The sequence below is a fragment of the Streptomyces sp. NBC_00984 genome (genome assembly GCF_045162475.1).
Classification (GTDB): domain Bacteria; phylum Actinomycetota; class Actinomycetes; order Streptomycetales; family Streptomycetaceae; genus Streptomyces.
Map to the genome: position 1 here is coordinate 976480 of NZ_CP108734.1, position 56076 is coordinate 1032555.

Genomic DNA, 56076 nt, shown 5'->3' on the forward strand with positions numbered 1-56076 from the left:
AGCGCCAGCACACCGCCATCCCGGGGGAGAAGACCATCGCCAAGCTGGTCCACACCCTGGCCGAGGAGGTGATGGACCTCAACGAGCAGATCGCCGAGATGGACAAGCTCATCGAGGGCCGGTTTCGCGAGCACGAGCTCGCCGACATAGTCCAGAGTGTCCCAGGCATCGGCGCGACCCTCGGTGCCGAGTTTCTCGCCGCCGTCGGTGGCAGCCTGGACGAGTTCGACTCCCCGGACGCTCTGGCAGCCTTCGCCGGCGTCGCTCCCGCACCGCGCGACTCGGGCAAGGTCAGCGGCAACCTCCACCGGCCGGTCGTCTATCACCGAAGGCTCCAACGGGTCTTCTACACCTCCGCGCTCGTGAGCGTTCGTTGCGACCCGAACTCCCGGAAGTTCTACGACCGCAAACGCGCCGAGGGGAAGAAGCACGTCCAAGCCGTGCTCGCCCTCGCCCGTCGGCGCGTCAACGTCATCTGGGCCCTGATCCGTGACCGACGGTGCTACGAGGTCGCACCCCCGGTGACTACAGCCGCTTGACAACAGCATTAGGAAGCGAGTTCGAGGCGGGCCAGGTGTGAGGTTCTGGTCTCGCCGAGCGGGGTGCCGGTGATCCAGGCGTCGAGTCGGATGATGTTGATCGCGGTGGCGGCGAGGATGTGGCCGAGGTGGGTCTTGGGCAGGCCGGTGTAGCGGGTCCGGCGGATGCGGGTGCGCCACGCTGCCTGGGAGATGGTGCCTTCCACCCCGGCCCGGGTGGTGCAGCGCCGCTGCCACTCGTCGGTGAGCTGCTCACGGCGCCGGACCTCCAGGGCTTCCTGCTGGTCCTGGGGCAGCAGGATCAGGCTGTGGCCCCACTGGCCGTTCGCGGCCTTGAACGTCACGTCACTTGTCGCCGATGCCCAGCAATATCTTGTCGACCATCCGGGTGGTCGACCGCCCGTCGACATAGGGAAGGATCACTGTCCGGCCGCCCCAGCCGTCGACCAGGGCCGCCTCGGGCACGTCGTCCACCCTGTAGTCGCCGCCCTTGACGTAGATATCGGGCCTGATCCGACGCAGCGCCTCCTCCGGCGTGGACTCCGCGAAGACCACCACCCCGTCCACGGAGGCCAGCGAACCCAGGACCGCTGCCCGGTCCCCGACCGTGACGATCGGGCGCTGCGGTCCCTTCAGCCGACGGACGGAGTCGTCGTCGTTGAGGCACACCACCAGGCAGTCGCCCAGCAGGCGGGCGTTCTCGAGAAGTGCGATGTGACCGGCGTGCAGCAGATCGAAGCAGCCGCCAGTCGCCACCACGGTGCCGCCGGCGGCGCGCACTCGGGCGACCACCTCCAGCGGGTCGGCGCGTTCGGTGCCCGGTTCCTCTGCCGCCGTACCCGCCATCCAGCTGGTCGCGCCGCCAGCCGCTACGAACTCCTCGGCGGCCCGGACGGCGCCGGTGACCGCCTCCGAGAGCAGCGCGCCGCCCGCGAGCAGCGCGGTGGCCGACGCGGCGAAACAGTCACCGGCACCGCAAGTGTCCGCCGCGACGATGTGCCGCCCGGGAACGGCGAGGGGGGAGGACTTCGCCGTGTCCAGCAGGAGGGCGCCGTCGGCCCCCCGTGTGACGGCGACGCCGGCGGCCTTCCAGATGTCGATGAGCTGCCGACCGCGCTCAATGTCCGACCGCAGGTCCGTGCCTGCGCTCCCGGGCGCGAAGCCGGTCGCCTCCTTGCGGTTCGGGGTGACCAGCCGGGCACCGGGGACTGGCCGGGCCCCGCGCGGGTGCGGGTCCCAGACCATAGGCGTCGCAGTAGCGGCGGCAGCGAGGGCCGCCCGGACGGAGGCGTCCTCGGTGAGCCCGCGCCCGTAGTCCGAGACCAGGACGGCGCTCGCGCCGACCACCAGCGCGTGTTCATCGTCGGTGAGGGCGCGGCGCAGTCCGGACACAGCCTCGGGGGCTTGGGTGAACATCAGCACCGTTCGGCCGTCGGCACGGACTCGGCTCTTCACCGGTGTCGGCCCGGCGAGCCCGAGGTCGATCACCCGGATACCGTCGTCTCGTAGCAGCCCGCCGAGATCCCGGCCTTCCCGGTCGTCGGACAACGCCGTCACCAGGGTGACCGGCCGTGCGCTGCGAGCGGCGAGCACCGCGGCGAGCCCGGCACCGCCAGGCCGCGAACAGACCTCGACGCGGTCGACGACGACAACTGGCGCTTCTGGGGAGACTCTGTCCACCATGCCCAGCAGGTCCCGGTCCAGGAGCGCGTCACCAACCACAACCAGCCCGCCTGGTGCTGTGGGCGTGGCCGCCGCGGGGGTCACCGGCGGGCAGACGCCGAGCGCGATGTCGACACTGGCACAGAGGATGTGCACAGCCACCAGGTGGCATTCCTGGGCGGTCGCAGTGGGACCGTCCGCGCAGACCGCCTCGTCGGCGAGTTCGGTGAGCGGGTTCGGCGCCGTGCCGGTGAGTGCCCAGACCGTCAGGCCCCTCTCGTGGGCCGCCTCAGCCGCTCGCAGGACGTTTCTGCTACGGCCGGATGTCGACAACAGCAGCAGGATGTCCCCGGGTCGACCGTGGGCCCGAACCTGGCGAGCGAAGACTTCGTCGTACCCGTAGTCGTTGCCGATGGCCGTGACTGCCGAGGTCTCGGCGTGCAGGGCGATCGCCGACAGCGGCTGACGGTCGTCCCGGAGTCGTCCGACCAGCTCCGAGGTGAGGTGCTGGGCCTCTGCCGCCGAACCGCCGTTGCCGGCCGCCAGCAGGCGCCCGCCACGCTGGAGCCGCGTGGCCAACTCGCGGCCCCAGGCCTGCAGCCGCTCGACCTCCAGCACGGCGAGCGCCTGCTGGAGGTGCTCGATGTGGTCGGTGCCGTTGGCGAGCGGCTTCGGATGCTGCGGGATACTGCTCGCGCCTATCACGAGGAATCTCCTGGTTGTCTGGACGGCGACTGGTCGGGACGGGCCGACTCAAGGCCGGTGTGGCGAGTGGTGTCAATCGTCGTCAGCAGGGGGGCCGGTCCGGGGTGTCGCGCGTGGCGGCCACAACCTCATCGCGCGGTTCTCAGCCAGGATGTTCCCAACTGGGCGACGCCCGGCCGCGCCTGCCTCCACCGCGGCGGGGCTTTGATGAAATGCCGGCACCTACACCTCGAGGCTGCCTGCGGCCCATGCCCCCTGAAACCCGTTGTGCGCCTCCGCAACGGGGTTGTCGTGAAGGCGCTGCGTCAGGTGGCCGTCCTCGGCCGGCACGTTCAGTCCGAGGAGCGAGTTCCGCCGCCGTGCCGGTGGTGGTTGAAGGCGGTTGTCGCGTCGAAGCGCCAGTCGGGACAGTTGCGCATTCCGCCGGCGAGGAAGGCCTTCGTCTCCTCGGCCCGGAATGCGTATTCCTGCATGGACTCGATGACTCGCACCTGCGCGGTCTTCACATGCGCCGCTCTCTGCTGGTGACGGGACGAGGGGAATTCAGGAGTGGATGTACCTGGTACGTTCCGGGGCCTCCGCGACCTCCAGACGCTGAACCACGGGGTTGCGCTTGCCACCCGCGGTGAGCACGAACCTGCCCTCCGGCCGGTGGCGGAGGCGGAAACCCTGACTAGGCCCGAAGTGCTCGCCAAGCCGCGAGTTCACGGACCGCACCGTCGCCACCGCGGAGGCCGAGGCACCCTCCGTGACGAGGTCGAGCAGACCGGGTTCGTGCTGCACCACCTGGAAATCCGGCAGTCCGGCGGCACAGAGCGCAGCCAGCAGCGCATACGGTGAGTAGGCCGCCCCATCGACCCCCACCAGGCTGCTCCCGGACCGGCCGAGCAGACCATCGGTCACCGTCCCCGGGAGTCCGCAGTCACAGGTGGTGGGCCGGGGCGCCAGATCGCCCGTTACGTAGCGGATCACCGGCATGGGAGTGGAGAGCAGCTGGGTGAGGACGATCTCGCCCACCGCGTCGTCCCCCGCCGGGGTGATCTCCGGCAGGACGAAGTCGTCCTGGAAGTGCATCCGTCCGTTGCGGCACTCCCAGGCCGCGTAGCCGGTTTCCGAAGTGGCGTAGAGCATCGTCACCTGGCAGTCGAAGGTCTCCTCGACCAGGCGGCGACCGCTGTCGGGCATGTGCTCGTAGGTGGCGATGACGCCCTGCGGCCGAAGCCGGGTGCCGCGTTCGGCACAGTAGCGGGCCAAAGCGATCACCCGGCTCGACGAACCGGTGACCAGGTCGACCGGGAATCGGCCCACCACGGCCTCGTAGTCGGCGACGATCCCGGGTGAATCGGGGTCGAAGCCGCCGAGGTTGCACTTGACATAGGGGCGCGGCAGCATCATCGGCTCGAGCAGCGGCGTGCCCCCGAAGAGCAGTCCTACGTTGAGGGCCGTACCGCTTTCCGGGAGGCCGAGGTAGGCGCTGAAGCGCTCCCGGATCACGCTGTTCGACAGACCACCGGTCTCCGCGGTGGAGAGCAGGGCGACCGGCTGGCCGGTGCTGCCGCTGGTCTGGGTGAGGAAGAAGCGACCAGGCTCCATCAGGCCGGTCGCATCACGGCTGATGGAGTCGACGAAGTGATCGCGGAGATCGCTCTTGCGGGTCAGCGGAAAGTCGCTCAGCCCCACCTGCTCCCGGCCGCGCAGTGCGCGGTACCGCGGCACCCGTTCCTGGGCGGTGGCCAGCAGCCGGCCCAGTCGCTCGGCCCCCCTGTCCTGGTCGTACCGGGCCAGCTCCTCTATCTCCTGGCGCTCCTCCCGGAACCAGGAGGATGACGTCTTGCGTGCCATCCGCTCACGCATCTGTTGGAAGTCGTAAGCGAGGTCACTCGGCAGATTCAACACAGCCCTCCACATGGATTCATGGCACAGCCCTCGGGTGGAGCTGGTCGTGTGACTTCGGCACACGACCAGGGACGTGAAATCACATCAGTTCGCGGCCACCCGAGAAAGCCTCCAGCGCCTCATCACCGACACCCGGCAGCCGACTCGTCGGACACGGTCACCGGGGTGACCTGTTGGGTTTCACTCGTGAAGTGCCAGGTGAGTTCCCGGTAGATACCCGATGGGACATTCCGCGAATTCGTCTTTCGGTGAGACGATCCGAACCTAGGCCGCCCGGGAAGCGTCTACAAGATCCTTCCCGCACTTGCTCCGGAGCGTGCAGAACAACGGGAGAATCGTGTCATCGATTCATGTCACGGATATCGGATTCCGTCGACGCCGCCGTCATCGCCCAGGCCGCCCAAGGACACAACGCCCAGGCGTAGAACGACACCAGCCCGTCACTCCGCAGACCCCACCCTCCTGGCACCCCCAGCCCGTTCACTCGCACGACTAGGGCCTGTCCGGCGGATCAGGGTCGGACAGGGCGCGGCGTCTGGTGCGGTGCATCGCAAGGCGCCGGAGCGTCCTGATAGCGGAGCTGTCCGGGCGTTTCGGCAACGCCGCGAGGTGCCGTGCCAGACGCCGCGCCCCGGCCATGATCCGCCGGACAGGCCCTAAGGGCTGTCGCAAGCCGCGGAACGCCTGGATTCGCTGTCAAACGCCTAAGGGTTTGCAGGGAGACAAGGCGTTGCTTCCCGCCTTGAGGCTCATTTGTGGTAGGCGCATTCCCAACGAGACTCGTGATCAACTCACTGTGGAGTTCACAGTGTTGCTCCCGCATCTGGACGAACGGCAGCGGCAGTTGTTGATGGCTGCGAAGGCCCGGGTGCTGGGACGCGGCGGTGTCCGGGCCGTGGCGCAGGCCGCTGCGGTCAGTGAGACGACGTGGCCGAATACCACGTGTGGCCCGCCCATGTCACCGTCGCTGGGTGGACGCGCATGCCGGGGCGCCTGCGGTGCAGGCGCCCCGGCATCGGTCAGCGGCGGATCTGGTAGGCGCGGGTCACCATCTGCTCGATGGTGTTGCCATCGGCATCGGTGGCCTGCACGCGCAGCGACACGAAGCCCGCGTTCGCGGGGTTGCCGATCGTGCCGTTGAGGCCACCGTCGAGGCGGACCTGCCGCCAGTTGGTGCCGTCGTCGTACGAGGCCCACAGCTTCGCCCCGGCAAGCTTCAGACCGTTCAGGCCCTTGGGGTAGCGCACGCCCAGTCCGATGCGGGTGGTGGAGTGCGGCCGGGCGCTGTTGGCCTGGTCGACGTCGAGTCGGTAGTCGACCGACAGGACGGGGAGCAGGGTCAGTCCTTCCTTCCCCTCGGAGTGGAAGCGCCAGTCGGTACGCACCTTGGTGGAGGTCGTCCAGCCGGGGGCGTCCCGCTGCACGTCGGTGACCACGCGGTATTCAGCGCGCTGTGCCGTCATCGGGAAGGCGACCGGCGCCGAACGGATGCTGCCGAGGAGCTGGCCGTCCCGGTAGACGGTGGACAGTGCCTTGTCGCTGCCGGCTTCGGCGGAGAAGGACTGGTCCGGCGCGGTGTCGAGCAGACCGCCCGACGCCACCACACCGACGTCGCCCTGCCGGACGGCCGAGTTGGACTGTGCGTCCGGCAGCGCGGTGCGGACCACGGCCTTGTTCCAGTCGCGGTGCACGCGCTGTCCGGCCTTGAGCGTCGAGGTGTTCGTCAGCTTCCAGGAGCCGTCCGACGTCCACACGGGACCTGCCTTCACCGCTTCCCAGGTGGGCACGTTCGCGGAGACGTACTCGGTCCGGGAGCGCGGCAGGACCACCCGGTCGAAGCCGAAGTACGCCGTCGGCTGCATCGGCGAGCGCGTCAGCCGGGCGTATCCGCCCTCGGTGGCCGGCGTCGAGGCGTGGAACGAGGCGTCCACGGTGGCCAGTTCCTCGTCGCGTACCCGGTAGCGCTGGTCGGCGGGGATGCCACCCTTGCGGTACTTCAGCAGCTCGTAGGAGTACGGGCTCACCGCCGTACCGGAGATCCTGATCCTGGCGTTGTCCAGGGCCGCCAGCTCCTCGCCCTGGGTACCGGAGAGGGTCATCGCCGGGATCTTGGTGGCCGTCGGGCCCCAGTTGCCTGCGAGCCAGTTCTCGGGGATGTCGTTGTAGATGAGGATGGCGAGCGCACCGGCGCTCGCGGCGTCGTCGACCTGCTCTCCCACCGTGCGCTCGGCGCTCCGCTTCACCAGGGCGAGCTTGCCCCGGACGCCCTCGCCGGCCTTCGCCACGCGCAGGACGCGGGTGCCGTCGATACGTGCGGAGCCCGTCCAGCCCTCCAGGTAGGCCGCGTCCAGGGTCCGGTTGCCGTGCCCGACGAGGCGGGCGTCGAGTGCGGGTGCGCCGAGCGACCAGCCGACGCGCGATTCGAAGCGCTCGTTCGCGGTCTGCGACGGGATGGAGTACACGGCCGTCTCGCCGTCCAGCCACGTCTCGCGGTCGTGGATGAGGTCACCGTCCACGGCCTGGAAGTTCAGACCGATGCGGGCGTGGTTGGTCTCCGTCGGCCGGGAGGTGGTCATGGTGACCGGGCCGGCCTTGGCGCCGTCCAGGGTGAACGTACGATCGGAGTCGATCATCGTGCCCGGCTGGGCGGCGTAGGTGTACTCCTCCAGCCGGCTCCAGTCGGAGGTGTAGTGGAAGATCTCCGAGATGAAGGCGTGCTCGCCGCGCGGTACCCGCACCACGACGGTCCCGTCCGCTGCGACCGGGTACGTCTCGGGCAGTTCGTGGCGGCCCAGCTGCCAGGCGGTGACCGCGGCGATGCCGCTCGTCGGCTTGCCGTCGCGGTCGAGCACCTTCAGCGTGACGTCGAAGCGCTGTACGTCCCGGCCGAAGCCGACCGCCGTCACTGCCGCCGTCCGTCCGTCGGCGGAAACCGCGGTGACGTGCGCGCCGTGGGATCCGGTCGTCACGCCGGCGGTGTTGAGGGTGAGGTCGACCTCGGCGGTGCCGTGCGCCGGCACGGTCACCGAGTCGGCTCCCAGGCTGAGCACTCCGGCCGGCAGTTCCTCTCCCGCGTTCTCGACCTTCAGGGCGAGGGTGACCGGCTGGTCGCCGTCGTTGACGTACTCGATCTTCTTCCCGACCGGGGCGGTGGCGTCCCAGTCCCGCAGTCCGAAGTCGGCCGTGCCGCTGGCCGATACGGGCTGCCGGAGTGCGCGTGCCACGTCCACGCGGCCGGCGCCCTGGGCGTAGACGGAGGTGGCGGCGGTGGTCTTGGCCGTACTGATCAGCTGGCTCTTCAAACGGGCCGGCGTCCAGTCGGGGTGGCGCTGCGCGAGGATCGCGGCGGCGCCGGCCACGTGCGGCGTGGCCATGGAGGTGCCACTCGCGGTGGTGTACGAGCCGTCCACCGGTGTGCCCATCGTCGTGCCGGCGGCGCGGGCGGCGACGATCCGCGAGCCCGGCGCGGTGATCTCCGGCTTGAGCCCGCCGTTACCGCCTCGTGGGCCCCGGCTGGAGAAGTCGGTGACCGCGTCGGTGGAGTCCACGGCGCCGACCGTCAGGGCCGCGTCGGCGGCTCCGGGTGAGCCGACGGATGTCGCCGCGGGGCCGCTGTTGCCCGCCGCGATGGTGAACAACACGCCGGTCTGCGCCGTCAGTTCGTTGACCGCCACCGACATGGGGTCGGTGCCGTCGGCGCCTTCCCCGCCGCCCAGGCTCATGGAGATGACCTTCGCCCCCGAGTGCGCGGCCCAGTCCATCCCTTCGATGATCGAGGATTCCGAGCCGGTGCCGCCGTCGTCGAGCACCTTGCCCACGATCAGTCCGGCGCCCGGTGCCACGCCCCGGTACTTCCCGCCGGAGGCGGCTCCGCTTCCCAGGATGGTGGAGGCGACGTGGGTGCCGTGGCCATGGCCGTCGCGCGCCGTCTCGCCGGGGACGAAGCTGCGGCTTTCCACGATGCGGTCGGCGAGGTCGGGGTGGGTGGCGTCGACACCGGTGTCCAGCACCGCGACCTTCACGCCGGTGCCGTCGAAACCGTCCTTCCACGCCTCCGGGGCGCCGATCTGCGGGACGCTTTTGTCGAGGAGCGCCTTGACCTGCCCGTCCAGCCAGAGGCGCTGGACGCCGGCCGAGAGACGGGCCTTGGGGGTACCTGCGCGGGCGCTGTCGTCGTCGATGGCCTCCCAGAACGTGGCGCCCTTGCGCTTGTCGGCGCTGACGGCGGCTCCGCGTACGCCGGGGAGTTTCCGTGTGAGGCGGGCTCCGCCGGGTGCGGTGTCCTTGGCGCCGGACGCGTAGCGCACGATCATCGGGGTCGACGCGTGGTGGGCATCGTCGTACCCCTGGGCGATGAGCTGGGTGACGTTGAACAGCCGGCCGTCCACCTGACCGTTGTGCACCAGCGCTTCGACGTCGCGCGGAATCACGTACACATCGGTGCCGACGGTGTACGTCCGCAGCTCGGCCGCACTGCGGTGGTACGGGGTGATGTTGACGGCGAGGGTCTTGCCCGCCCTCGTGGCCACCGTCACCTGGTCTCCGGTGACGAGGGTGACCTTCGCGGTGCGGACTTCTGCCAGGGACGGGGTGGTTACCGCGTCCTTCCCGGTCTTCGGCGCGGGGGTGGCACCGTACACCAGGCCGCCGCCGGCCACGGTGGTGGCCATGGTGGTCGCCAAGGTGAAGCTGAGCAGTGCGGCTCTTCGCCTGAAACGCATGCTGAACGCTCTCCTTCCGCCGGCAGGGAGGGTTCCGCGACCGGCGGGTCAAGCCTCGACAGGGAGGGGCACCGACGCTACGGCCGCGCCTGTCGAAAAAGTGACATGTCCGCTCGCCGACACTTCGCGCATATCGAAGTCGGATGGTCGTCGTGCGTGATAACGCGGACATCGTCCCCGGTGTGCGGGTGTGGTTAGATCACGCTGTGTCCGGTGGGTGGTACATCGGTTGGGGTGGGTGGGGGCGTCGTGAGAGGCGGACACGTGCTGGAGGCCGCGGGGATCGAGGCGGGGGAGGAGCGGGTGTACCGCTTCCTCGTCGGGGTGCGTGAGGCTGATGCCGCAGTGATCGCGGAGCAGCTGGGGCTCGAAGTGGCGCAGGCACACAGGCTGTTGGCATCGCTCCACGACAAGGGGCTGGTGGGGCGGGTGGCCGTTTCGCCGGTGGGGGGCGCGGTGCGCTATGTACCGGTGGCGCCCGATGCAGCGCTGCGTCCGCTGCTGCTGCGTGGGCATGAGGCGCTGGAGTCGGCGCGGCGGGGGGTGGAGCAGCTCACCGAGGAGTACCGGGCCGGGGGGCGGCGGCATGACGCGGGGCAGCTTGTCGAGGTGATCACGGGGGCGAGTGTGATCAGGCAGCGGCTGCGTCATATGGCGTACGGGGCCAGTGAGATGCGGTGGCTCTGCAAGGCCGGCCATGTGGCCATGCCTGCGGCGGAGAACGACGAGGAGTGGGAGCTGCTCGCCCGTGGGGTGCGGTACGAGGCCATCTACGAGCGCGCGCTGCTGGAGGAGCCCGGCATGGTCGACAACGTCGCCCGGAGCATCCGCGCGGGTGAGCAGGCGCGGGCTACCGGGACGCTGCCGGTGCGGATGGTGATCGCGGACGGTTCGATCGCCATCTGCCCGCTGATGCACGGCGGTTCGGGTGGTTCGCTGGGTGAGCCGACGGCCGCGGTGGTACACGGCAGCAGCCTGCTCGACGCGCTGATCGCGCTGTTCGAGAGCCAGTGGGCGGCGGCGTCGCCGCTGCACGTCACGGACTCCGGCGGGCTGGCCGACTTCGGCGGCAGCCCGCGGCCCGGTGCGAACGTCGCCGACGACGAGCGGTATCTGCTGTCCCTGGTCGTCGCCGGGGTCGCGGACAAGGCGATCGCCTCGCAGCTACGGGTCAGCCAGCGCACGGTGCAGCGCCGGATCCAGGTGCTGATGCAGCGCGCCGGCGCCGCGACGCGGACGCAGTTGGTGTGGCAGGCGGCGCGGAGGGGGTGGCTGTCGTGAGAGGGGTGGCTGCACAGGTGCCACCACATGCAACTGCCGACCGCCCGCGGAACCGACCCACGGCAGGCACAACTGCGTCCCCCCGCCGTACCGACGAGGGGACGCAGAGAGCGCACGCAACGGGGGCATCGGAGGGCACATCACCCCAGGTCAGCGCACCCGGCCTCGCGGTTTCAGCGCCACCGGCGGCAGGGCGGGAGCAGGCAGCCGGCCGCCGTCGTAGCCGTGCACCTCACCAAAGCGGGAGCCCTCCGCCCACGCTTGCCGGGCCTCCTCGATCTCCTCGTGGGACCGTCCGATGAAGTTCCACCACATGACGATCTCCTCCTCGAACGGCTCGCCGCCGAGGAGCATGAGGCCCGCGTCGGTGTCCCCGCGCAGGGGGAGTTCGGTACGGCCGCAGCCGAGGTAGAGCATCGAACCGGGAAGCACGGGCACACCGTCGACCTCGGCCTGACCGGACATGGAGAGCACCGCGTACTCGAAGTCCGGGTCGAGCGGCAGCCTCGCCTCGGCACCGGCGGTCAGGGCGATGTCGGCGCCAACGATCGGGGTGTACGCGGTGCCGGGCGAGGTCGTGCCGTCGAGTTCGCCCAGGATCAGGGTGGCGGTGAGGCCCGGGGCCGAGACGGCCGGCAGGTCGGTGTGGTGCTGGAAGTGGGGCTCGACGTGGCGGTGGGCGTCGGGCAGCGCGACCCAGAGCTGGGCGCCGTGCAGAAACCTCGCGTGGGACTTCGGGCTCTCCTCGGAGTGGCTGATGGCCCGGCCGGAGGTCATCAGGCCCAGTTCGCGCGGACGGATCGTACGGAGACTGCCGAGGCTGTCGCGGTGCAGGACCTCGCCGTCGTGCAGCCAGCTGACCGTCTGCAGGCCCATGTGAGGATGGGGCGGCACCTGCATCCCGGGTTCGCCCGCGATGTCGTCGGGGCCGTAATGATCGACGAAGGCCCAGGCGCCGACCATCCGGCGGCCCAGGTTGGGCAGCAGCCTGCGAACCTCGGTGGACTCGCCCAGCCGGACATGGCGAGGGGTGAGGAGTTCGCGTACGGGCTCGGCGACGACGAAGCCACGTCCCCCGCAGACGGAGAGTGCGGCCTGGCGATCGAGATTGCTCATGGCGCTCAACCTATTCCTGTGCGGGGCCGGGGATGACGGTACCCACGCCGACAATTTAGTGGAATATTCAACCACCATGCCGTGTTGCGGCCATTGCGGGACGACCGGGCGGGAGCCTGGTCGGTGGCTGGACGGAGCCGGGCGCGATCCGGGGACGGTCCATGACGGAGGAGGTCAAGTGAGCGACACCTACTACGAGTTCGGCACGGCTGCCGACCGCTGGAACCGTGCGCAGATGTTCTTCGAGGCGAAGGAGTACATGACCGCGGCCCGGATCCTGGAAGGGCTGGTCGAGGAGGTCCCGGAGCAGGTGTCGCCGCGTCTGCTGCTGGCCCGGACCTACTACCACTCGGCACGGCTCGGCAGGGCCGAAGCGGAGCTGCGGGCGGTACTGGAGCGCGACCCGGTGGAGCACTACGCGCGGCTGATGCTCGGCCGCACGCTTGAGCGCCAGGGTCGGGGCGCGGAGGCAGCCGGTCATCTGCGGATGGCGGCGGTGTTCTCCGGAGACTTCGACTTCGAATCCGGTTCAGGCCGGACGAGCTTCCCGGAGCCTTCCGCCGGGTGAGCCCGGGAAGGCCCCGACGCCGGGGTCGCGCCCCACGCCTCCGGCCGGTGGGATCCCGGCCGGACCATTCAATTCGGATGCCGGCCGGCCGTCCCGCGTGATACTTCACTCGCTCATGACCGACCTAGAGACCCCACGCCTCCTGCTCCACCCGATGAACGCCTCCGACGCCTTGCATGTGAGGGCGGGCACACCGGGGGACGGGGCGCACTGGGCGCCCGGCTACCCCTCCCCCGGCGAGAAGGCCGCGGCCGAGCGCTTTCTCGACACCTGCGCGCGGACCGGTGATCCCAGCCCCTTCGGTTCGTACGAGATACGCCGCCGCGAGGACGGCCGGGTGATCGGCGGGATGGGGTTCCACGGCGCGCCCGACGAGAACGGGAACGTCACGATCGGTTACGGCCTCGTCCCCTCGGCCCGGGGGATGGGCTACGCCTCCGAGGCCTTGCGCGCCCTGCTCCGGTTCGCCCGCGAGCAGGGTGTGAGCCGTGTGCACGGTGACGCCGACCTGGACAACATCGCGTCGCAGCGCGTCATGGAAGCCGTCGGTATGCGCCTGGTGAAGGAGGACGGGACATTGAAGTACTACCGGATCGACTGGGGCCCGCGGACCGAGGAGTGAGCCGGTGGCCGCCGGGCCCGCGGTGACGGGTCCGGCCGTCGGTCCGGCCCGCGCACGGCAAACGCCGGAACCCCGCCGGGAGCTCCCGGCGGGGTTCCGGTCCACGGCCTGCCCGCATATGCCGTGTGTCGTACCTGTCAGCCGGCCGCAGTGGCCGCCCGGTTCGCGCCGCTGTTCGCGGCCGCGGCGGTGCCGGTTGCCGGTACGAGAAGCCGGTCCGTCAGATAGCCGAAGAAGAGGCCGAAGGTCGCCCAGAGGGTGGCCTGCACGGCGAGGGTGCTCAGACGGAACTCCCACAGCAGGGCGGCCGGGAAGTCCTTGCCGACCTCGTTGTACGAGGGCAGGAACACATAGGCGAGCCCGATCACCAGGACGTAGGCGGCGGATGCCGCGATCGTCGCGTTCCAGTTGCCCAGACGGAGAGCCAGCCGTCTGCCGAGGATGACCGCGGCGACGGCCAGCAGCACACTGAGGGCGACCATCAGGAAGAACAGGGCGGTACGTCTGCCGATGGTGTCGGGATTGCCGACGGCCGGCGGGTTGGCCGGGTACTTCAGGAACGGCACGACGTACACCGTCAGCAGGGCCGCACCCGCGATCAGCGCGGCCGTGGCCCGGGGGCCGAATCTGCCGATCCGGCCGAGGGCATAGCAGAATACGAGGGCGGCGATGCCGCCGATCGCCACACCGAAGACGAGCACTCCGGTGGCGAGGCCGGCGGTGGACTGCATGGTGCGGCTGACCAGTTCCTCGCCGCCGTCGTGGTGATGGCTGTGCGACTCCTCCAGAGCGATGGCCGCGTCCACACGCGACTCACCGAGGAAGTAGGCGACGAGCAGAGCGAGCGCACCCGCGGCGAGGCCGGCCAGCATGCCGCGGACGAGCAGGGCTCTGACAGATATGGAGTTCATGAGGGTTCCCCTGGATCGAACGGTACGTCAGTGGCAGGGGAAACCGAGGAGGTGGCGGCCGTCGTGGACCCACTCGTGGACACCTTCGCCGGAGATGACCGCGGTGGCGCCCTGCTCGGCGCCGACGAAGTACAGCAGTACGAGCATGAGGATGCCGAAGAAGACCGCCCAAGGGGCAATGGCCTTCAGGGAGATGGGAGTGATCGCCGGTACGGCGGTGGCGGGGGCAGCAGTCTGTGCCATGGCAGAACCTCCTGAGGGAACACGCGTCCCGATCGTGGTGCCTGAGACGTGGGTGCTGGGTCTGACTTCCCGCACAGGTACGGGTTCACAGTGGCGCGACCGTGCCGGATTCTCACCGGACTTCCGTCACACCTACGTCATGTTCGCCGTGACCATACCGCTTGGGGACAGGCACCGCCATGGTGCCGGTGACCGGGCAGGATCGCCCTGATGCCATGGTGGGCACAGAGGTGCCGAAGTTCAGGGAGTCGAGCGGGTCATGACGGTACAGGTGATGTTGATCTCACCGGCGCTCAACGCCGCGCTGCGCGAGGCCCGTTTCGACGGCGACGCGCCGCTCGACGCTGCGGGGGCCCGCCGGGCCAGGGCCGCCGCGGCAGCGGTGCCCGCCGCCGACCGGCAGCTGCGCGGGCCGTCCGAGCGGTGCGCCGGGACCGCCGACGCGCTGGGGCTGCGCACCGGGCCCGAACCGGCCGTCCGTGGCTGGGACATGGGCCGCTGGAGTGGCCGACGGCTGGCGGCGGTCGGCGGCGAGGAGCCGGAGGCGGTGTCGGCGTGGCTCACCGACCCCTCGGCGGCTCCCCATGGCGGCGAGTCCCTGCTGGAGCTCTGTTCCCGGGCCGGGCGCTGGCTGGAGACGCTGGAGTCCGCCGGGGGCGGGGCGGGCCTCCGCGTGCTGGGCGTCGTGGAGCCGGCGGTGGTGCGGGCGGTGATCGTCGAGGCGCTCGCCCTGCCGCCGGAGGCGTTCTGGCGGCTGGACGTCGCCCCACTGACCCTGACCGGGCTCAGCGGCCGGTCCGGCCGGTGGAACCTGCGGTGCGGACAGCCGCTGTCCCCCGCACCGGCCGGCTGATGCCGTCGTTGAATGCAAGAAGTGTGGTCCATACCAAGCCCTTGACACCGTGTTGGTTCACTTCTTAAATCGCATACAGAACCAAGACCTCTCCCTGCTCCCCCACAACGAGTCTTTGTCATATGCATGGCAATCACTCGACCACTCTGTTCCGCACGGGAAGGACCCCCATGACCTCCCCCCGCCTCCCCCGCCGACTGCTCCTGTCCGCGCTCTGCGCACTCTCCGCACTCGCCCTCGTCCCGGCCTCTTCCGGTCTCGCGGCCGGAGTGCCCGCGCCCGGACCACGGGCCGCGGCAGCGGCGTTCACCGATGACTTCGACGGCCCCGCGGGCTCCGCCGTGGACGGCGCCAAGTGGCAGATCGAGACCGGCGACAACGTCAACAACCATGAACGGCAGTACTACACGGCCGGGAACAGCAACGCGGCGCTCGACGGCCAGGGTCATCTGGTCATCACGGCGCGTCGCGAGAATCCGAACAACTACCAGTGCTGGTACGGGACCTGCGAGTACACCTCGGCACGACTGAACACCGCCGGCAGGTTCACCCAGACGTACGGACACGTCGAGGCGAGGATGAAGGTGCCGCGCGGTCAGGGCATGTGGCCGGCCTTCTGGATGCTGGGCGACGACATCGGCCAGGTCGGCTGGCCGAACTCGGGCGAGATCGACGTCATGGAGAACGTCGGCTTCGAACCGTCCACGGTCCACGGCACCCTGCACGGTCCGGGCTACTCCGGCTCCGGTGGCATCGGCGCCGCCTACACCCTGCCCGGCGGCCAGGCGTTCGCCGACGACTTCCACACCTTCGCCGTCGACTGGGCGCCCGGCTCGGTGACCTGGTCGGTGGACGGAAACGTCTTCCAGCGCCGTACGCCCGCCGACCTCGGCGGCAACAACTGGGTGTTCGACAAGCCCTTCTTCCTGATCCTCAACCTCGCGGTCGGCGGCTACTGGCCCGGCGACCCGGACGGCAGCACCTCCTTCCCGCAGCAGCTCGTCGTCGACCATGTGCGGGTCACCACCAGCGATCTCCGGCCGCCTGTCTGACCGTTCGGCCCGACCGCCGGGCCCGACTCTGCGGTCGGGCCCGGCCATTCGGCCCTGCCGGTGAGTCCTGGTCACAGCATCCGCAACGACTGGTTGCGACCGCCCCGCCCGCCGAGGATGGCGATCGACTCGGGGAGGTGGCGGGAATGCCGGCGAAACGTTTCGTGGCCGGGGACGATCCCGTGCTGCGATTTCGCGGAGCGGTGTCGTTGCAGCACGGACCGGGCGGGTCGCGCCTCGCACATCGCGTGCACGACGGCCGGGTCCGTAGCGGCGGCCCGGTAGGCGGCGAGCGCCTCGGGCGCGAACAGCCGGGCGTGCGCCCCGAAGAGGAACGTCTCGGGGTCGCCCGCGATCATCCGCTCCGCCACGGGATACGGCTGGGCCATGAGGAACCAGCGCCACAGCTGCCTGGCCCCCGGTGCGTCCACCGCGTCCAGCGCGTCCGCCGTCGGCACGATGTCGAGCACCGCCAGCCGGCCCACCCGATCCCGATGGTCCAGGGCCGGCCGGTAGGCGCACCGGGCGCCCCGGTCGTGGCCCGCCACGACCGGGGCGGTCGAAGCCCAGCTCGCCCATCACCCGGACGAGGTCGCCGGCCGTGGCACGTTTGCTGTACGGCGACGGGCCGTCGCCGGTCCGGACGGCCCGCCCGCTCTCCCCGTACCCGCGCAGATCGGTGGCCACGACGGTGAACTCCGCGGCCAGTCGGGGGCGACGGCATGCCACATCGCGTGCGTCTGCGGAAATCCGTGCAGCAGGAGCACCGGTGGCCCCTCGCCCGCCCTGCGGACGCACGGGCCCGCCGTCGGCCCCGGCGACGGTCAGCGAATCGAATTCGCGGCCGTCCTCACGGCCGGCCCGCCTCGGAGGGCTACGCGTCCCGGTGCGCCTCCAGCAGCCGCAGCCAGACCTCACTGATCGTCGGATACGCGGGTACGGCGTGCCACAGCCGGTCGATGGGGACCTCGCCCGAGACCGCGATCGTCGCCGAGTGCAGCAGCTCGCCGATGCCCGGTCCGACGAAGCTGACACCGAGCAGGATCTCCCGGTCGAGGTCCACGATCATGCGGGCGCGGCCCCGGTAGCCATCCGCGTACAGGCCCGAGCCGGCCACCGCGGCGAAGTCCTGGTCGACGGCGCGTACCCGGTGGCCTGCCCGCTCGGCCTCGGCGAGCGTGAGGCCGACCGAGGCGGCCTCCGGGTCGGTGAAGACGACCTGGGGGACGGCCGCGTGGTCGGCGGTGGCGGCGTGGGCGCCCCAGCGGTCGGTCTCCAGCAGCGGTACGCCGGCGGCGCGGGCGGCGATCGCGGCGCCCGCGATGCGTGCCTGGTACTTGCCCTGGTGGGTGAGGAGCGCCCGGTGGTTGACGTCACCGACCGCGTAGAGCCAGGTGGTGCCTTCAACGCGGCAGCTGTCGTCGACGGTGAGCCAGGATCCGGGCTCCAGGCCCACCGTTTCCAGTCCGAGGTCGTCGGTGCGCGGGGCCCGGCCGGTGGCGAAGAGGATCTCGTCGGCCTCGACGTGTCCGCCGCCCGCCAGTTCCACGGTGACCGGGCCGTCCGGGACCGCGCGCCGTACGGAGGCGACCGAGACCCCGGTGCGGATGTCGGCGCCCGCCTCGGTGAGGGCCTGTCCGACCAGTTCGCCGGCGAAGGGTTCCATCCTCGGCAGGAGCCCCTTGCCGCGGACCAGCATCGTCACCCGGGCACCGAGGGCCTGCCAGACGGTGGCCATCTCCACTCCGACCACGCCGCCGCCGACGATCACGAGGCGGCCGGGCACCTTCTTGGCGCTCGTCGCCTCCCGGCTGGTCCAGGGGCGGGCCCCCTCGATGCCGGGCAGGTCGGGGACGACGGCGCGGCTGCCGGTGCAGACGGCGACGGCCTGGCGGGCGGTGAGCCGGTGCTCCGTACCGTCGGGCGCGGTGACGGACACCGCCTTCTTGCCGGTGAGCCTGCCCTGGCCCCGGTAGATGTCCGCGCCGATGCCCTCCAGCCAGGCGACCTGTCCGTCGTCCTTCCAGTGCGATGCGTACGTGTCACGGTGGGCGAGGACCGCCGGGGTGTCCAGCGGCCCCTGCACGGCGTCGCTGAGGCCCGGGACGCGGCGGGCGTCGGCGCGGGCGACCACCGGGCGCAGCAGGGCCTTGCTGGGCATGCAGGCCCAGTAGGAGCATTCGCCGCCGATGAGTTCCACCTCGATGACGGCGGCGCTCAGCCCGGCGGCGCGGGCCCGGTCGGCGACGTTCTCGCCCACCGGACCCGCTCCGATCACCACGACGTCGTACTCGGCGTTCAGGGAAGCATCTGTCATGGGGACAGTCTGGTCGTGGGTGTGCGCGGCGGCCACATGGGCAGGCGGAATAGCGCAAGTGCAGGCACCGTTGTCCGGACAGGTCCGAGCGGGCACAGGAAGAGGTAGCAGACAATGAGCACCGTTGAGCTCACCAAGGAAAACTTCGATCAGGTCGTCAGTGGGAACGACTTCGTCCTGATCGACTTCTGGGCTTCCTGGTGCGGCCCGTGCCGGCAGTTCGCCCCGGTCTACGACGCGGCGTCGGAGCGCCACGACGACCTGGTCTTCGCCAAGGTCGACACGGAGGCACAGCAGGAGCTGGCGGCGGCCTTCGAGATCCGCTCCATTCCCACGCTGATGATCGTCCGGGAGAACGTGGCGGTTTTCGCACAGCCCGGGGCGCTGCCGGAGGCGGCGCTGGAGGACGTGATCGGGCAGGCGAGGAAGCTGGACATGGACGACGTCCGCAAGTCCATCGAGGAGCAGCAGAAGGGGCAGAACACCTAGGGCTTCTCGTTTGGATCATGCCGTCACATCGGGGGCCCGGCCGGGGCGGACAGTGTCCGGGCGGTCGGGCCCCTCGTCGTGTCCGGGAGCGGGCGGCGCGGCCTCAGCGGTCGGCGTCGGTCCCGGCGTCCCGTTCCTCGATCCGGGCCGTGAGGCCGAAGGCCAGCTCGGCGCCGTCGACCAGCAGGGCCTCGACCGAGTGCGTCGCGGGGTCGATGTCCGCGACGATGCCCTCGCCGGAATACCGGGGGTAACCGGATGCTCCCGTCTCCCCGGTCGCCGACACGACCGCCGAGCGGATGGCGCCGCCCGGCTCGGCGGCCTCGGTGGTGTCCTCGGCGAATCCGGGGACCAGCAGGATCTCGTAACTCTGCGGATGGCTCATGGTCATGACGCTAGGCAAGCGGCACGCGGTACGCACGTTGCCGCGCTGCCGCACGGTGCGGTCCGGCCGTCGCGACCGGCCCCCGGCGCTTCATGCGGACTCGCGCCGGACCGCCCCGGCCCGCAGGAGGTCGTGGTGTTCGGGGGCACCGCCGGGGTCCCGCACCAGCCGGTCCACGAGGTCCGCCAGTGGCTGCGCCGTGGCCAGCTCCATGCGTACGGTGCTGAGCCGGGGCCGCAGCAGCCTGCCCAGCATCAGGTCGTCGGCACCGATCACGGCGGTCTCGCGGGGCACCTCGACGCCCGCGTCCTGGAGGGCCCGCATCAGGAGCATCGCGTATTCGTCGTTGTAGGCGAACACGGCGTCGAGGTCCAGGGTGCGCCAGCGGGCGGCGAGCCGGGCGGCCGACTCCTCGTCGTACCGAAGCGGCAGCGGCTCCACCCGGGCCCCGTGGAACCGGGCGGCCTGCCGGGCCCCGGTCAGCCGGGGTTCGGCGAAGGGGCCCAGTCCGCATTCCTCGGGCATGACCACGCCGATACGTCGCCGGCCGCTGTCCAGCAGATGTCCGACCGCGCAGCTGCCGACCTCCCGCTGGTCCATGACGAGCGCGTGGGCGCCCGGCACCGGACGCGGGCCGAGGGTGATCACGGCCTTGGCCCCGGACCGCTTGAGCACGGATATCCCGTGCGGGGTGAGGTCGATCGTGCCGGGGGCGATGACGGCGACCGGGCGGAGTTCTGCCCAGGCGCGGGGCGCGTCGTCGGGGTCCAGTCCGGTGCTGCCGTACTGGACGACGGTGTAGTCGAGGCGGCGCAGCCCCGATTCCAGTTCGTGGAAGAAGCGGTGGTGGAGCGGGCCGGCCGGGAGGTTCACGGTGGGCAGCAGCACCATGCGGGTGTGTCCGGCGCGCAGGCTCCGGGCCGCTGCGTGCGGCACGTAGCCCAGTTCGGTGGCCGCTTCCCTGACCCGGCGGCGGGTGGTCTCGCTGATCCGTACGGACGCGTTGTTGTTCAGCACGTACGACACGGTGGCCCTGGAGACCCCGGCGAGCCGTGCGACGTCGGCGCTGGTGGGGACGGGGGGTTCGGTGGGCTGGTTCGGTAACTGGCTCATGGCGTCGGGCAGTCTCCCAGACCCGCGGTGCGTGGGTACGCTCCGGGGCATGGATGAATCCTCGATGGTGGGGCTGCTCGGCCGGGTGACCGGGACGGTGGGGCCGGGACTGGTCGGCGAGGTGATGGTACGGATCCGGGGAGGCGCCGAGCACTTTCTCGCGCATCCGGCCACGGCGAAGGAGCGCATCGAGGTGGGCACGGTGGTGACGGTGATCGAGCATCTGCCACCGCGCACGGTCTATGTGGCTCCCGCGTACGGGAGTTGAGGCCCGAGCGGAGGGCTCTTGACGGTATTCGTCGTCAAGAATTCGGCAAGGATCCGCACGCGTCTTCTGCACCGTCGCGAGCAGGAGAAGACTCCCCCGTGGTCAGCGGTGCCGACGGGGTGCCGCGATAGGGGGGCGCATGCCGATGTTCATCGGCGTCACGGCGGGTCTCGCACTCGCCGCCATCATTGTGTTGTTCGGCCTGTTCAAATTGATGTGGCGCGTGGCCGAGCCGAACGAGGCACTGGTCATCTCGGGTTCCAAGCACAAGACCGAGGGCCTGGGTCAGGGCATGGGGTTCCGGATCGTCACCGGTCACGGCACGCTCGTCCTGCCCGGGGTCCAGGCGGTGCGGAAGATGTCCCTGGATCTCAACGAGACCGAGCTGTCCGTCGATTGCGTCACGCATCAGGGGATTCCCCTGCGGGTGCGGGGCGTCGTCATCTTCAAGGTCGGCGACGACTTCGTGTCGATCGCCAATGCGGCCCGCCGCTTCCTCGATCAGCAGAAGCTGATGTCGGAGCGGGTGCACAACGTCTTCGCCGGTCATCTGCGGTCCATCGTGGGCGGGTTGACGGTCGAGGACATGATCCGGGACCGGGAGAAGCTCACCGGGCAGACGCGGGCCGCGTGCGGGACCGAGATGGAGAAGCTCGGGCTCATCGTCGATTCGCTCCAGATCCATGAGATCGAGGACCCGACGGGATACATCAAGAACCTGGCGATGCCGCACGCGGCGGCCGTGCAGCGGGACGCCCGGATCGCACAGGCCGAGGCCAACCGCCTGGCCACCGAGGCGGAGCAGCAGGCCGCCGCCCGGATGTCGGAGGCGACCCGGGACAGCGAGATCCTGCAGGCCGGGTATCAGGCCGAGCGCGACAAGGCGGCGGCGAGCTCCCGGCAGGCGGGTCCGCTGGCCGATGCGGCGGCCCGCCAGGAGGTCGTGGTCCAGGAGACCAAGGTCGCCGAACTGGAGGCCCAGCGGCGCGAGCAGCAGCTCCAGGTCGATGTGCGCAAGCCCGCGGACGCCCAGGCGTACGAGAAGCGCACCCTGGCCGAGGGTGAGCGCGACGCCCGGATCTCGGCCGCCGAGGCGAAGGCGCGGGAGACGGAACTCGCCGCGGTCGCGGAGGCCAACCGGGTCAAGACGGCAGCACTCGCCGAGGCGGAGGCGACGAAGGCACGCGGCGCCGCCTCCGCGACGGCTACCAGGGCGACGGGCGAGGCGGAAGCCGCCGCCGCCCAGGCCAAGGGGCTGGCGCTGGCGGAGGCGGCCCGTGCCAAGGGTCTCGCCGAGGCGGAGGCGATCAAGGCGCGGGCGGCGGCGCTGGCGGAAAACCAGGAGGCGGTCGTCGCCCAGCAGTTGGCCGAGAAGTGGCCGGAGATCGTCCAGGCGGGCGCGGGCCTTCGGCAGCGTCGACCACATGGTGCTGCTGAACGGGGCCGACGGCATGTCCGACATGTTCGCGAAGGCGCTGACCATGGGCGGCACGGGCCTGGGACTGGCCCGGCAGTTGCTGTCGACGATGAGTCAGAGCGACCCGGCGGAACCGGCGCCGCAGGTGAACGGGGTGGCACCGGCCACCCCGCCCTCACCGCGCAAGCAGCGGATTCCGGTGACGGGTGATCAGGAGGGCGGCTCGCCCTCCTGACCGGTCCGGCGGTGGCCGGTGCCCGCCCCGCGACCCGGGGCGGGCACCGGCCCCGCTCCACGGAATCGGCCCCGCAGGTCATACGGTGTGGGGATGACCATCCAGCACCGTGACGACAGCATCGACAACTCGGCGGACTTCCCGGGCCGCACCGGCCCGACCGCCACCTCGGAGGCCGACCCGCGCGACGTGGGGCCGGTCCGCACCTCGTACGCCCCCGACCGGGACGGCGACCCGGACCCCGGTGAGATCGTCTGGACGTTCGTGCCGTTCGAGGAGAACGACGGGCGCGGCAAGGACCGCCCGGTCCTGGTGGTGGCCCGCGAGGCGGCGGGCACGCTGCTCGCCGTACAGCTCTCCAGCAAGCAGCACGACCAGGACCGCGAGTGGGTGGCACTCGGGGCCGGCCCCTGGGACAGCTCCGGCCGCCCGTCGTGGGTCGATCTGGACCGGGTCCTGCGGGTGCACGAGGACGGGATGCGGCGTGAGGCGTGCGCGCTGGACCGGGACAGGTTCGACCTGGTCGCCGGCCGGCTGCGGGAGCGCTACGACTGGAAGTAGGGCCCGGAGGCCCTGGAAGGCCCCGGGAGGCCTTGGCCGAACGTCCGGTCGAAGGCGGACCGGGTGGCGGATTCGGGGCTGCGGTCGAGGATGCCGAAGACGATCTGCTCGAAGTGACCGGCGAACCTGCCGCCGTCCATGAGCAGCGCCCGGAACACACCGGCCACCTGCGCCGGATCGTTGCGGAACACACCGCAGCCCCAGGCGCCCAGCACCAGCCTGCGGTACCCCCGCACCGCCGCGACCTCCAGCACCCGCTCCGCCCGGGACGCGAGCGCGGCGGGGATGCGGTGGGCCTCCTCGGGGGTGCGGCTGTGGATGACTCCGGCGTTGGGCGCCGGGGAGGTCAGGAAACCGACGGTGTACGGGGTGTCGAGCAGCCGCCCCCGGTCGTCGCGGAACACCGGGACGCCCGGTGAGTGAATCACCCGGTCGGTGTAGAAGGCGCTGCGTTCCGCACGGTGGTGGGCGTAGTAGTCGGGGGCGCGCAGCAGGGTGGCGTACAGGGCGGAGCCCCGGCACAGTGCCTCTTCCTGGGCCTGTGCGCCATTGAGGTATCCGCCGCCGGGATTGCGGGCGGAGGCGTAGTTCAGCACGGCGACCTCGCCGGGGCCTTCGCCGGTCATCCGGCGCGCTGCCCGGAGGCTGCTCTCGCCGGTGACCTCGACGACCGGTGCCCGGTCGGAGTCGAGCGCCGCGACCGGCACCGGCTGCGGGCCGTACAGCCTGGTGCCCGGGAGCGCGGTGGTCAGCGCGCGCTCGATGCTCACCTCCCGCCCGTCCTGCGTGCGGTAGCGGCCGGCCTCGACGATGGCCTCGGTCTCACGCGCGATGCCGCGCAACCGTGCGCTCATCGGTACTCCCCCGTGTGGTGCATACGGGGCATGCTCGACGCTCCGACGGCATGGATGCAACCGGATTTCCGACGCACAAGGGCACCCTTGTGCGATCGATCCGTAAGGGTTTGGGTGGTGGGGAGGCACCGAGAAAAGGAGGCCCGGCATGTCGTACGACACCCCCGGGGACCACGGTCCGCCCAGCCAGTTCCCGCCCCTGGGAGAGGGCGAGGCCGAGGATTTACTGCGCGGCATCTGCTTCAAGACGGGACCGCCCCACAAGGTCGGCGTCGAACTCGAATGGCTCATTCACGACCGGGAACATCCCCGCGTTCCTGTCCCGCACCACCGTCTCGAAGCGGCCGCCGACATCCTCCGGGCCCTGCCCCTGAGCGCGGCGCTCACCTTCGAACCCGGCGGCCAGCTGGAGCTCAGCTCGCGCCCCGCCGACTCCCTGATGGCATGCGTCGATGCCACCGCCGCCGACCTCACCGCGGTACGTGACGCCCTGGACCGGGTGGAGCTCGCACCGGTGGGTATCGGCGTCGACCCGTGGCACGCTCCGCACCGGCTGCTGCGCGAGCCCCGCTACGACGCGATGGAGGTCCTGTTCGACCGCTCGGGACCGGCCGGTCGCGCCATGATGTGCACCACCGCGTCCGTCCAGGTCTGTCTGGACGCCGGAGAGGAGGAACCCGGTCCGCTCGGTTACGGGCGGCGCTGGCAGCTGTGCCATCTGCTGGGCGCGGTCCTGGTGGCGGCGTTCGCGAACTCGCCCTTGCGGCTCGGCCGCCCGACACCGTGGCGGTCCACCCGGCAGGCGCTCTGGGCCGACCTCGACCCGTGGCGGCCCCTGGCACCGCCCGGCAGTCTGCCGCCGCGTGACGCCTGGACCGCGCATGTGCTGGACACCCCGGTGATGTGCGTCCGGGGCGACACTGGCCCGTGGGCCGTGCCGGAGGGACTGACGTTCCGCGACTGGATCCGCACCGGCGCGCCGAGACCACCGGTGCGCGCCGATCTCGACTTCCACATCAGCACGCTCTTCCCGCCCGCACGCCCGCGCGGTCATCTGGAGCTGCGCATGATCGACGCACAGCACGGTGCGGACGGGTGGCTGGTGCCGCTCGCCGTCACCACTGCCCTGTTCGACGACCCGGAGGCCGCCGAGACCGTGTACCGCACCGTGAAACCACTGGCCGAGACGGCCGGGGCAGCGCCGGCGCCGCGCAATCCGCTCTGGGTCGGCGCCGCCCGCGACGGCCTGACCGACCCCGAGCTGCGGGCGGCGGCGGCCACCTGCTTCGAGGTCGCGCTGGAGGCGCTGCCCCGGATGGGCGCCTCGAAGGCCGTGCAGGACGCCGTGGCCGGCTTCAACGACCGGTTCGTGGCCCGGGGCCGATGTCCGGCCGACGATCTTCCCGAACTGCTCGCGTCGCTTCCGCCCGGCGGTCCGGGCCGGCACTCCGAGGGGCCCCGCTCATGACCGACTCCCCCACTCCCACCGGATCCGCGCCTCAGGGGGCGGACGCCGAGGCGCTCCGGCAGCGCGCCCTCGCCGCGCTGCTCACCGCCCGTGAACGCACCGCGCTGCTCACCGACAGCGTGGACGACCATGAACTGACCGCCCAGCACTCGCCGTTGATGTCCCCACTGGTCTGGGACCTCGCGCACATCGGCAATCAGGAAGAGCTGTGGCTGCTGCGCGGGGTGGCCGGGCGGGAGGCGATGCGCCCGGAGATCGACGGGCTGTACGACGCCTTCGAGCACCCCCGGGCGACCCGCCCCTCGCTGCCGCTGCTGGCCCCCGCCGAGGCACGCGCGTACGCCGCGGACGTACGCGGCCGGGCCCTGGACGTCCTCGACGGCACCGCGCTCGACGGCGGCCGTCCCCTGGTGCGGGACGGGTTCGCCTTCGGCATGATCGCACAGCACGAACAGCAGCACGACGAAACGATGCTGATCACCCATCAGCTTCGTTCGGGCCCTGCCGTGCTGGCCGCACCCGTACCGCCGGCCCCCACCGACGCGGCGGGCCTTCCCGCGGAAGTCCTGGTCCCGGGCGGCCCGTTCACCATGGGTACGTCCACCGAGCCGTGGGCCCTGGACAACGAGCGTCCTGCGCATGTGCGCGACGTACCGGGTTTCTTCATCGACACGGCCCCGGTCACCTGTCGCGCGTACCAGGAGTTCATCGAGGACGGCGGCTACACCGAGCAGCGCTGGTGGGCACCCGAGGGGTGGGCGATGGTCCGTGAGCACGAACTGGCCGCTCCCCTGTTCTGGCACCTGGACGCCGGTCAGTGGCTGCGCCGCCGCTTCGGGGTCACCGAGGCGGTGCCGGGGAACGAGCCGGTGCTCCACGTCAGCTGGTACGAGGCCGACGCGTTTGCCCGCTGGGCCGGGCGCCGGCTGCCCACGGAGGCGGAGTGGGAGAAGGCGGCGCGCCACGACCCGGTGTCGGGGCGGTCCCGGCGCTACCCCTGGGGCGACGAGGACCCGGCGCCCGAGCTGGCGAACCTGGGTCAGCGCCATCTGCGGCCCGCGCCCGCGGGGGCGTACGCGAAGGGCCGGTCGCCGTACGGCGTGCGGCAGTTGATCGGTGACGTGTGGGAGTGGACGTCGAGCGACTTCCTCCCGTATCCCGGCTTTTCGGCGTTCCCCTACCGCGAGTACTCCGAGGTGTTCTTCGGACCGGCCCACAAGGTGCTGCGCGGCGGTTCGTTCGCCGTGGCCCCGGTGGCGTGCCGGGGGACGTTCCGCAACTGGGACCTGCCGGTGCGGCGTCAGATCTTCTCCGGGTTCCGCACTGCGAGGGAGATCTGATGTGTCGTCATATCGCTTATCTGGGACCGCCGGTGCCCCTCGGTGAACTGCTGACGCGACCACCCCACTGCCTCGTGCGCCAGTCCTGGGCGCCGAGAAACCAGCGGTACGGGACCGTCAACGCGGACGGCTTCGGCGTCGGCTGGTACGTGGACGGCGATCCGGTGCCCGGCCGCTACCGGCGCCGGGGACCGGTCTGGGGCGACGAGACCTTCGCCGATCTGGCCAGGGTGGTGCGCAGCACGGCGCTGCTCGCCGCCGTCCGGGACGCCACGGAGGCGGGCGCCGACGGCGAGGCGGCGGCCGCGCCGTTCGCCGCCGGCCCCCTGCTGTTCAGCCACAACGGTGCGGTGAAGGGCTGGCCGCACTCCGTGGCTCCGCTCGCCGCGGCGCTGCCGCCGGCCGAACTGCTCGCCCTCACCGCGCGCTGCGACTCGGCGCTCGTCTGGGCCCTCGTGCGGCACCGGCTGGCCGATGGCGACGAACTGCCGCAGGCCGTCGCCGACACCGTGCTCGACGTGGCGGCCACGGCGCCGGAATCCCGGCTGAATCTGCTGCTGACCGACGGCGCGACGATCGTCGCGACGGCCTGGGGCGACACCCTGTCGTATCTGGCCGAGCCGGGCCTGCGCGCGGTCGTGGCCTCGGAGCCGTACGACGACGATCCGCGCTGGCGCACGGTCCCCGACCGCACCTTGCTGACGGCGACCCGCACCGACGTTCTGCTGACCCCGCTCAAGGAGCCCGCCGAGTGAGTCCCTTTCTGCTGACCCGTACCCTGCCGGTGGACGCAACGGACGCGGCCCTGCGCGCCGATGTCCTGCACGGTCTGACCCGGCGCCCGAAGACACTGCCGCCCAAGTGGTTCTACGACGCGCACGGCAGCGAACTGTTCGAGGAGATCACCCGACTGCCCGAGTACTACCCGACACGCGCCGAGCGCGAGATCCTGATCGACCGCGCCGACGAGATCGCCCGGGTGTCCGGGGCGCGGACCCTGATCGAGCTGGGGTCGGGGTCGTCCGAGAAGACCCGGCACCTGTTGGACGCGCTGCCCGCGCTGCACAGTTACGTACCGGTCGATGTGAGCGAGAGCGCGCTGCGCGGCGCCGCCGAGGCCCTCCTCGCCCAGCGGCCCGAGCTCTCCGTGCACGCCCTGATCGCCGATTTCACGGGCGGGCTCGCGCTGCCGGGAACACCGGGGCCCAGGCTGGTCGCCTTCCTCGGCGGCACGGTCGGCAATCTGTTGCCCGACGAGCGTGCGGTGTTCCTGAAGTCCGTACGGTCGCTGCTCTCCCCCGGTGACGCGCTGCTGCTCGGCACCGATCTGGTGAAGGAGGAGAAGGTGCTGGTCGCCGCGTACGACGATGCGGCCGGGGTGACCGCGGAGTTCAACAGGAACGTACTGAGGGTCGTGAACCGGGAGTTGGGTGCGGACTTCGACCCGGCCGCTTTCGATCATGTGGCGCTCTGGGATCCGGAGCGTGAATGGGTCGAGATGCGGCTGCGGGCCCGTCGGGCGCACACCGTGAAGATCCCGGACCTGGATCTGGTGGTGGCCTTCGAGGCCGGTGAGGAGTTGCGTACGGAGGTGTCGGCCAAGTTCCGCGAGGAGGGTGTCCGGGCGGAACTGGACACGGCCGGTCTGCGACTGGATCAGTGGTGGACGGATTCCGGCGGCCGGTTCGCGCTCTCGTTGGCGACGGCGGTCTGAGCGCGGCGGGCCAGGGCACGGCGGTCGGGCAGGCCGCTCGCCGGGATCGGCGGCAGGACGCGGATCTCGGCGGTCAGGCCGGCCGCCGTCACCACCCGCCACAGTGAGGCGAGGAGCGGATCGTCACCGACGAACGCGGCCGCACCGGCCGGGGCAGTGTGTTCCGCCGGTGCGGATATCTCGTGGCCGGTCGGACGGCAGCCCGCGGCGGGCCCCGTCCGGCCGGTGGTCCCGGTGCTCCGGGATGGTGCGGCGCGGTAGGTGATGCGCACCGGCCGGACCGTGGCGTCCGCGTCGATCGCGGCCTGGAAGACGGCGGGCCCGAACCGGCCTCCGGGGCCGCGCCCGCACCAGGTGGTGCCCTCCGGGAAGACGACCACGCGTGATCCGCCGCGCAGCGCCGCCCCGATGGTGCGCACGGTCGCGGGCAGTGCGCGCAATCGGTCGCGTTCGACGAAGAGCGTGCCGCCGCGTGCGGCGAGCGGGCCGAGCAGCGGCCAGCCGCGGATCTCGCTCTTGGCCAGCATCCGGCCGGGGAACACGGCCGCGACGAGCGGGATGTCCAGCCAGGAGATGTGGTTCGCGACGACGAGCGTGCCCGGCGCCGCGGGGTTGCCGTCGGGCGCCGCGGGTGTGCCGGTGATCCGTACCCGCACCCCGAAGGAGCGCACGACGCCGTACGCCCAGCGCCGGATCAGCCGGTCCCGCCGTGCCGCGCCGAGCAACGGCACGAACGGGGCGGCCAAGGCGCCGGCCAGGATGCACGCGCACCCGGCGAGCAACAGGGCCGCGGCGGCCGGGCGGCCCCGCATCCGGCCCTCGTGACCGGCGCAGGTGCGCGGGGTGCAGGGTGCGGTGGGCAGCCAGGGGTTCATCGCAGCGGGGCGAGCGCGAGGAAGTGGCGCAGGTAGCGCGGGTCGGTGCGGCGCAGCGACAGCAGTACGTACAGGTCGGCGACGTTGAAGTCGGGGTCGTGGGCGGGCGCCCCGCACACCTGGGCGCCGAGGCGCAGATAGCCGCGGAGCAGCGGAGGGAGCGTGGCGAGTCCGGTGGGTACCGGGGCGCCTCCCCCGGTGGCCTGCCAGAGCCGGTGGGGAGTGACCCAGTGGTCCTCGGGGGCCAGGTACTTGGTCCGTACGGTCTCCCACGCCCCGGCCGCCGCAGTGCCTCCGTCGGCGAGGGGGATCGAGCAGCAGCCCGCCAGCCAGTTGTGCCCGGTGCGTTCCATGTAGCGGGCGAGTCCGGCCCAGATGAGCGCGATGACGGCACCGTCCCGGTGGGCCGGGTGGACGCAGGACCGTCCGACCTCGACCAGGTCGTCGCGGATCGGGTCGAGCCGCCCGAGGTCGAACTCGCTCTCCGCGTAGAGGCGCCCGGCGATCCGTGCCCGGTCGGGCGGCAGCACGCGGTAGGTGGCGACGATGTCGCCGGTGGCCTCCTCCCGTACCAGCAGATGGTCGCAGTACGCGTCGAACGCATCGCCGTCCAGGCCGGGTTCGGGTCCTTCCAGCCTGGCGCCCAGCTCACCGGCGAAGACCAGATGGCGCAGTCGCTGGGCGGCGCGGACCTCGTCCTGGTCGGCGGCGAGGGACACCCGGTAGCGCGGCGGAGCGGGAGCGACGGACTGTGCGGGGACGACGGGCTGCGCGGGAACGGCGGGGGCGGCGGGGAGGGAGGTGACGGGCAGCGCGTTCATGACAATCTCCGGGGACGGATCGGCAAGGGCGGCCGCCGGGCCGCCGCACTGTGCGCGAAGGCCCGGCCCCTTACTTCTTCCGCGACCGGCTGGATTCGACATGACCGCTCGGGAGAGCCGAAATGTGCGAAGGCTGAATGCCGGGGGTGGCCGAGAACGGCCGTCCCGGGGCGACCGACGACGGCCCTCGGCACCCGGCTGACGGCCGATGGACCGCGCGGGTCAGCTCCCGGCGAGCTTGGAGGTGATCTTCTCCGAGGCGGTCTTCGCCTCCCGCTGCGGGTCGCCGCCTTCGAGCACCGCCGTCATGTATGGCTTGATCGGGTTGTCGGCCTCGACGTCCGCCCACTGCGGCGAGTTGGGGGTCGCTCGGCCCTTGGTGGCACCACGGGCCATCGCCGCGGTGCCTTCCTGACCCACGACGACGCTCGCGAGACCGGGCTTGTTGGGCACGTAGCTCATGGTTCTGGCGAGCTCCTCCTGCCACTTCCGGCCCGCCAGCGCCTTGATCACTTCGATACCCTCGGCACGCTGGTCGGCCTTGTCCGGAACGATCAGGTCGGATCCGCCGGTGAAGACGGCCCCGGGCGCCTTCGCGGTCTTGCCCGGGATCGGGAAGTAGCCCAGTTTTCCCTTGAGTTCGGGATTCTGCTTCTCGATCTGCGCGACGGTGCCGGGCACCGAAATGATCTGCGCGACATTCCCCTCGGCGAACACATCGGCCTGCGGGGGCTTTTCCTCGTCCGCGTCCTTGGGACCGTCGCCGAGCACCTGGAGTTCCTTGTAGAAGTCCATGCCCCTGAGCGCGGCGGGGCTGTCCAGGGTGCCTTCCCACTCGCCGCCCTTCTCCTCGGCGAGTTCTCCGCCCTCGTCCCAGATGAATCCGGCGAGAACATACCAGTTCTGGCCCGCGAGGTAGATGCCCTGATTGCCGTTCCGGTTCAGGAGTTGACTGTCGGTGATCCATTCGTCCCGGGTCTTCGGCGGGTTCTTTATGCCTGCCTGCGCGAAGAGCTCCTTGTTGTAGATCACCACTCGATTGGCCGCGTACCAGGGAATGCCGTACTGCATGCCGTCGATGCTGCCCGGCTCGGCGAGACCCGGCAGCCACTCCTCGCTGCCGAGATCGCGCACGGACTCCAGGGTGAGATCGCGCAGGCCACCGCTCTCCGCATACTGGGCGACCTGAGTGTTTCCGACCTCGATGACATCCGGGGTGTCCTTGCCCTTGAGGGCGCCGATGACCTTCGGGCCGATTCCGCTCCAGCTCTGGAACTTGAACTCGAGCTCGATGGAAGGATGTTCGTCCTGATAGGCCTTTGTGAACCGCTTCAGGAAATCGGCGGAGACACTGTCCTTCATCAGCCAGACCGTGACCTTCTTGCTGCCGGACGCCTCCGAGTCCGAGCCGAGTCCACATCCCCCCAGTGCAAAGGTGGAAACGAGCGCGACGGCTCCGACGAGTATGCGGTTCTTCACCAGGTTCACCTTCTGCGAAACGGCACGACTGAATTCAGGGACCCGGTGTGGGGGACTGCGGGCGGCGCTCGCACGGGCGTGGCTGGATTTTGGTATGGACCAATGAATTGGTCAAGGCCCGTTCACCGCACATTCTGCACGTCGACCTCTCGCGGACTCGAGCCGGGTGGGGCACCGTGGTAGGGACGAGAGGATACATAAGATGTCAAACCACACCTACCGGGTCACTGAAATCGTGGGAACGTCCCACGAGGGCGTCGACGACGCCATCCGCAGAGGCGTCGCAAGAGCTTCGGAAACGTTGCACAATCTCGATTGGTTCGAGATCACGCAGGTGCGCGGCGAGATCAAGGACGGCCGGGTCGAGCACTACCAGGTGGGCCTGAAAGTGGGCTTCCGGCTCGACGAGACGAGCTGATCCCGCCGGTCCGGCGCGACCGGACCGTGCCGCGTCCGCCCGGTCGCACCCCGCCCGCTTCAGGTACGGCCCTCGCGCTCCTGCGCGTCCGTGAGCGCGGCCGACGCCTTCGCCCAGCGGGCCCGCACCACGGCGAAGCCCGCCTGCTCCGCCGCGTCACAGACGAGTTCGTCGTCGTCGACCAGCATCCGGACCTCACGCTCCCGGCCCAGTCGCTTCAGGATCTCCAGCTTGGTGTGCCGGGCCGGCCTTCGGTCGTCGTCACGGCGCATGTACACCCGCCCCTCGGGCAGCCCGTGTTCCGCCAGCCATGCCACGGTGTCCCGGCGGCACCGCTCGGGCCGTCCGGTGAGATACCTGACCTCGCACTGCTCGGCGCTGCTCAGCGCCAGCCGCACTCCTTCGGGAAGCGGCGGATCGTCGACGGCCGCGGAGAAGAAGCCGTTCCAGTCGCGCCGGCGCCCCTCCAGGTAGTGCTGCCGATGGCCGCTGTCCGCGAGCGTGCCGTCCAGGTCGAATACGGCCAGGGGCCGGTGGTCGCTTCTCACACCCCCAGCAAATCAGACCAGCGCGGCCACCAGCAGCACCAGTACGACCACCCCGGCCACCACCGCGGCGACTCGCAGGGACCGGCGCCGCGACCAGATCGGGAGAACCTCGGGACCGTCCGCTCCGGGGAACACGTAGAAGACGTGGTCGGGGTCGTCCGGGATCGCGACCGACACCAGTTGCAGCCACCCGATGTCGACGCGTCTGGCCACCTCGCCCGGCCGGGGCGCGAGTGCCGATTCGACCGCCTCGACGTGGGCGGGGTCCAGGGCGTCGGGGAGCGGTTCGCCGGCCGAGGTCAGTGTGATGCGTTGCCACGCGCCGGTGCGTCCGGTCTGCCGGCGGACCCGCAGCGGCGGCGAGGGGTCCGGCAGTTTCGCCGCGCTCCGCTGCGGGGCGTGTCCGACCGATCCGCCCGTCCACCGGGTGACCAGGCCCGTGCCGTCGCACGGGGCGTGCTTCGTCGACCTCTCGCCCGCGCAGACCGGGCAGTCCCTGAAGCCCGTGTCGTCGCACTGCCGGCACTTCTCGGTGCCCCGGCCCCGGCACTGCGGACAAGCGGTGCGCGGCTTGCGGCATTTCAGACAGGTGGTCCGCCCGGGAGGCTGTTTCTCCCGGGCCGGCCCGACAGGCCCGCGGTCCTTGCGGCGTTCCCCTGTCCCGTCGCACCAGGTGCACGGCTCCACGCCCTTGCAGGCCGGACACAACGGGCCAATGTCGCACGGCAGTTTCCCCTTGGCCCGGCAGCGCGAGCACGGCTGCCGTCCTTCGTCGCAGCCACAGGCGACCGTCCGCACCGAGCCGTGGAGCACGAGCTCCACCTTCCGCGAGCGGGCCGGGTCCTTCGGTGGCTCGACCGGATGGTCGCGCAGCTCCCCCTCGTACGTCGGCCGCCCCGATATGTCGTACCTGCCGGGCCTGGTCTCCGGCCGCGTGCTGCGTGTCTCCACGCAACGGACGACGCGCAGGTCGAGCATCGGAAGCCGGGCGATGTCCGCGCCGGTCCGCCGCAACTGCGCCCCCTGCCCCGGGCGACCGGTGTGCCGGGCAATCGCTTCGAGGATGTCGTCCTCGGACAGTGCGTCGGCCATGACGGCGCTTCCACCTCCCCCGTAGGCGCGCCCGCGCGCCCGACGCAGCGTACGGGCGGGGCCGTCCGGCGTTCAAGAGGGCCTACGAGGAGCCGATGAGGGCTGCACCCGGCACCCGTTGCACCTCACGTGCGCGCCTGCCCGCGCGCGGATGAGTGATCCGTCGCTCACGTTCCGCGAAGATCGCAAAAGGTTGTACAGGATGCGCATGGAATCAAAAGCGTTCGTAAAGCTATATTCAGGTTTGTGGCATCCAACGTTAATCATGTGAAGCGAATACTCCTGCGTTCAGGGAAGAGCCCCTACGACGTCGTCCCTGTCGAGCGCGCTCTCCACGAGGACGTGTTCGCCACCAACTCGGGCAACCTGATCTTCAGCGATGCCGCTCACAAGATCCTTGAGACGCCACGTGCCGAGGTGGTGTCGAACGGCATCACCACCAGGGTCGCCGACGCGGACCGCATCAACAGCGAGTACGACGTCTTCGTCATCCCGCTCGCCAACGCCTTCCGGCCGTCCTTCGAACCGCAGCTGAAGCGGCTCACCCAGCTCATCTCGAAGCTGAAGATCCCGGTCGTCGTCCCCGGCGTCGGAGCCCAGACCGGCGTCAACTACTCCGCGGACCGGCTGAAGCCGATGCAGTCCACGGTCTACGAGTTCGTCTCCGCCGTGCTCGACCACAGTGCCTCGATCGGCGTGCGCGGGGAGTTCACCGAGCGGTATCTGCGGGACATGGGCTTCCGGGACGTGGACGTCATCGGCTGCCCCTCGATGTTTCTCCACGGCAGCAGGCTCGTCATCCGGGAGGACGGCCGGGCGCTCGGGCCCGAGTCGCGCATCGCCGTCAACGGATCGCACGACGCGGTGCGCAAGCACAAGCTCGGGCAGATCATCGACCGCACCCACGCGCGCTACCCCCACCTCCGGTTCATCGGCCAGAACCTCTCCGACGCCCGTCAGCTGCACTGGCGCGACCTGTCGCATCAGAACGCCGCGGTGACCGGCATCCCCACCCATCCCGACCACCCCATGTACGGGGAGGGCAAGGTCCGGGTCTACATCGACCCGGTCACCTGGATGGAGGACCTCCGGGGCTTCGATTTCTCCTTCGGATCCCGGATCCACGGCAACATCGCGGCGCTGCTGGCCGGAACGCCGGCCACCGTGCTCTGCGGCGACTCCCGGACGCTGGAGCTGTGCCGCTACTTCGACATCCCGCACCGGATGCTCAACAAGGTTCCGGCCGACCTCGACCCCGCCGATCTCTACGCCTCGGCGGACTTCGGGCCGCTGATGCGCGGTCACCAGGAGCGGTTCGACCGGTTCCTGAACTTCCTCGACAAGAACGACCTGGAGAACACCTTCACCCACGGCGACGGCGGCACGGCCTTCGAGACCCGGATGAGCGGGCTGGCCTTCCCTCCGGGCGTCCGCCCCTGGGTCGGCACCGACGCCGCCACGATGGCACCGCGGCTGAACTGGCTCCAGTCCCAGCTGGCCGAACTCACCGCCGAGAATACCCAGCTCAAGCGGAAGCTCCAGAAGAACTCCTCGCTGCCCGTCCAGCGCTCCACGTACCAGCGCGCCCGCAGCGTCGTGGGAAGGCCCATCAAGCGCGCCCTGCGGCCCTCCCGATAGGCCCCTGCCCGAACTGATCCGCGAGGCCGGTCCGGCAGGGCCGGCCTCCGGTCGTTCCGGGCCCGGACGGCGACCGCCGCCCCATGCCTAGAATCGGAGTGTTTGTCCCCTGGCCGTCGGCCCTGCCCCGATCCGTACGGAGTACCCGCGCACATGTCCACCCCCCACGATCCGTACGTCCGGGTGCGCGGCGCCCGCGAGCACAATCTCCAGGACGTCTCGGTCGACATCCCGCGCGACACCCTCACCGTCTTCACCGGTGTCTCCGGCTCCGGGAAGTCCTCCCTCGCGTTCGGGACGATCTACGCCGAGGCCCAGCGCCGCTACTTCGAGTCCGTCGCCCCGTACGCCCGCCGGCTGATCCATCAGGTCGGCGCGCCCGCGGTGGGCGAGGTCACCGGACTGCCGCCCGCGGTCTCCCTGGAGCAGCGCCGCTCGGCGCCCGGGGCCCGTTCGTCCGTCGGGACGGTCACCACGCTCTCCAACTTCCTGCGGATGCTGTTCTCCCGGGCCGGGGAGTATCCGGCCGGTGCCGAACGGCTGGACTCCGACTCCTTCTCGCCGAACACCGCCGCCGGGGCCTGCCCGGAGTGCCACGGGCTCGGGCTCGTCCACCGCACCACCGAGCAGCTGCTGGTCCCCGACCCCTCGCTGTCGGTCCGGGACGGTGCGATCGCCGCCTGGCCGGGAGCGTGGCAGGGCAAGAACCTGCGCGATGTGCTGGACGCCCTGGGCCACGACATCGACCGGCCCTGGCGCGAACTGGGAACCGAGGAGCGCGAGTGGATCCTGTTCACCGACGAGCAGCCGGTGGTGACGGTCCATCCGGTGCGGGAGGCGGGGCGCATCCAACGCCCCTACCAGGGCACGTACATGAGCGCCCGCCGCTATGTGATGCACACCTTCGCGGACTCCAGGAGCCGCACCCTGCGGGCGAAGGCCGAGCGGTTCCTGACCAGTGCCCCGTGTCCGGCCTGCCACGGCAGCCGGCTGCGTCCGGAGGCGCTGGCCGTCACCTTCACCGGCCGCACGATCGCGGAGCTGGCCGCGCTGCCGCTCACCTCTCTCGCCGAGCTGCTGCGCACGGCGGGCGGCAGCGACACGGCGCGGGTGCTGACGGCGGATCTGCTGGCCCGGATCGAGACGGTCACCGAGCTCGGCCTCGGCTATCTCAGCCTCGACCGCACGGCCCCGACGCTGTCCTCGGGCGAGCTGCAACGACTGCGTCTCGCCACCCAGTTGCGCTCGGGCCTGTTCGGTGTCGTCTATGTGCTGGACGAGCCGTCGGCCGGTCTTCATCCGGCGGACACCGAGTCGCTGCTGGGGGTGCTGGGGCGGCTGAAGGAGGCCGGGAACTCGGTCTTCGTCGTGGAGCACCAGATGGATGTGGTGCGCCGGGCCGACTGGCTGGTCGATGTGGGGCCGCTGGCCGGTGAGCACGGGGGCCGGGTGCTGCACAGTGGCCCCCCGGCCGGGCTCGCGGAGGTGACGGAGTCGGCCACCCGGCGGTTCCTCTTCGCCATCGGGCCCGCGCCGGTCCGGGAAGCGCGTACGCCGTCGGGGTGGCTGAGGCTGAACGGGGTCGAGCGGCACAATGTGCGCGGCGTGGACGCCGCGTTCCCGCTCGGGGTGTTCACGGCCGTCACCGGGGTCTCGGGGTCGGGGAAGTCGACGCTGGTCGGTCAGGTCCTGGCCGGTGTGCTCGCCGACCGGCAGGCCTCCGACGCCGCGGACCCGCCCGCAAAGCACCCCGCGCCGTGGTGCGTGTCGGCACAGGGGCTGGAGGCGGTGGACCGGCTCGTACAGGTCGACCAGCGGCCGATCGGCCGTACCCCCCGGTCCAATCTGGCCACGTACACCGGTCTCTTCGATGTCGTACGGAAGCTGTTCGCCGATACGGACACGGCCCGGGAGCGCGGTTACAAGGCCGGACGGTTCTCCTTCAACGTGGCGGGCGGGCGGTGCGAGACCTGCCAGGGCGAGGGGTTCGTCTCCGTGGAGCTGCTCTTCCTGCCCAGTACGTACGCGCCCTGCCCGGACTGCCATGGCGCGCGGTACAACCCGCAGACGCTGGAGGTCACCCTGCGCGGCCTGGACATCGCCCAGGTGCTGGACCTGACGGTGGAGTCGGCGGCCGGGTTCTTCGCGGGTACGCCGGCCGCCGAGCGCAGTCTGCGGACCCTGCTCGATGTCGGGCTCGGCTATCTGCGGCTCGGGCAGCCCGCGACGGAGCTGTCGGGCGGTGAGGCCCAGCGGATCAAGCTCGCCACCGAGCTCCAGCGCACCCGTCGGGGCCACACCCTGTATCTGCTGGACGAGCCGACGACGGGGCTGCACCCCGCCGATGTCGAAGTGCTGATGCGGCAGTTGCACGGCCTCGTCGACGCGGGCAGCACGGTGGTGGTCGTGGAGCACGACATGGCGGTGGTGGCGGGTGCCGACTGGGTGATCGACCTCGGCCCCGGCGGCGGCGACCGGGGCGGCAGGATCTTGGCGGCAGGTCCGCCCGTGGACGTGGCCCGGACGCGAGAGAGCCGGACGGCTCCGTACCTCCGGGCCGCACTCCCTCTCGACTGAGCACCCCATCCTCTTCAACTCCCCTAATTGCCGTACGAGTTGCCCACCCAGGCAAGCAAAGGGAATGAAACAGTAAAGAACGTTGACAGTCAGCTGGTCCAGACCAACTATGGGCATGCCTCACGGCCGCTCCTTGCCGTGCGGCACGTGACCCCGGCCGGGAATCACAGGAACGGGCCGCGCCCCTCACCGGGTGCGGCCGAGCCGTGCGATCCGCCCGTTGTCTCACCCCGCTGGGAGCTGCCCCATGAGACGTCCAAGAACAGTCGGCGCCGTCCTGAGCGCCTTCGCCACCGCCGTCGCGTCCGCAGGCCTGATCCTTGGATCGGGCACCGGCGCACAGGCAGCCGCGACCGCCGCCACTCCCCTGCCCGCGCACGTCTTCGCCCCGTACTTCGAGGCCTGGAACGGCGACAGCCCGGCCGCGCTCTCGCAGGCGTCCGGCGCCAAGTACCTGACCATGGCCTTCATCCAGACGGAGGCCCGCGGTTCCTGCACCCCCTACTGGAACGGCGATTCGGGCACGCCCATCGCCCAGTCCGAGTTCGGCGCCGACTTCACCACCATCCGCTCGCGCGGCGGCGATGTGATCCCGTCGTTCGGCGGTTACACAGCCGACAACGGCGGCACCGAGATCGCCGACAGCTGTACGAGCGTCGACTCCATCGCGGCGGCGTACGAGAAGGTCATCACGACGTACGACGTGTCCCGCCTCGACATGGACATCGAGGACAACTCCCTGGAGAACAGCGCCGGTATCGACCGCCGCAACAAGGCGATCAAGAAGGTCCAGGACTGGGCGGCCGCCAACGGGCGCTCGGTGCAGTTCTCGTACACCCTGCCCACCACCACGAGCGGTCTGGCCGACAGCGGTCTCGCGGTGCTGGAGAACGCGGTGTCCAACGGCGCCGAGGTCGATGTCGTGAACCTCATGACGTTCGACTACTACGACGGCGCCTCGCACAACATGGCGCAGGACACCCAGACGGCGATCACGGGTCTCAAGGGCCAGCTGGCCGACCTGTACCCGTCGAAGACCGACGCCCAGCTGTGGGGCATGACCGGCATCATCGAGATGCCGGGCATCGACGACTACGGTCCGGCCGAGACGTTCACCACGGCCGATGCCACCTCGGTCTACAACTGGGCGGTCGCCAAGGGCGTCAGCACCCTGTCGTTCTGGGCGCTCCAGCGCGACAACGGCGGCTGCCCCGGTACCGGGGGGAGCGACACCTGCTCCGGCATCGCGCAGGACACCTGGTACTTCAGCCACACCTTCGCCCCGTTCACGGGCGGCGGCACCGGTCCGGTGACGGACGACTACTCGGTGTCCGTCGCGCCCGCTGCGGCGACGGTGGCCCCCGGCGGCTCCACGACGGCGACGGTGAACACCGCGGTCACCTCCGGCAGCGCGAAGACCGTCGCCCTGACGACGAGCGGGGCGCCCGCCGGTGTGACGGCGACGCTCAGCCCGACCTCGGTCACCGCGGGCGGGACGTCGAAGCTGACGGTCGGCGCGTCGGCGTCCGTGGCGCCGGGCACGTACAAGCTCAGTGTGACCGGCACCTCGGGCACGCTCAGCCACGCGGCGGTCCTCACTCTGACGGTGTCGGGGCCCGGCGGCGGCACGGGAGCCCTGGTGAACGGTGACTTCGAGACCGGCTCGCTCGGTCCCTGGACCTGTGAGTCCGGTGGCGCGGTCGTCTCCACGCCGGTGCACGGGGGTTCGCACGCGCTCGCCGCGGCGGCCACCGCGTCGCAGACCGGCGAGTGCGCGCAGACCCTCACCCTGTCCCCCAACACCAAGTACACGCTGAGCGGTTGGGTGCAGGGCAGCTACGGATACCTCGGGGTGCGCGGCGACGCGACGGCGAGCGTCTGGGGTTCGTCGAGCGGCTACGCGAAGCAGTCGGTGACGTTCACCACCGGTTCGACCGGCACGGCGACCGTCTATCTGCACGGCTGGTACGGGCAGGGCACCGTCTACGGCGACGACATCTCCGTGACGTCCTGATCCGCCGGAGCGGATGAGACTTCCTGGTCCCGGGGGTGGGCGGCCTCCGGGACCAGGAACTCGCACTCCGCTCAGCGGCGCACCTTGCGGGTGGCCCGCAGCCACTCCTTGTTCATGGCCGAGATCGACGGCAGCGGGATGCCCTTCGGGCAGGCGGTGGCGCATTCGCCGGTGAGGGTGCAGCCGCCGAAGCCCTCACTGTCCATCTGGCCGACCATGTCGAGGACCCGGGTCTCGCGCTCCGGGGCGCCCTGCGGCAGGACGTTGAGGTGGTTGATCTTCGCCGAGGTGAAGAGCATCGCCGAGCCGTTGGGACAGGCCGCCACGCAGGCGCCGCAGCCGATGCACTCGGCGTGCTCGAAGGCGAAGTCCGCGTCCGGCTTGGGCACCGGGGTGGCGTGCGCCTCGGGGGCGGTGCCGGTCGGGGCGGAGATGTAGCCGCCGGCCTGGATGATCCGGTCGAAGGCCGAACGGTCCACGACCAGGTCCTTGACGACCGGGAAGGCCGAGGCGCGCCACGGTTCGATGTCGATCGTGTCGCCGTCCTCGAAGGACCGCATGTGGAGCTGGCAGGTGGTGGTGCGCTCGGGGCCGTGGGCGTCGCCGTTGATGACGAGACTGCAGGCGCCGCAGATTCCCTCGCGGCAGTCGTGGTCGAAGGCGACGGGGTCGTCGCCGGCGAGGATGAGTTCCTCGTTGAGGGTGTCGAGCATTTCCAGGAACGACATGTCCTGCGAGATGCCGTCCACCTCGTAGGTGGACATGGCGCCGGGTGCGTCGGCGTTCTTCTGGCGCCAGACGCGCAGGGTGAGCTTCATGCGTAGCTCCGCTGGGTGGGGTGTACGTACTCGAAGACGAGGTCTTCCTTGTGCAGGACGGGGGCCCGGCCGGTGCCGGAGAACTCCCAGGCGGCGGCGTAGGAGAACTCCTCGTCCCGGCGGGCGGCTTCGCCGTCCGGGGTCTGCGACTCCTCGCGGAAGTGGCCTCCGCAGGACTCGGCGCGGTGCAGTGCGTCGAGGCACATGAGCTCGGCGAGCTCCAGGTAGTCGACGATGCGGTTGGCCTTCTCCAGCGACTGGTTGAACTCGTCGCCGGTGCCCGGGACCTTGATGCGGCGCCAGAACTCGTCGCGGATCTGCGGGATCCGGTCGAGCGCCTTGCGCAGCCCGTCCTCGGTGCGCGCCATGCCGCAGTACTCCCACATGAGTTCACCGATCTCTCGGTGGAAGGAGTCGGGGGTGCGGTCGCCGTCGACGGAGAGCAGCAGGTTCAGCCGGTCCTCGGTGTCGGCGACGACCTCCTCGACCGCGGGGTGCGAGGCGTCGACCTCGTCGTGGTGCGGATTGCGGGCCAGGTAGTCGTTGATTGTCGACGGGAGGACGAAGTAGCCGTCGGCGAGGCCCTGCATCAGCGCGGACGCGCCGAGCCGGTTGGCACCGTGGTCGGAGAAGTTGGCCTCGCCGATGGCGAAGAGGCCCGGAATGGTGGTCTGGAGGTCGTAGTCGACCCAGAGTCCGCCCATCGTGTAGTGCACGGCCGGGTAGATCCGCATCGGCGTCTCGTACGGGTCCTCCGCCGTGATCCGCGCGTACATGTCGAAGAGGTTGCCGTACTTCTCCTCGACCTTGTCCCGGCCCATCCGCTGGATGGCCTCGGCGAAGTCCAGGTAGACGCCCTGGCCGCCGGGGCCGACGCCGCGGCCCTCGTCGCAGACGTTCTTCGCGGCGCGGGAGGCGATGTCCCGGGGGACGAGGTTCCCGAAGGCGGGGTAGATGCGCTCCAGGTAGTAGTCGCGCTCGTCCTCGGGGATCTCGTTGGCGGGACGGGTGTCGCCCTCGGCCTTCGGGACCCAGATCCGGCCGTCGTTGCGCAGCGACTCGCTCATCAGCGTGAGCTTGGACTGGTGGTCGCCGGTACGCGGGATGCAGGTGGGGTGGATCTGCGTGAAGCAGGGGTTGGCGAAGTACGCGCCGCGCCGGTGGGCACGCCAGACGGCGGTGGCATTGGAGTTCATGGCGTTCGTCGACAGGTAGAAGACGTTGCCGTAGCCGCCGCTGGCCAGGACGACCGCGTCGGCGAAGTAGGTGTCGATCTTCCCGGTGACGAGGTCGCGGGCGACGATGCCGCGGGCCTTGCCGTCGACGATGATCAGGTCGAGCATCTCGGTGCGGGCGTGCAGTTCGACGTTGCCCGCGGCGATCTGCCGGGAGAGCGCCTGGTAGGCGCCGAGCAGGAGCTGCTGTCCCGTCTGGCCCCGGGCGTAGAACGTGCGGGAGACCTGGACGCCGCCGAAGGAGCGGTTGTCGAGGAGGCCGCCGTACTCGCGGGCGAAGGGGACGCCCTGGGCGACGCACTGGTCGATGATCTCGACGGAGATCTGGGCGAGCCGGTGGACATTGGACTCGCGGGCGCGGAAGTCGCCGCCCTTGACGGTGTCGTAGAAGAGCCGGTGGATCGAGTCGCCGTCGTTGCGGTAGTTCTTCGCGGCGTTGATGCCGCCCTGGGCGGCGACCGAGTGGGCACGGCGGGGCGAGTCCTGGAAGCAGAACTGGACCACGTGGTAGCCCTGTTCGGCGAGGGTCGCGCCGGCCGAGCCGCCGGCGAGGCCGGTGCCCACGACGATGACGGTGTGCTTGCGGCGGTTGGCCGGGTTGACCAGCTTGGCCTGGAAGCGGCGGGTGTCCCAGCGTTCGGCGACGGGTCCCTCAGGGGCCTTGGTGTCGACGACGGGCGCGCCGGTCTCGTAGTGCGGGTAGTCGGTCATGTCAGCTCACGACTCCGGTCATGACGGCGACGGGTATGGAGATGAAGCCCAGCGTCAGCACCAGTGCGAGGGCGTTGGCCACGGTCTTGAGGACGCGGTCACGCGTCGCGCTTCCGGCGCCGAGGGTCTGGGCGGCGCTCCAGAAGCCGTGCTGGACGTGGAGCCCGAGGGCGAGCATGGCGACGATGTAGATGGTGTTGCCGTACCAGGTGGAGAAGGTGTCGATGACGTTCTGGTACGGATGCCCGGCCTGGAATCCGCCGGAGTGCACGGTGCCCGTCGTCAGGTCGAGGATGTGCCAGACGATGAACAGGGCGAGGATGATCCCGCCCCAGCGCATGGTGCGGGTGGCATAGCTGGCGCGTGGCTTCCTGTGCACGTACTTGGCGGGACGCGCCCGGATGTCGCGGCGGCTCAGCTGGTACGCGGAGGTGGCGTGCAGCACCACGGCGGCGACGAGTACGACGCGGACGATCCACAGGGCCCATTCGTAGTGCAGGAAGGGCTCACCCATGGTCCGCAGCCAGTGCGCGTAATGGTTGAAATCGCCGGACCCGAAGAAGACCTTCAGGTTGCCGATCAAATGGGCGACCAAGTAGAGGAGCATGATCAGGCCGCTCACGGCCATGACCGTCTTCTTGCCCAGGGACGAGTCCCAGAGCGTACGTGTCATGGACGGCCGTCGGTCCGTCCGGGTTGCCAATGCCATGGACACGACGTTAGGACCGATCCACCCCATCAGTCCAAGACATGGTATGGCTCATGTTCATAGGCTGAGGCTATCGTGCCAGTCAGGACGACACGACTGGGAGTAGGGGCTCATGCAGTTCCAGCAGCTGACGTATTTCGTGGCCGTGGCCGAGACCCGTCACTTCACCCGCGCCGCCGAGGAGGTGCATGTCTCGCAGCCCTCGCTCTCCCAGCAGATCAGGGCACTGGAGAGCGAGCTGGGGGCGGAGCTGTTCAGCCGGGCGCGCGGCAACATCACGCTCACCGACGCGGGCGAGGCCCTGCTGCCGCTGGCCCGCCGCATCCTCGCGGACGCGGACACCGCACGCCACGAGGTGCAGGAGCTGGCGCAGCTGCGCCGGGGCCGGGTCCGGCTCGGCGCGACGCCCAGCCTCTGCACCGGCCTGCTCCCCGAGGTGCTGCGCGCCTTCCACGACCGGCATCCGGGGATCCAGCTGCTGCTGGAGGAGGGCGGCTCGCTCGACCTGGTACGGGGGCTGGCGCGCGGCGCACTGGATCTCGCCCTGGTGGTACTGCCGCTGCCCGCCGCGTCCCCCGCGCTCACGACGGTCGAGCTGCTCCAGGAGGACCTGGTCGTGGTGTCGTCGGCCGGGGCGCCGCGGCCCGGCCGGGGCGGGAGCGTACGGATCGCCGACCTCCAGGGGGAGCCCCTGGTGATGTTCCGGCACGGCTACGACCTGCGGGAGCTGACGGTCGCCGCCTGCCGGGCGGAGGGGTTCGAGCCGTCGTTCACGGTGGAGGGTGGGGAGATGGACGCCGTGCTCGGCTTCGTCCGGGCGGGACTCGGGATCGCGGTGGTGCCCAGCATGGTCGCCGTCCGGTCCGGCCACGACCTGCGGACCACACCGCTGGCCCGGCCGGGCCTGCGGCGCACGATCGCGCTCGCGCACCGCAGCGACGTCGCTCCGCCGCGCGCGGCACGCGAGCTGCAGAAGGTGCTGCTCGCCGCCGGACGGGCCTGAGCCGGGCCGTCCTGCGGCGGGGTACGGGACGGCCTCGGGCGCCCCGTACCCCGCCTGCTCACACCGCGTCGGCCAGCAGCAGCGAGTGGATCCGGTCCGGTGCACCCGGCCTGGCGTAGTACCAGCCCTGAGCCGTGTCGCAGCCCAGCTTCCGCAACTGCTCCGCCTGGGCCCCGGTCTCCACGCCCTCCACCGTGACCGCGAGGTCCAGGCTGTGCGCCAGCGAGACGATCCCCTCGACGATCTTCAGGTCGACCGGGTCCGCCGGATGCTGCTGCATGCCCATCGTGAAGGAACGGTCCAGCTTGAGCACGCTCACCGGCAGCCGGCGCAGATTCGCCAGGTTCGAGTACCCGGTGCCGAAGTCGTCGAGCGCTATGTCGACACCCATGTCCGCCAGTTGCCGCAGCGGCTTGAGCAGGTCGTCGTCCGCGCCGATGAGCGCGGACTCGGTGACCTCCAGGCAGAGCGCCCCGGGTTCGAGCCCCGACCGCTCCAGCACGTCGACCGTCTCGGCGACCAGCCGGGGATGGTGCAACTGGGTCGGTGAGAGGTTGACGTTGATCCGCAGCGGGCCGCCGTCGGTGTGCCTCTCCTGCCAGTAGTTGGCCTGCCGTACGGACTCCTCCAGCACCCAGCGGCCCAGCGGCACGATCAGCCCGGTGTGCTCGGCGAGCGGGATGAACCTGTCCGGGCCGAGCACCCCGTGCTGCGGGTGGCACCAGCGCACCAGTGCCTCCGCACCGTGCACCGTGCCGTCGTCGAGGTGCACGAGCGGCTGGTACTCGATGAAGAACTCACCGCGCTCCAGGGCGGCGGGCAGCGCGGTGGTCAGCCCGTGCCGCGTGATGGCGCGGGCATCCGCCTCGTCGTCCGCGAGCTCGAACCGGTTGCCGCCCGCGGATTTGGCCCGGTACATCGTGATGTCGGCGCTGCGCAGCACCTCGGCGGCATTGCGCTTTCCGGCCGGGCCTTCGACGACCCCGATGGATCCGCGTACGGTCAGCTCACGGCCCTCCAGGCGGATCGGGGTGCCGAGCACACCGAGGATGCGGCAGGCCAGCTCGTCGACCTCCGTCTCGGTGTCGGGGCCCGTGGTCAGGGCCACGAACTCGTCGCCGCCGAGCCGCGCGACCATCTCGCCGGGCGCGGTCGCACAGCTCTGCAGCCGGTCGGCCACCTCGACCAGCAGCCGGTCGCCCGACGCGTGGCCGAGGCTGTCGTTGATCGCCTTGAAGCCGTCCAGGTCGAGGTAGCACAGGCCGAAACGGCTGCCGTCGTCGGCGGACAACGCCTTCTCCAGACGCTCGAAGAACAGCGTCCGGTTGGGCAGGCCGGTGAGCGCGTCGTGCGTGGCCTCGTACCGCAGCCGCAGATTGAGCAGCCGGCGCTCGGTGGTGTCCTCCATCAGCGCCAGCTGATACTGCGGCCGGCCCTCGGCGTCACGCAGCAGCGACACCGTCAGATTGGTCCACAGCACGGTGCCGTCGTTGCGGTAGTACGGCTTCTCGACCCGGTAGTGCTCACGTTCGCCACGCACCAGCTCGTCGTAGTACTTCCAGACGTGCGGCGAGTCCTCGGGGTGGACCCACTCGTTGACCTTGTGGCTGCGCACATGGTGATCGAGCCCGCCGAACATCCGGGTGAGGGTGTCGTTGACCTCCAGCACATTGCCGTCCAGGTCGGCGATGCCGATGCCGATGGCCGCGTCCTTGAACACGGCGCGGAAACGCGCCTCGGTCGTGTGCAGGGCTCGTTCGGCGTCGGAGCGGGCGGTGAGCGCCGAGCGCGCGATGGCCTCCTGCTCGGTGAGGGTGCGTTCACGCAGCGCCTGGGTGAAGCCGCCCGCGAGGGCGTGCTGTATCCGGGCGCAACGGGCCCTGCTGTCCTCGGTCGACAACGCGGTCACGCCGTTGCTTCCGCAATAGAGCACCAGATACGAGTCGACGACGCCGAGCGTGCTGCTCAGCGCGTCCGGGTCCGTGCAGTGCGCGGCGACCAGGGCGGCACCCACCTCGCTCGCGGGAGCCGCGTCGAAGGGCCGGGCGTGCAGGATGTCGCTGAGCCCGCGGGCCAGCGGCAGCAGGTGCTGCTCGAACTCCGCGCGCGTCAAGGAGGTGGCCGTCGAGGGGAAGATGGCCCTGCTCCAGATCGTGGCGAATCTCCGGAGCCGGCCCTCGGGACCGTCGGGCTCCGTGTCCGGTGTGCCGGACGACTGGGCGGGAATACTCACGCCTTGCGTCCCACTCCCGCGAAGCCCGAGAACGCGAATGGGTCCTCCTGCTCCGCCACCACCGGGCTGTCCGGACGCCAGTGCGGCATCGACACGAGTCCGGGCTCGACCATCTCGTACCCCTCGAAGAAGCTCGCGATCTCGTCGCGGGACCGCATCACCAGGGGGTTGCGGATGCTCTTGTAGACCTCGACCGTGCCGCCCGCCTCCTCACGCGTGAGCGGAATGCCCTCGTACGAGGCGTGGGTGAGGACGATGAGGCTGCCGGGGGCGAGCGCTTCGCGCAGTTCGGCGACCGCGGTCTGCGGGTCGTCGGAGTCCTCGATGAAGTGGAGCACCGCGACGAGCAGCAGGGCCACCGGGCGGTCCAGGTCGAGCAGTCCGGAGACCTCCGGGCTCTTCACGATCTCCTGCGGGCGGCGCAGATCCGCGGCGGCGATCACCGCCCGGTCGTTTCCGTCGAGTACGGCCCGGCTGTGCGCGACCGCGACCGGGTCGTGATCGACGTACGCCACCCGGGCCCCGGGGTCGGCCGCCTGGGCGACTTCGTGAACATTGCCGAAGGTCGGTATTCCGGAGCCGATGTCCAGAAACTGATCGATGCCCTCGCTCACCGCGTAACGCACGGCTCTGCGCATAAAGGCGCGATTCGCCTGCATGATCTTGGGGAGCCCCGGCATGAACTCCATGGCCTTGCGCGCCGCTTCCCGGTCCACCTCGAAATTGTGCGATCCGCCCAGATAGAAGTCGTACATGCGGGACACGCTCGGCACCGAAATGTCTATGCCTCGCGGTGCCCAGGCGGGACGCTCCATCAATGTCTCCAACAAGTCGCCACGGCGATCCGGCCATGTTCATGGTCAGTGTTGACCAGAGGCTACTGATCGTCTGCCAAGAGAGCGAGCGGAAACGGAAATTAGCCGTCCGTTATTGGTCACACACCAGTGGCATGTGCAACCAGCCCGTCGCTGCGTGTGACATTGGACGTCGAACCCGCCCCGGTGGGACGTCGGGTGATAACGGGGCGCCATGCACCGCTCACACCTTGGCCGTTGATGAATCCGGTGATGCGGCCGGTTTCACATCCCGGAAAAAGGTCTGGACCGGACGGCGGCCGATGTCCGCCCACTTGAGTGGGCAGGGCCGATTGTGGGTGGAAAATCCCTTGGCGTGACGCCATTGGCAGCATTCTTTACCAATGAGGCAATGAACGGTCGCTCCAAGGGACAGCCGCCTGCACGGGCCTGCTTCACCGGCCGTGCGGCGGCCTTCTCGAACCGATGGGTCGTCATGCCGCACTCTTCCGCGACGGTGTCTCCGAGTTCCGAATCCCTGCGGGCCGAAAGCCCGACGGGACGAGCAGGCCCCGCGCCGTCGGTCCGCCGCCTTCCACCCGTCACGGGCAAGGGGTTCGACCGGAGGCCGCGTCAACTTCCGTACGGAGCGTCCCTGTTGCGAAGTGCGCTCGCCCCGTCCCCGACCTCCGGCACGGACCGCGTCCCCACCTGGTTCAACTGGGCCTCATGCTCTCCCCCGGCGCCAAACACCCGCCGCCCCATGTCCCCACCATCAGGCGAATCCGGCGCCACCGCCGCGTGTCCCGCGACCGGCCGGAACATGCTCCCGGTCGTGTACGGATCACTCATAGGACGGCTCACGGCAGCCGTCGCCCTTCTCTGGCTGCTGAGCGCCCCGGCGTCCGCGGTCGCGGACAGCTGCGCGTACGCCTCCATCGGTGAGAACGGCGGCAGTTCATCGGTCGCCACGTCGGGCGACGGTCACTGCCACGCGGGCCCGCTGCCCGAGCCGACGCCACCACCCACCCCACGACCGCCACCACCGCCTCCTCCACAGCCCCCGCCTCCTCCGCCTCCTCCGCCTCCTCCGCCACCTCCCCCTCCGCCGCCCCCGCCATCACCAGCACCGCCGCGGCCGGAGCCCGTGCCACCACCCCCTGCGCCGGCTCCCACACCCACGCCCACGCCCACCCCCTCGCCCTCCGTACGCCCCACACCCCCCGCGTCCCGGCCCGTGGCGCTGCCCACCTACCGCAAGCCACCGCGCAAGGTCGTGCGGCACGGCACCTCCGTGGTCACCTTCACCCTGCTGATCACGGCGCCCGCGGTGTTCGCCGTCGCCGTACTGCGTCCCCGCTCCCGCTGACCTCCGGAGGATCACAATGTCGGAATGGCTTGTTCTCGCCCTCGCCATGGTCGCGGCCAGCGCCGTCGTCCTGACCATCGCCGTGCTCAACAACCGCCGGATCGGGGAGGACGACGACCCGTCCGAGACCCCTGACGTCATCGAGTACATGACCATGATGATCGGCGTGGTCTACGCGATCGTGCTGGGCCTCGCCATCGCGGGCGTCTGGGAGGGCCGCGGCGCCGCCCAGGAGTACGTGCGTCAGGAGGCCCAGGCCCTGCACGAGGTGCACGTCCGCTCCGCCGTCTATCCGGCCGAGGTGCGCTCCCGCATCCGGGCCGACGTCGATGCCTATGTCCACCATGTCGTCCACGACGAGTGGCGGGCGATGAGCGAGCACGGCACCCTCACCGCCGAGGGGACCCGCCTCCTGGGCCGGGTGCGTGCCGACGTCACCGAGTACCGGCCGAGGAACGACCACGAGGGGCAGGCATATCAGCCACTGGTCGACGAGGTGGCCGCGGCCGACGACGCACGCAGCGCGCGCGGACAGAGCGCCGGTGCGACCATGCCGGGCGTGGTCTGGTTCGGCCTGATCATCGGAGCCCTGGTGACCGTCGGGCTGATGTTCACGCTGCAGATCCGCAGAACCTTCCGCGAACTGCTGCTGGCCGGCCTCTTCAGTGTCCTGATCGCCTTTCTGCTCTTCCTGATCTGGGACTTCGACTCCCCCTTCGGGCGGGAGATCTCGGCCACCGCGGCGCCGTTCCTCGATCTGTTCCCACGCGCCGCGGGCGGATAGGGCCCGGCCGGCCCCGATCCGCCGGACAGGCCCTTTCGGTCCGTCAGAAGGCGGGCGGTGCGCCGCTCGGGCGAAGCCGGTGCCCCGAGCGGCGCACTCCGATCGCGAGCAATATGCGCGACTCCTAGCGTTTGGCGCGTCGAGGTGCATTTCTGACGCTTTGTGGAAACTCGTTCCGCAAGTGCTCCTCGGGGACCCGGAGGAATCACCCATGCGCGTAATACGTGTCGCACCCGTCGCCCTGCTCGGCGCCGCCGCCATCGCCCTGACCGCTCCGGCCGCAACCGTGTATGCCGCGACGTCGGGGGGCGCGTCCTCCGCGACCGGATTCACCGTCACTCCGTCGGTGATCGCGCCGGGAAGCCAGGTCGTCCTGGCCGCCCGGGGGTGCTCTACCACCGCAACCGCCGGCTCGGGCGTCTTCGACACCGTCACCATTCCCAGAGGTCGCTCCGTCGCGGCCACGGTCGACTGGGACGCGAAACCCGGCGCCTCCTACGAAGTGACGTTCATCTGCAACACGTCGCCCGGCTCCCCGGTGAAGTCCGGTCTCACGATCGCCGCGGCCCCGAAGCCGCCCACCACGGGTTCCACGGTGGCTCCGGCCGGTGTGCAGAGCGGGCTCGGTGGCGGCATCGGCACGATGAACACCACGAAGATCGCCGCCGGAACGGCGTTGGCGGTGGTCGTGGCCGCCGGCGCCGTCCATGTGGCACGCCGTCGTGGGGAGAGCCGCTCGCACTGAGAGCAGGGGCAGTGCCGACCGGACGAGAAGTCGCCCCGGGTCCTCCCTCAGGACCCGGGGCGACGGACGTATCGCACCCGTGCCGGTGTCGTCCCGTCAGGATCCCGCACGGTTCTTCTTCCGGCGGCGTACGAGGAACACACCTCCGCCGACGATCGCCGTGACGACCGGAGCGGCACCGAGGTCCATCTCCGCGGGCACGGCCGCCACCGATCCGCCCAGGCCGCCCGGCGCACCCGGGCCGTCCGGCACGAAGAACCTGTTGGCCGCCGGGGCGGCGAGCCCGATGACGGCGACGGCGGTCGCCGCGACCACGAGAGCACGTGCAGCACGCATCGTCCGAACCTCCGGTGGGAAGCGCCCGGAGCCCTTCGCGCCCCGGGGCGGATCGACGAGAACGCCTCCCATGACGAACCCTCACCAGAGGTTCGGTCCAGCGCATTTCGGGCGGGGCCGTCGGGGCGCCACCCGTTCGCCCCGTCCTGATCGCAGCCCGGCCGTCCCGCGCCTAGCGTTCCAATCGTCGCGACGAAGGGAGCATCATGGGCCGGGACAGCTGGCGCGTCGAACGGACCAGGCACTCGCCGTGGGGCGCCGTCGCCCTGGTGGTGCTCACCGGCCTGGCCCTGATCCGCAACGGTGCGGACATCTCATCGAGCGCCCCGGCACACGGCGACACCGGCAGGACGGACCTGTGCGTCGTCGCCTGCGGTGGCGGCCTCACCGACGACGACGGCCCTGACGGCAGCACCGTCGCCCTCGGCCGCCCCCCGCTCAACGGCGCTGCGGCACCGTGATCCGGTAGCCGTCGTCGAGCAGTTCGGGCAGGTACCGCCGCAGCGCGGCCACGCTCTGCGAACGGTCGCCCCCGGCGTCGTGCGACAGCACGACGACGCCGGGAGCGGCCCCTTCCCGGACCCGGCGGACGATCGTGCCGACTCCGGGTTCGGTCCAGTCCAAGGTGTCGACGGTCCAGGCCATCGGTTCCATGCCCATGTCGGCGGCGATCTCGAAGGAGTTGCGGTTCCACGCTCCGTACGGTGCCCGGTACCAGAGCGGCGCGGCGCCGGTGATCCTCTCGATGACCTCGCTGGTGGGTTCGAGTTCGGCGCGGACACCGGCCCGGGAGAGTCTGGTGACCAGAGGGTGGTTCCAGGAGTGGTTTCCGATGGTGTGGCCGTCGTCGGCGATGGCCCGCACCAGGTCCTGGTTGTCGTTGGCCATTTCTCCGCAGAGGAAGAACATCGCGCGGACATCGTGTTCGCGCAGGGTCTCGAGGATGTGCGGGGTGTAGAACGGGTCGGGCCCGTCGTCGAAGGTGAGCACCATGGCATGCCCGATCCCGGGCAGCTCCTCGAAGGGTCTCGTGCGGACCGGCGGCGCCGTCGGCCGGAAGCGGGGCGGGGTGCCCGCGGTCATGGGCTGGAGCCGGTAGGCGGTGGGCCGCGCCCGGAGGGCCGACGGCGGTCCGGCTGCCCCGGCCGTGGGCGGTGCGGTCGCCCCGACCGGTTCTCCGGCCGGATCCGCGGCGATCACGGGCACGGCCGCGGCCGCACCGAGTCCGGCGGCCAGTCGAAGCAGCGTCCTGCGCCCCAGCAGCCTCTGATCATGTTTCATGACCAACTGCTCGCACGGCGGCGGCCCGGCCCTTGCCATCGACACCGGCCGCGGAGGGTTTTGCACCCCATGGAGGGATCTCCGGCGATCCATCCGGCAGCTTCGGACGAGGCCGTACCGCTGCCCGCTCCGGGGTCGGACCGGGCAGCGGATAACCTCACTGCCGTGACAGAACCGCAGCCTCATATGTTCGAACGTGGCACAGACGGCCCGAAAGTGATCGTCGCAGGCCTCGACGGGTCCGATTCCTCCATGCGTGCCGCGGCCTACGCTGCGGGGCTGGCCCGCCGCCAGGGCGCCATGCTCGCCCTCGTCTATGTCCAGCCCGTGCTGCCCGCAGGGGCCTCGCTCGGCGCACCGGTCGCCGATGCGACGGGCGAGATCGCGGAGGGGCTGGTGAGCGAGATCCGGGAGGCGACGCGGCGGATGAAGGACATATGGGATGTGCGCTGGGAGTTCCACACCTTCCGCGGCGACCCGTACAACGGACTCGTGACCGCGGCGGACGAACTGAAGGCGGATGCCGTGGTCGTGGGCGCCTCGGAGTCGGCCGGGCACCGGTTCATCGGCTCGGTCGCGATCCGGCTGGTGAAGGCGGGCCGTTGGCCCGTCACGGTGGTCCCGTAGGCGCCGCGGAATCCTCCGCTCCGTCGGACGGCACGCCGTCTTCCGCACCGGCTCCGCCTGGGCCATCATGAGCGCCCGTCAGGGACAGCCGGCAGCGGAGAGGTGACTCATGGCAAGGCTCCGAGTGGGCGAGGGCGTACTGCGCCGCAAGCCGATCGAGCACATCGACGAGAAGGGTCCCGCGGGGGAAGTCGCCACTCAGCTCACCAGAACGCTCGGACTGTGGCAGCTCACCTCCATCGGTGTGGGCGGCATCATCGGCGCGGGCATCTTCACCCTCGCCGGCACGGTGGCGAACGGCACCGCCGGTCCCGCGGTGCTGGTCTCGTTCCTGATCGCGGGAGTGGCGAGCGCGGCGGCCGCCTTCAGCTACGCGGAGTTCGCGGGCCTGATCCCGAAGGCCGGCTCCGCGTACACCTACGGATACGCGGTGCTCGGCGAGCTGGTGGGCTGGTTCATCGGCTGGGACCTGCTGCTGGAGTACACGGCGATCGTGGCGGTGGTCGCGATCGGCATCTCCGGCTACTTCAGCTTCCTGCTCGGGGAGATGGGGCTCGAAGTACCGAAGTGGATGCTGGGCGCGCCCGGCACCGGCGACGGCCACCGGGTGGACCTGTTCGCCGCGCTGCTCTGTCTGATCGTCGCGTACCTGCTGACCCTCGGGATCAAGAACGCGGCCCGCTTCGAGACGATCGTGGTCGTCCTGAAGGTCCTGGTCGTCCTGCTGGTCATCGGCGTCGGCGTGTTCCACATCAACACCGCCAACTACAAGCCGTTCTTCCCGTTCGGGGTGAGCGGGGCCTTCACCGGCGCGGCCACGGTGTTCTTCGCGGTGTTCGGGTACGACGCCATGTCGACGGCCGCCGAGGAGTCCAAGGACGCCCAGCGCCACATGCCGAAGGCGATCCTCTACTCCCTCGGGATCTCCATGGTGCTCTATGTGGCGGCGTGTCTGGTGCTGACGGGGATGCAGAGCTACAAGGACATCGATCCGGAGTCCGGATTCTCGACGGCCTTCAAGTCGGTGGGGCTCGACCGGCTCGCCGATGTGATCGCGGTGGGCGCGATCATCGGCATCCTCACGGTGATGTTCACCTTCATGCTCGGGGTGACCCGGGTGTGGTTCTCGATGAGCCGTGACGGGCTGCTGCCGAAGTGGTTCGCCAAGACCCACCCGACCCGCCACGTGCCGACCCGGGTGACCTGGATCGTCGGTGCCGCCTCGGCCTTGATCGCCGGGTTCCTGCCGATCGGCGAGGCCGCCGAGCTGACGAACATCGGCATTCTGCTGGCGTTCGTCGTGGTGTGCATCGCGGTGATCGTGCTGCGTTACAAGCAGCCGGATCTGCCGCGCACCTTCCGCACCCCCGGCATGCCGTTCGTCCCGGCCCTCGGCGTGGTGTTCTCGATCTGGCTGATCACCTTCCTGCAGTGGCAGACCTGGGTGCGGTTCGTGGTCTGGTTCCTGATCGGACTGGTCATCTACTTCGGCTACTCGTACCGGAAGTCGGAGATGGCGAGGACTCCGGGAACGGGTACGGAGACGGGCTGACCGGGTGGCCGGATGGTCGTGCCGCGGCTGCCCGGCACCCGTGCGCACCCCGCGCCGGCCGCCGCCCGACCGTTCACCGCACCATTCGCCGCACTGTGCGACCGCTCGTCGCACGGAGCCGCCCGCCGCCTGTTCCTCGGCGCCCCGATGCGTTCGTATACGCCAGTCGGCAGTGAAGCGGCAGGGACCTCGGCGAAAAGGGCATTCACGATGACCACCACGACGACCGATGAGCGGGCCCTCGCGGATCTGCAGCGGGAGCACGGGCCCGCCCTCCTCCATTTCCTGCTCGGTCTGACGTTCGGCGACCGGCAGCGGGCCGAGGATCTGCTCCAGGAGACGCTGGTCCGGGCCTGGCAGCATCCGGAGGCCTTCGACGCCCCGTACGAATCGATGCGGCCGTGGCTCTTCACGGTCGCGCGGCGGCTCGCGATCGATGCGCGCCGGTCCAGGCAGGCCCGGCCGACCGAGGTCGGCGACGCCGTGCTGGAGACCACCGCGGCCGGTCAGGACACCGCCGAAGCCACGGTCTCGGCCCTCGATGTACGCGATGCGGTGCGCACCCTCGGTCCGGAGCACCGCGCGGTCCTCGTCCAGATGTACTTCCGCGGACTCACCGTGGACGAGACGGCCCGGGTGCTCGGCATCCCGGCGGGCACGGTCAAGTCCCGGTCCTACTACGCGCTGCGCCAGCTCTCCCGCAACCTGCCCGGCTACTCCAGCAGGTTCTCCTCGCGCAGCAGGGCGAGCAGCGAGACGGCCTCCGCGACCTCCACGTAGTCGGCGGCGCAGCGGTCGCAGGACTGGAGATGACGGGAGACCGCGCGGGTCTCCGAGTCCGTGAGCGCATCGAGTACGTAGGCGCCGAGCACATGCCGCACGTGCGGGCCCTCCCCGGGATCGGCGGTCATCGCATCCTCGTGTCGTGAACGGATCCGGTCCTGACGGATCCTGTCCTTCTGGCCACGCGGGGCGCACTCCCCCGGTTCAATGCTCCGTGAAGTGCGGTGCCGAAGAGAGAAAGAGGCGAAACGGGATGCGCCCGGAGCGTCAGGATGGAACCAGTGGGGGCGGGCTGCTGGTCCCGATGGCCTGGATGTACGCGGAGTACATCGCCGATGAAATGCTGCGGACCGGCGATCTGATGGAGCCGTCCACACTGGAGTACCGCGCGGGGCGCGATGCCCTCGCGCTCACCGTATTCCTCTCCGACGGCGCGGTGCCCGACGCACTGCCCGCGGCCCGGCTGGACGAGCTGCGCCTGCTGACAGCGTACGGGGCGGCGTGGTGCGGCTGGGTCCGTGAGCGGCTCGACGCGCTCGACGCGGCCCCGGTGTCCGGTACGGCCGGCGCGGATCCCGATCTGGCGCTGGCCCGTGCGGCCTGGCGCTGGCTGGAGGAGACCGAACTGCTCGCGGCCGACCTCGACGCGATCGGTGCGCCGCCCCGGGAACCGGTGGGCGACGAGCCGGACGCGGAGGAGGCGGCCCAGGTGTGGACGCCGGCCTGGCAGCTGGGGCTGCCGCTCGGACATCTGGCGATCCATCTCCACTGAGCGGTGCCCGGCCCGCCGGTCAGGAACCGTGCACCCCGGCACGGTACTTCGGCAGCCGCACCGTGATCTTCATCCCGGCGCCGATGCCCGTCTCGATGACGAGCCCGTAGTCGTCCCCGTACACCTGGCGCAGCCGTTCGTCGACGTTGAGCAGTCCGATTCCGGTGGAGTGACCGCCCTCGCCGCGAAGAATGTGGCGCAGGCGTTCCGGGTCCATTCCGGTGCCGTCGTCCTCGATGACGACCTCGGCCTCGGAGCCTGCGTCGAAGGCGCTGATGGTGATGCGGGTCGGGCTCTCCCCCGTCCGGACGGAGCCGGCGTCCCGGGGAGCGGGCACGGCTCCTTCGAGGCCGTGCTTGACGGCGTTCTCGACCAGTGGCTGGAGGCAGAGGAACGGCAGGGCGACGGGCAGTACCTCGGGGGCGATCTGGAGGGTGACCGCGAGCCGCTCGCCGAAGCGGGCCCGTACGAGAGCCAGGTACTGGTCGATGGAGTGGAGTTCGTCGGCGAGGGTGGTGAAGTCGCCGTGGCT

At 70.6% G+C, this 56076-nt stretch carries 52 protein-coding genes and 3 pseudogenes (2 of these 55 cut by a window edge); 28 read left to right on the forward strand and 27 right to left on the reverse strand.

What is annotated here, in order from left to right:
• Nucleotides 1-539 carry the final stretch of an IS110 family transposase gene (locus OG520_RS04095; RefSeq protein ID WP_406011714.1) on the forward strand. It extends 658 nt beyond the left edge of the window, so 539 of the gene's 1197 nt are visible here — the last part of the coding sequence; the start codon falls outside the window, past its left edge; the stop codon is at nt 537-539.
• Nucleotides 540-547: 8 nt separating this feature from the next.
• On the opposite strand, the gene OG520_RS04100 is transcribed toward OG520_RS04095, so the two are convergent.
• From OG520_RS04100 to OG520_RS04115, 4 genes are all read right to left on the reverse strand, one after another.
• Entirely contained in the window at nt 548-883 is a 336-nt protein-coding gene (locus OG520_RS04100; protein ID WP_406012207.1) for a transposase, read from the reverse strand.
• A gap of 1 nt (nt 884) precedes the next feature.
• Entirely contained in the window at nt 885-2906 is a 2022-nt protein-coding gene (gene rfaE2 / locus OG520_RS04105; protein ID WP_406012208.1) for a D-glycero-beta-D-manno-heptose 1-phosphate adenylyltransferase, read from the reverse strand.
• Between the two features lie 332 nt (nt 2907-3238).
• On the reverse strand, nt 3239-3412 hold the full coding sequence (locus OG520_RS04110; protein WP_406012209.1) for a hypothetical protein: 174 nt from the start codon (nt 3410-3412) through the stop codon (nt 3239-3241).
• Nucleotides 3413-3449: 37 nt separating this feature from the next.
• Nucleotides 3450-4799: a phenylacetate--CoA ligase family protein gene (locus OG520_RS04115; protein ID WP_406012210.1), complete on the reverse strand. Its 1350-nt coding sequence runs from the start codon at nt 4797-4799 to the stop codon at nt 3450-3452.
• A gap of 769 nt (nt 4800-5568) precedes the next feature.
• On the opposite strand from OG520_RS04115, the pseudogene OG520_RS04120 reads away from it, so the two are divergent.
• Nucleotides 5569-5730: pseudogene (locus OG520_RS04120) on the forward strand (ISAzo13 family transposase); the annotation flags it as partial.
• A gap of 91 nt (nt 5731-5821) precedes the next feature.
• On the opposite strand, the gene OG520_RS04125 reads toward OG520_RS04120, so the two are convergent.
• A complete protein-coding gene (locus tag OG520_RS04125) occupies nt 5822-9523 on the reverse strand; it encodes a S8 family serine peptidase (RefSeq protein WP_406012211.1) in 3702 nt (1233 codons plus the stop codon).
• 264 nt (nt 9524-9787) lie between these two features.
• Between OG520_RS04125 and OG520_RS04130 the strand changes: the two genes are divergently transcribed.
• A complete protein-coding gene (locus tag OG520_RS04130; RefSeq protein WP_399335054.1) occupies nt 9788-10804 on the forward strand; it encodes a helix-turn-helix domain-containing protein in 1017 nt (338 codons plus the stop codon).
• A 150-nt stretch (nt 10805-10954) separates the two neighbouring features.
• Here the strand turns inward: OG520_RS04130 and OG520_RS04135 are convergent, their stop codons facing one another.
• Nucleotides 10955-11920: a pirin family protein gene (locus OG520_RS04135; protein ID WP_399334939.1), complete on the reverse strand. Its 966-nt coding sequence runs from the start codon at nt 11918-11920 to the stop codon at nt 10955-10957.
• 178 nt (nt 11921-12098) lie between these two features.
• On the opposite strand from OG520_RS04135, the gene OG520_RS04140 reads away from it, so the two are divergent.
• Nucleotides 12099-12488 (forward strand): tetratricopeptide repeat protein, encoded by a 390-nt coding sequence (locus tag OG520_RS04140; RefSeq protein WP_406012212.1) that lies wholly within the window; start codon nt 12099-12101, stop codon nt 12486-12488.
• A gap of 115 nt (nt 12489-12603) precedes the next feature.
• Nucleotides 12604-13110 (forward strand): GNAT family N-acetyltransferase, encoded by a 507-nt coding sequence (locus tag OG520_RS04145; protein ID WP_406012213.1) that lies wholly within the window; start codon nt 12604-12606, stop codon nt 13108-13110.
• Nucleotides 13111-13247: 137 nt separating this feature from the next.
• On the opposite strand, the gene OG520_RS04150 is transcribed toward OG520_RS04145, so the two are convergent.
• Together OG520_RS04150 and OG520_RS04155 are read right to left on the reverse strand one after the other, a co-directional pair.
• Nucleotides 13248-14021: a CbtA family protein gene (locus tag OG520_RS04150; RefSeq protein ID WP_406012214.1), complete on the reverse strand. Its 774-nt coding sequence runs from the start codon at nt 14019-14021 to the stop codon at nt 13248-13250.
• 27 nt (nt 14022-14048) lie between these two features.
• Complete coding sequence (locus tag OG520_RS04155) at nt 14049-14264, reverse strand: CbtB-domain containing protein (RefSeq protein WP_124720415.1); 216 nt, start codon at nt 14262-14264, stop codon at nt 14049-14051.
• A 259-nt stretch (nt 14265-14523) separates the two neighbouring features.
• Here OG520_RS04155 and OG520_RS04160 point away from each other — a divergent pair, with 259 nt between their 5' ends.
• Both OG520_RS04160 and OG520_RS04165 read left to right on the forward strand, forming a co-directional pair.
• Nucleotides 14524-15117, forward strand: coding sequence for a histidine phosphatase family protein (locus tag OG520_RS04160; RefSeq protein WP_406012215.1), 594 nt, complete (start codon nt 14524-14526; stop codon nt 15115-15117).
• Between the two features lie 170 nt (nt 15118-15287).
• Complete coding sequence (locus OG520_RS04165; protein WP_406012216.1) at nt 15288-16169, forward strand: family 16 glycosylhydrolase; 882 nt, start codon at nt 15288-15290, stop codon at nt 16167-16169.
• Nucleotides 16170-16240: 71 nt separating this feature from the next.
• Here the strand turns inward: OG520_RS04165 and OG520_RS04170 are convergent, their stop codons facing one another.
• Nucleotides 16241-16717, reverse strand: coding sequence for a hypothetical protein (locus tag OG520_RS04170; RefSeq protein WP_406012217.1), 477 nt, complete (start codon nt 16715-16717; stop codon nt 16241-16243).
• A 326-nt stretch (nt 16718-17043) separates the two neighbouring features.
• The gene (locus tag OG520_RS04175; protein ID WP_399334955.1) at nt 17044-18486 is read right to left on the reverse strand and encodes a dihydrolipoyl dehydrogenase family protein; all 1443 of its coding nucleotides are present in this window, start codon (nt 18484-18486) and stop codon (nt 17044-17046) included.
• 114 nt (nt 18487-18600) lie between these two features.
• Between OG520_RS04175 and trxA the strand changes: the two genes are divergently transcribed.
• Nucleotides 18601-18975: a thioredoxin gene (gene trxA / locus OG520_RS04180; protein WP_406012218.1), complete on the forward strand. Its 375-nt coding sequence runs from the start codon at nt 18601-18603 to the stop codon at nt 18973-18975.
• A gap of 103 nt (nt 18976-19078) precedes the next feature.
• On the opposite strand, the gene OG520_RS04185 is transcribed toward trxA, so the two are convergent.
• Nucleotides 19079-19360 (reverse strand): hypothetical protein, encoded by a 282-nt coding sequence (locus tag OG520_RS04185; RefSeq protein ID WP_399334959.1) that lies wholly within the window; start codon nt 19358-19360, stop codon nt 19079-19081.
• 90 nt (nt 19361-19450) lie between these two features.
• Nucleotides 19451-20473, reverse strand: coding sequence for a LacI family DNA-binding transcriptional regulator (locus OG520_RS04190; RefSeq protein ID WP_399334961.1), 1023 nt, complete (start codon nt 20471-20473; stop codon nt 19451-19453).
• A 49-nt stretch (nt 20474-20522) separates the two neighbouring features.
• Here OG520_RS04190 and OG520_RS04195 point away from each other — a divergent pair, with 49 nt between their 5' ends.
• The 3 genes and pseudogenes from OG520_RS04195 to OG520_RS04205 all read left to right on the forward strand — a co-directional run bounded on the left by OG520_RS04195 (nt 20523) and on the right by OG520_RS04205 (nt 22954).
• Complete coding sequence (locus OG520_RS04195) at nt 20523-20741, forward strand: hypothetical protein (protein WP_266430274.1); 219 nt, start codon at nt 20523-20525, stop codon at nt 20739-20741.
• A gap of 139 nt (nt 20742-20880) precedes the next feature.
• Nucleotides 20881-22393 (forward strand): annotated as a pseudogene (locus tag OG520_RS04200) (flotillin family protein).
• 93 nt (nt 22394-22486) lie between these two features.
• The gene (locus tag OG520_RS04205) at nt 22487-22954 is read left to right on the forward strand and encodes a type II toxin-antitoxin system PemK/MazF family toxin (RefSeq protein ID WP_266430268.1); all 468 of its coding nucleotides are present in this window, start codon (nt 22487-22489) and stop codon (nt 22952-22954) included.
• Here OG520_RS04205 and OG520_RS04210 read toward each other — a convergent pair.
• Nucleotides 22939-23808 carry a TIGR02452 family protein gene (locus tag OG520_RS04210; protein WP_406012219.1) on the reverse strand — a complete coding sequence of 290 codons (870 nt, stop codon included), beginning with the start codon at nt 23806-23808 and terminating at the stop codon, nt 22939-22941. The two genes, OG520_RS04205 and OG520_RS04210, sit on opposite strands and share 16 nt — an antisense overlap.
• A 148-nt stretch (nt 23809-23956) precedes the next feature.
• On the opposite strand from OG520_RS04210, the gene egtA reads away from it, so the two are divergent.
• From egtA to egtD, 4 genes are read left to right on the forward strand one after another with little or no spacing between them, the layout of a single operon-like run.
• Entirely contained in the window at nt 23957-25276 is a 1320-nt protein-coding gene (gene egtA, locus OG520_RS04215) for an ergothioneine biosynthesis glutamate--cysteine ligase EgtA (protein ID WP_406012220.1), read from the forward strand.
• Nucleotides 25273-26616, forward strand: a complete 1344-nt coding sequence (egtB, locus tag OG520_RS04220; protein WP_406012221.1) for an ergothioneine biosynthesis protein EgtB — start codon at nt 25273-25275, stop codon at nt 26614-26616. The genes egtA and egtB overlap by 4 nt, the downstream gene beginning before the upstream one ends.
• Nucleotides 26616-27371 (forward strand): ergothioneine biosynthesis protein EgtC, encoded by a 756-nt coding sequence (gene egtC / locus OG520_RS04225; protein ID WP_399334975.1) that lies wholly within the window; start codon nt 26616-26618, stop codon nt 27369-27371. Before egtB ends, egtC begins: the two co-directional genes overlap by 1 nt.
• Complete coding sequence (gene egtD / locus OG520_RS04230; RefSeq protein ID WP_399334977.1) at nt 27368-28330, forward strand: L-histidine N(alpha)-methyltransferase; 963 nt, start codon at nt 27368-27370, stop codon at nt 28328-28330. Before egtC ends, egtD begins: the two co-directional genes overlap by 4 nt.
• Here the strand turns inward: egtD and OG520_RS04235 are convergent.
• The 3 genes from OG520_RS04235 to OG520_RS04245 all read right to left on the reverse strand — a co-directional run bounded on the left by OG520_RS04235 (nt 28273) and on the right by OG520_RS04245 (nt 31505).
• Nucleotides 28273-29205, reverse strand: a complete 933-nt coding sequence (locus OG520_RS04235; RefSeq protein WP_406012222.1) for a lysophospholipid acyltransferase family protein — start codon at nt 29203-29205, stop codon at nt 28273-28275. The two genes, egtD and OG520_RS04235, sit on opposite strands and share 58 nt — an antisense overlap.
• Nucleotides 29202-30026 (reverse strand): GNAT family N-acetyltransferase, encoded by an 825-nt coding sequence (locus tag OG520_RS04240; protein ID WP_399334981.1) that lies wholly within the window; start codon nt 30024-30026, stop codon nt 29202-29204. The genes OG520_RS04235 and OG520_RS04240 overlap by 4 nt, the downstream gene beginning before the upstream one ends.
• Nucleotides 30027-30248: 222 nt before the next feature.
• On the reverse strand, nt 30249-31505 hold the full coding sequence (locus OG520_RS04245; protein ID WP_406012223.1) for an extracellular solute-binding protein: 1257 nt from the start codon (nt 31503-31505) through the stop codon (nt 30249-30251).
• A gap of 202 nt (nt 31506-31707) precedes the next feature.
• On the opposite strand from OG520_RS04245, the gene OG520_RS04250 reads away from it, so the two are divergent.
• A complete protein-coding gene (locus OG520_RS04250; RefSeq protein WP_093546549.1) occupies nt 31708-31923 on the forward strand; it encodes a dodecin in 216 nt (71 codons plus the stop codon).
• Nucleotides 31924-31982: 59 nt separating this feature from the next.
• Here the strand turns inward: OG520_RS04250 and OG520_RS04255 are convergent, their stop codons facing one another.
• Entirely contained in the window at nt 31983-32471 is a 489-nt protein-coding gene (locus OG520_RS04255) for a hypothetical protein (protein WP_406012224.1), read from the reverse strand.
• Nucleotides 32472-32483: 12 nt separating this feature from the next.
• On the reverse strand, nt 32484-33563 hold the full coding sequence (locus tag OG520_RS04260; protein WP_406012225.1) for a hypothetical protein: 1080 nt from the start codon (nt 33561-33563) through the stop codon (nt 32484-32486).
• Nucleotides 33564-33830: 267 nt separating this feature from the next.
• Here OG520_RS04260 and OG520_RS04265 point away from each other — a divergent pair, with 267 nt between their 5' ends.
• From OG520_RS04265 to OG520_RS04275, 3 genes are all read left to right on the forward strand, one after another.
• The gene (locus tag OG520_RS04265; protein ID WP_406012226.1) at nt 33831-35201 is read left to right on the forward strand and encodes a polysaccharide pyruvyl transferase family protein; all 1371 of its coding nucleotides are present in this window, start codon (nt 33831-33833) and stop codon (nt 35199-35201) included.
• Between the two features lie 153 nt (nt 35202-35354).
• Nucleotides 35355-37778 (forward strand): ABC transporter, encoded by a 2424-nt coding sequence (locus OG520_RS04270; protein ID WP_406012227.1) that lies wholly within the window; start codon nt 35355-35357, stop codon nt 37776-37778.
• 247 nt (nt 37779-38025) lie between these two features.
• Complete coding sequence (locus OG520_RS04275) at nt 38026-39792, forward strand: glycosyl hydrolase family 18 protein (RefSeq protein WP_406012228.1); 1767 nt, start codon at nt 38026-38028, stop codon at nt 39790-39792.
• A 71-nt stretch (nt 39793-39863) separates the two neighbouring features.
• Here OG520_RS04275 and OG520_RS04280 read toward each other — a convergent pair whose 3' ends face one another.
• The 3 genes from OG520_RS04280 to OG520_RS04290 are packed head-to-tail and all read right to left on the reverse strand — an operon-like array spanning nt 39864 to nt 43265.
• On the reverse strand, nt 39864-40610 hold the full coding sequence (locus OG520_RS04280) for a succinate dehydrogenase/fumarate reductase iron-sulfur subunit (protein ID WP_072488934.1): 747 nt from the start codon (nt 40608-40610) through the stop codon (nt 39864-39866).
• A complete protein-coding gene (locus OG520_RS04285) occupies nt 40607-42556 on the reverse strand; it encodes a fumarate reductase/succinate dehydrogenase flavoprotein subunit (RefSeq protein ID WP_406012229.1) in 1950 nt (649 codons plus the stop codon). The genes OG520_RS04280 and OG520_RS04285 overlap by 4 nt, the downstream gene beginning before the upstream one ends.
• A gap of 1 nt (nt 42557) precedes the next feature.
• Nucleotides 42558-43265, reverse strand: a complete 708-nt coding sequence (locus OG520_RS04290) for a succinate dehydrogenase (protein ID WP_399334996.1) — start codon at nt 43263-43265, stop codon at nt 42558-42560.
• A 112-nt stretch (nt 43266-43377) separates the two neighbouring features.
• Between OG520_RS04290 and OG520_RS04295 the strand changes: the two genes are divergently transcribed.
• Nucleotides 43378-44268, forward strand: coding sequence for a LysR family transcriptional regulator (locus OG520_RS04295; protein ID WP_399334998.1), 891 nt, complete (start codon nt 43378-43380; stop codon nt 44266-44268).
• Between the two features lie 58 nt (nt 44269-44326).
• Here the strand turns inward: OG520_RS04295 and OG520_RS04300 are convergent, their stop codons facing one another.
• Both OG520_RS04300 and OG520_RS04305 read right to left on the reverse strand, forming a co-directional pair.
• Nucleotides 44327-46501, reverse strand: a complete 2175-nt coding sequence (locus tag OG520_RS04300) for a putative bifunctional diguanylate cyclase/phosphodiesterase (protein WP_385330273.1) — start codon at nt 46499-46501, stop codon at nt 44327-44329.
• Nucleotides 46498-47316 carry an SAM-dependent methyltransferase gene (locus OG520_RS04305; RefSeq protein WP_406012230.1) on the reverse strand — a complete coding sequence of 273 codons (819 nt, stop codon included), beginning with the start codon at nt 47314-47316 and terminating at the stop codon, nt 46498-46500. The genes OG520_RS04300 and OG520_RS04305 overlap by 4 nt, the downstream gene beginning before the upstream one ends.
• Before the next feature lie 1216 nt (nt 47317-48532).
• Here OG520_RS04305 and OG520_RS04310 point away from each other — a divergent pair.
• From OG520_RS04310 to OG520_RS04320, 3 genes are all read left to right on the forward strand, one after another.
• Nucleotides 48533-48664, forward strand: a complete 132-nt coding sequence (locus tag OG520_RS04310; protein WP_399335004.1) for a hypothetical protein — start codon at nt 48533-48535, stop codon at nt 48662-48664.
• Between the two features lie 16 nt (nt 48665-48680).
• The gene (locus OG520_RS04315; protein ID WP_399335006.1) at nt 48681-49448 is read left to right on the forward strand and encodes a hypothetical protein; all 768 of its coding nucleotides are present in this window, start codon (nt 48681-48683) and stop codon (nt 49446-49448) included.
• Nucleotides 49449-49659: 211 nt separating this feature from the next.
• The gene (locus tag OG520_RS04320; protein ID WP_406012231.1) at nt 49660-50193 is read left to right on the forward strand and encodes a hypothetical protein; all 534 of its coding nucleotides are present in this window, start codon (nt 49660-49662) and stop codon (nt 50191-50193) included.
• A 96-nt stretch (nt 50194-50289) separates the two neighbouring features.
• Here the strand turns inward: OG520_RS04320 and OG520_RS04325 are convergent, their stop codons facing one another.
• Nucleotides 50290-50529 carry a hypothetical protein gene (locus tag OG520_RS04325; protein ID WP_399335010.1) on the reverse strand — a complete coding sequence of 80 codons (240 nt, stop codon included), beginning with the start codon at nt 50527-50529 and terminating at the stop codon, nt 50290-50292.
• A gap of 206 nt (nt 50530-50735) precedes the next feature.
• On the opposite strand from OG520_RS04325, the pseudogene OG520_RS04330 reads away from it, so the two are divergent.
• Nucleotides 50736-50858, forward strand: a pseudogene (locus OG520_RS04330) (class F sortase); the annotation flags it as partial.
• A gap of 109 nt (nt 50859-50967) precedes the next feature.
• On the opposite strand, the gene OG520_RS04335 reads toward OG520_RS04330, so the two are convergent.
• Nucleotides 50968-51810 (reverse strand): polysaccharide deacetylase family protein, encoded by an 843-nt coding sequence (locus OG520_RS04335; protein WP_399335012.1) that lies wholly within the window; start codon nt 51808-51810, stop codon nt 50968-50970.
• 165 nt (nt 51811-51975) lie between these two features.
• Here OG520_RS04335 and OG520_RS04340 point away from each other — a divergent pair, with 165 nt between their 5' ends.
• From OG520_RS04340 to OG520_RS04350, 3 genes are all read left to right on the forward strand, one after another.
• On the forward strand, nt 51976-52437 hold the full coding sequence (locus OG520_RS04340; RefSeq protein ID WP_389980407.1) for a universal stress protein: 462 nt from the start codon (nt 51976-51978) through the stop codon (nt 52435-52437).
• A 109-nt stretch (nt 52438-52546) separates the two neighbouring features.
• Nucleotides 52547-53989 carry an amino acid permease gene (locus OG520_RS04345; protein ID WP_406012232.1) on the forward strand — a complete coding sequence of 481 codons (1443 nt, stop codon included), beginning with the start codon at nt 52547-52549 and terminating at the stop codon, nt 53987-53989.
• A gap of 210 nt (nt 53990-54199) precedes the next feature.
• Entirely contained in the window at nt 54200-54769 is a 570-nt protein-coding gene (locus OG520_RS04350) for a sigma-70 family RNA polymerase sigma factor (protein ID WP_399335016.1), read from the forward strand.
• Here the strand turns inward: OG520_RS04350 and OG520_RS04355 are convergent.
• Entirely contained in the window at nt 54703-54900 is a 198-nt protein-coding gene (locus tag OG520_RS04355) for a zf-HC2 domain-containing protein (RefSeq protein ID WP_406012233.1), read from the reverse strand. The genes OG520_RS04350 and OG520_RS04355 overlap by 67 nt on opposite strands.
• 125 nt (nt 54901-55025) lie before the next feature.
• Here OG520_RS04355 and OG520_RS04360 point away from each other — a divergent pair, with 125 nt between their 5' ends.
• Nucleotides 55026-55544, forward strand: coding sequence for a hypothetical protein (locus OG520_RS04360; protein WP_406012234.1), 519 nt, complete (start codon nt 55026-55028; stop codon nt 55542-55544).
• Nucleotides 55545-55563: 19 nt separating this feature from the next.
• Here OG520_RS04360 and OG520_RS04365 read toward each other — a convergent pair whose 3' ends face one another.
• A protein-coding gene (locus OG520_RS04365; RefSeq protein WP_406012235.1) for a sensor histidine kinase crosses the window boundary here: on the reverse strand, nt 55564-56076 show its end. Its footprint extends 717 nt past the window's final position; 513 of the gene's 1230 nt are visible here — the last part of the coding sequence; the start codon falls outside the window, past its right edge; its stop codon occupies nt 55564-55566.

Coding starts and splice junctions, on each gene's coding strand:
- OG520_RS04195 (WP_266430274.1), top strand. CDS start 20,523: ATGGATGAATCCTCGATGGTGGGGCTGCTCGGCCGGGTGACCGGGACG.
- OG520_RS04125 (WP_406012211.1), bottom strand. CDS start 9,523: ATGCGTTTCAGGCGAAGAGCCGCACTGCTCAGCTTCACCTTGGCGACC.
- OG520_RS04155 (WP_124720415.1), bottom strand. CDS start 14,264: ATGGCACAGACTGCTGCCCCCGCCACCGCCGTACCGGCGATCACTCCC.
- OG520_RS04165 (WP_406012216.1), top strand. CDS start 15,288: ATGACCTCCCCCCGCCTCCCCCGCCGACTGCTCCTGTCCGCGCTCTGC.
- OG520_RS04160 (WP_406012215.1), top strand. CDS start 14,524: ATGACGGTACAGGTGATGTTGATCTCACCGGCGCTCAACGCCGCGCTG.
- OG520_RS04280 (WP_072488934.1), bottom strand. CDS start 40,610: ATGAAGCTCACCCTGCGCGTCTGGCGCCAGAAGAACGCCGACGCACCC.
- OG520_RS04235 (WP_406012222.1), bottom strand. CDS start 29,205: ATGAACCCCTGGCTGCCCACCGCACCCTGCACCCCGCGCACCTGCGCC.
- OG520_RS04150 (WP_406012214.1), bottom strand. CDS start 14,021: ATGAACTCCATATCTGTCAGAGCCCTGCTCGTCCGCGGCATGCTGGCC.
- OG520_RS04305 (WP_406012230.1), bottom strand. CDS start 47,316: ATGGAGCGTCCCGCCTGGGCACCGCGAGGCATAGACATTTCGGTGCCG.
- OG520_RS04355 (WP_406012233.1), bottom strand. CDS start 54,900: ATGACCGCCGATCCCGGGGAGGGCCCGCACGTGCGGCATGTGCTCGGC.
- OG520_RS04350 (WP_399335016.1), top strand. CDS start 54,200: ATGACCACCACGACGACCGATGAGCGGGCCCTCGCGGATCTGCAGCGG.
- OG520_RS04175 (WP_399334955.1), bottom strand. CDS start 18,486: ATGACAGATGCTTCCCTGAACGCCGAGTACGACGTCGTGGTGATCGGA.
- egtA (WP_406012220.1), top strand. CDS start 23,957: ATGTCGTACGACACCCCCGGGGACCACGGTCCGCCCAGCCAGTTCCCG.
- OG520_RS04270 (WP_406012227.1), top strand. CDS start 35,355: ATGTCCACCCCCCACGATCCGTACGTCCGGGTGCGCGGCGCCCGCGAG.
- OG520_RS04325 (WP_399335010.1), bottom strand. CDS start 50,529: ATGCGTGCTGCACGTGCTCTCGTGGTCGCGGCGACCGCCGTCGCCGTC.
- OG520_RS04285 (WP_406012229.1), bottom strand. CDS start 42,556: ATGACCGACTACCCGCACTACGAGACCGGCGCGCCCGTCGTCGACACC.
- OG520_RS04145 (WP_406012213.1), top strand. CDS start 12,604: ATGACCGACCTAGAGACCCCACGCCTCCTGCTCCACCCGATGAACGCC.
- OG520_RS04190 (WP_399334961.1), bottom strand. CDS start 20,473: ATGAGCCAGTTACCGAACCAGCCCACCGAACCCCCCGTCCCCACCAGC.
- trxA (WP_406012218.1), top strand. CDS start 18,601: ATGAGCACCGTTGAGCTCACCAAGGAAAACTTCGATCAGGTCGTCAGT.
- OG520_RS04320 (WP_406012231.1), top strand. CDS start 49,660: ATGCGCGTAATACGTGTCGCACCCGTCGCCCTGCTCGGCGCCGCCGCC.
- OG520_RS04135 (WP_399334939.1), bottom strand. CDS start 11,920: ATGAGCAATCTCGATCGCCAGGCCGCACTCTCCGTCTGCGGGGGACGT.
- OG520_RS04205 (WP_266430268.1), top strand. CDS start 22,487: ATGACCATCCAGCACCGTGACGACAGCATCGACAACTCGGCGGACTTC.
- egtC (WP_399334975.1), top strand. CDS start 26,616: ATGTGTCGTCATATCGCTTATCTGGGACCGCCGGTGCCCCTCGGTGAA.
- OG520_RS04250 (WP_093546549.1), top strand. CDS start 31,708: ATGTCAAACCACACCTACCGGGTCACTGAAATCGTGGGAACGTCCCAC.
- OG520_RS04260 (WP_406012225.1), bottom strand. CDS start 33,563: ATGGCCGACGCACTGTCCGAGGACGACATCCTCGAAGCGATTGCCCGG.
- OG520_RS04290 (WP_399334996.1), bottom strand. CDS start 43,265: ATGGCATTGGCAACCCGGACGGACCGACGGCCGTCCATGACACGTACG.
- OG520_RS04345 (WP_406012232.1), top strand. CDS start 52,547: ATGGCAAGGCTCCGAGTGGGCGAGGGCGTACTGCGCCGCAAGCCGATC.
- OG520_RS04210 (WP_406012219.1), bottom strand. CDS start 23,808: ATGAGCGCACGGTTGCGCGGCATCGCGCGTGAGACCGAGGCCATCGTC.
- OG520_RS04295 (WP_399334998.1), top strand. CDS start 43,378: ATGCAGTTCCAGCAGCTGACGTATTTCGTGGCCGTGGCCGAGACCCGT.
- OG520_RS04185 (WP_399334959.1), bottom strand. CDS start 19,360: ATGAGCCATCCGCAGAGTTACGAGATCCTGCTGGTCCCCGGATTCGCC.
- OG520_RS04315 (WP_399335006.1), top strand. CDS start 48,681: ATGTCGGAATGGCTTGTTCTCGCCCTCGCCATGGTCGCGGCCAGCGCC.
- OG520_RS04360 (WP_406012234.1), top strand. CDS start 55,026: ATGCGCCCGGAGCGTCAGGATGGAACCAGTGGGGGCGGGCTGCTGGTC.
- OG520_RS04335 (WP_399335012.1), bottom strand. CDS start 51,810: ATGAAACATGATCAGAGGCTGCTGGGGCGCAGGACGCTGCTTCGACTG.
- egtB (WP_406012221.1), top strand. CDS start 25,273: ATGACCGACTCCCCCACTCCCACCGGATCCGCGCCTCAGGGGGCGGAC.
- OG520_RS04275 (WP_406012228.1), top strand. CDS start 38,026: ATGAGACGTCCAAGAACAGTCGGCGCCGTCCTGAGCGCCTTCGCCACC.
- OG520_RS04240 (WP_399334981.1), bottom strand. CDS start 30,026: ATGAACGCGCTGCCCGTCACCTCCCTCCCCGCCGCCCCCGCCGTTCCC.